The 53,137-nt window shown below is 60.5% G+C and carries 47 protein-coding genes; 25 read left to right on the forward strand and 22 right to left on the reverse strand.

The genetic code is table 11. The features are described from left to right. On the forward strand, positions 1–295 hold a 295-nt coding region (locus tag DBR00_RS20815), incomplete at its 5' end, for a hypothetical protein (protein WP_218276628.1). A 169-nt stretch (positions 296–464) separates the two neighbouring features. Here DBR00_RS20815 and pssA read toward each other — a convergent pair. Then, entirely contained in the window at positions 465–1,277 is an 813-nt protein-coding gene (pssA, locus tag DBR00_RS15205) for a CDP-diacylglycerol--serine O-phosphatidyltransferase (RefSeq protein WP_108488671.1), read from the reverse strand. Positions 1,278–1,432: 155 nt separating this feature from the next. After that, on the reverse strand, positions 1,433–2,449 hold the full coding sequence (gene ilvC, locus DBR00_RS15210; protein WP_108488667.1) for a ketol-acid reductoisomerase: 1,017 nt from the start codon (positions 2,447–2,449) through the stop codon (positions 1,433–1,435). 124 nt (positions 2,450–2,573) lie between these two features. Between ilvC and ilvY the strand changes: the two genes are divergently transcribed. After that, complete coding sequence (ilvY, locus tag DBR00_RS15215; RefSeq protein WP_108488666.1) at positions 2,574–3,455, forward strand: HTH-type transcriptional activator IlvY; 882 nt, start codon at positions 2,574–2,576, stop codon at positions 3,453–3,455. A 96-nt stretch (positions 3,456–3,551) separates the two neighbouring features. Here ilvY and ilvN read toward each other — a convergent pair whose 3' ends face one another. Together ilvN and DBR00_RS15225 are read right to left on the reverse strand one after the other, a co-directional pair. Continuing rightward, the gene (gene ilvN / locus DBR00_RS15220) at positions 3,552–4,043 is read right to left on the reverse strand and encodes an acetolactate synthase small subunit (protein ID WP_108488665.1); all 492 of its coding nucleotides are present in this window, start codon (positions 4,041–4,043) and stop codon (positions 3,552–3,554) included. Between the two features lie 2 nt (positions 4,044–4,045). Then, positions 4,046–5,770 carry an acetolactate synthase 3 large subunit gene (locus tag DBR00_RS15225; protein ID WP_108488670.1) on the reverse strand — a complete coding sequence of 575 codons (1,725 nt, stop codon included), beginning with the start codon at positions 5,768–5,770 and terminating at the stop codon, positions 4,046–4,048. A 406-nt stretch (positions 5,771–6,176) separates the two neighbouring features. Here DBR00_RS15225 and DBR00_RS15230 point away from each other — a divergent pair, with 406 nt between their 5' ends. Continuing rightward, on the forward strand, positions 6,177–6,620 hold the full coding sequence (locus DBR00_RS15230; protein WP_108488664.1) for a DUF4124 domain-containing protein: 444 nt from the start codon (positions 6,177–6,179) through the stop codon (positions 6,618–6,620). 15 nt (positions 6,621–6,635) lie between these two features. Here DBR00_RS15230 and DBR00_RS15235 read toward each other — a convergent pair whose 3' ends face one another. Genes DBR00_RS15235 through mrcB form a run of 3 tightly spaced genes read right to left on the reverse strand, consistent with a single transcriptional unit; the run spans position 6,636 to position 9,991 of the window. Beyond that, entirely contained in the window at positions 6,636–6,965 is a 330-nt protein-coding gene (locus DBR00_RS15235; protein WP_108488663.1) for a YqcC family protein, read from the reverse strand. Continuing rightward, entirely contained in the window at positions 6,965–7,657 is a 693-nt protein-coding gene (locus DBR00_RS15240; protein WP_108488662.1) for a M48 family metallopeptidase, read from the reverse strand. Before DBR00_RS15240 ends, DBR00_RS15235 begins: the two co-directional genes overlap by 1 nt. Before the next feature lie 15 nt (positions 7,658–7,672). Beyond that, positions 7,673–9,991, reverse strand: a complete 2,319-nt coding sequence (mrcB, locus tag DBR00_RS15245; protein ID WP_146180697.1) for a penicillin-binding protein 1B — start codon at positions 9,989–9,991, stop codon at positions 7,673–7,675. A gap of 118 nt (positions 9,992–10,109) precedes the next feature. Between mrcB and DBR00_RS15250 the strand changes: the two genes are divergently transcribed. From DBR00_RS15250 to DBR00_RS15270, 5 genes are all read left to right on the forward strand, one after another. Beyond that, positions 10,110–11,672 (forward strand): bifunctional aminoglycoside phosphotransferase/ATP-binding protein, encoded by a 1,563-nt coding sequence (locus tag DBR00_RS15250; RefSeq protein WP_108488660.1) that lies wholly within the window; start codon positions 10,110–10,112, stop codon positions 11,670–11,672. A gap of 84 nt (positions 11,673–11,756) precedes the next feature. Next, positions 11,757–12,101, forward strand: coding sequence for a pentapeptide repeat-containing protein (locus DBR00_RS15255; RefSeq protein WP_108488659.1), 345 nt, complete (start codon positions 11,757–11,759; stop codon positions 12,099–12,101). Between the two features lie 119 nt (positions 12,102–12,220). After that, positions 12,221–12,493 carry a methyltransferase domain-containing protein gene (locus DBR00_RS15260; RefSeq protein ID WP_158271574.1) on the forward strand — a complete coding sequence of 91 codons (273 nt, stop codon included), beginning with the start codon at positions 12,221–12,223 and terminating at the stop codon, positions 12,491–12,493. A 395-nt stretch (positions 12,494–12,888) separates the two neighbouring features. Beyond that, positions 12,889–13,161, forward strand: coding sequence for a TfoX/Sxy family protein (locus DBR00_RS15265; RefSeq protein ID WP_108488657.1), 273 nt, complete (start codon positions 12,889–12,891; stop codon positions 13,159–13,161). Between the two features lie 106 nt (positions 13,162–13,267). Continuing rightward, positions 13,268–14,068 (forward strand): Crp/Fnr family transcriptional regulator, encoded by an 801-nt coding sequence (locus DBR00_RS15270; RefSeq protein ID WP_108488656.1) that lies wholly within the window; start codon positions 13,268–13,270, stop codon positions 14,066–14,068. A gap of 471 nt (positions 14,069–14,539) precedes the next feature. Here the strand turns inward: DBR00_RS15270 and DBR00_RS15275 are convergent, their stop codons facing one another. From DBR00_RS15275 to DBR00_RS15300, 6 genes are all read right to left on the reverse strand, one after another. Continuing rightward, entirely contained in the window at positions 14,540–15,418 is an 879-nt protein-coding gene (locus DBR00_RS15275) for a ChaN family lipoprotein (RefSeq protein ID WP_108488669.1), read from the reverse strand. Between the two features lie 10 nt (positions 15,419–15,428). Beyond that, positions 15,429–16,196: a heme ABC transporter ATP-binding protein gene (locus DBR00_RS15280; RefSeq protein WP_108488655.1), complete on the reverse strand. Its 768-nt coding sequence runs from the start codon at positions 16,194–16,196 to the stop codon at positions 15,429–15,431. Continuing rightward, on the reverse strand, positions 16,196–17,179 hold the full coding sequence (locus DBR00_RS15285) for an iron ABC transporter permease (protein ID WP_177480008.1): 984 nt from the start codon (positions 17,177–17,179) through the stop codon (positions 16,196–16,198). The genes DBR00_RS15280 and DBR00_RS15285 overlap by 1 nt, the downstream gene beginning before the upstream one ends. Positions 17,180–17,229: 50 nt before the next feature. Then, positions 17,230–18,129, reverse strand: a complete 900-nt coding sequence (locus DBR00_RS15290; RefSeq protein ID WP_108488653.1) for a hemin ABC transporter substrate-binding protein — start codon at positions 18,127–18,129, stop codon at positions 17,230–17,232. 84 nt (positions 18,130–18,213) lie between these two features. Beyond that, positions 18,214–19,284: a hemin-degrading factor gene (locus DBR00_RS15295; protein ID WP_108488652.1), complete on the reverse strand. Its 1,071-nt coding sequence runs from the start codon at positions 19,282–19,284 to the stop codon at positions 18,214–18,216. 21 nt (positions 19,285–19,305) lie between these two features. Further along, positions 19,306–19,986 (reverse strand): energy transducer TonB, encoded by a 681-nt coding sequence (locus tag DBR00_RS15300; protein WP_108488651.1) that lies wholly within the window; start codon positions 19,984–19,986, stop codon positions 19,306–19,308. 129 nt (positions 19,987–20,115) lie between these two features. Here DBR00_RS15300 and DBR00_RS15305 point away from each other — a divergent pair, with 129 nt between their 5' ends. Next, the gene (locus tag DBR00_RS15305) at positions 20,116–22,308 is read left to right on the forward strand and encodes a TonB-dependent hemoglobin/transferrin/lactoferrin family receptor (RefSeq protein ID WP_108488650.1); all 2,193 of its coding nucleotides are present in this window, start codon (positions 20,116–20,118) and stop codon (positions 22,306–22,308) included. Positions 22,309–22,434: 126 nt separating this feature from the next. Further along, positions 22,435–22,761: a Rieske (2Fe-2S) protein gene (locus DBR00_RS15310; protein ID WP_108488649.1), complete on the forward strand. Its 327-nt coding sequence runs from the start codon at positions 22,435–22,437 to the stop codon at positions 22,759–22,761. Here DBR00_RS15310 and DBR00_RS15315 read toward each other — a convergent pair. The 3 genes from DBR00_RS15315 to DBR00_RS15325 form a co-directional block, all read right to left on the reverse strand. Further along, the gene (locus DBR00_RS15315; protein ID WP_108488648.1) at positions 22,758–23,645 is read right to left on the reverse strand and encodes a triacylglycerol lipase; all 888 of its coding nucleotides are present in this window, start codon (positions 23,643–23,645) and stop codon (positions 22,758–22,760) included. The genes DBR00_RS15310 and DBR00_RS15315 overlap by 4 nt on opposite strands. 91 nt (positions 23,646–23,736) lie before the next feature. Next, entirely contained in the window at positions 23,737–24,825 is a 1,089-nt protein-coding gene (locus DBR00_RS15320; protein WP_108488647.1) for a fatty acid desaturase, read from the reverse strand. A gap of 16 nt (positions 24,826–24,841) precedes the next feature. Next, complete coding sequence (locus tag DBR00_RS15325; protein WP_108488646.1) at positions 24,842–25,957, reverse strand: ferredoxin reductase; 1,116 nt, start codon at positions 25,955–25,957, stop codon at positions 24,842–24,844. A gap of 207 nt (positions 25,958–26,164) precedes the next feature. On the opposite strand from DBR00_RS15325, the gene DBR00_RS15330 reads away from it, so the two are divergent. The 7 genes from DBR00_RS15330 to DBR00_RS15360 all read left to right on the forward strand — a co-directional run bounded on the left by DBR00_RS15330 (position 26,165) and on the right by DBR00_RS15360 (position 32,171). Then, positions 26,165–26,755: a TetR family transcriptional regulator gene (locus DBR00_RS15330; protein ID WP_108488668.1), complete on the forward strand. Its 591-nt coding sequence runs from the start codon at positions 26,165–26,167 to the stop codon at positions 26,753–26,755. A gap of 164 nt (positions 26,756–26,919) precedes the next feature. Then, entirely contained in the window at positions 26,920–27,420 is a 501-nt protein-coding gene (ureE, locus tag DBR00_RS15335) for an urease accessory protein UreE (RefSeq protein ID WP_108488645.1), read from the forward strand. Then, on the forward strand, positions 27,417–28,091 hold the full coding sequence (locus DBR00_RS15340; RefSeq protein WP_108488644.1) for an urease accessory protein UreF: 675 nt from the start codon (positions 27,417–27,419) through the stop codon (positions 28,089–28,091). The genes ureE and DBR00_RS15340 overlap by 4 nt, the downstream gene beginning before the upstream one ends. Positions 28,092–28,110: 19 nt before the next feature. Beyond that, the gene (gene ureG, locus DBR00_RS15345) at positions 28,111–28,725 is read left to right on the forward strand and encodes an urease accessory protein UreG (protein WP_108488643.1); all 615 of its coding nucleotides are present in this window, start codon (positions 28,111–28,113) and stop codon (positions 28,723–28,725) included. A 27-nt stretch (positions 28,726–28,752) separates the two neighbouring features. Further along, positions 28,753–29,325 (forward strand): HupE/UreJ family protein, encoded by a 573-nt coding sequence (locus DBR00_RS15350; protein WP_108488642.1) that lies wholly within the window; start codon positions 28,753–28,755, stop codon positions 29,323–29,325. A 166-nt stretch (positions 29,326–29,491) separates the two neighbouring features. Further along, positions 29,492–30,406: a glycerophosphodiester phosphodiesterase gene (locus DBR00_RS15355; protein WP_108488641.1), complete on the forward strand. Its 915-nt coding sequence runs from the start codon at positions 29,492–29,494 to the stop codon at positions 30,404–30,406. 823 nt (positions 30,407–31,229) lie between these two features. Then, positions 31,230–32,171, forward strand: coding sequence for a DUF808 domain-containing protein (locus tag DBR00_RS15360; protein WP_108488640.1), 942 nt, complete (start codon positions 31,230–31,232; stop codon positions 32,169–32,171). Here the strand turns inward: DBR00_RS15360 and DBR00_RS15365 are convergent. The 5 genes from DBR00_RS15365 to DBR00_RS15385 all read right to left on the reverse strand — a co-directional run bounded on the left by DBR00_RS15365 (position 32,168) and on the right by DBR00_RS15385 (position 41,594). Then, the gene (locus tag DBR00_RS15365) at positions 32,168–33,064 is read right to left on the reverse strand and encodes a transglutaminase family protein (protein WP_108488639.1); all 897 of its coding nucleotides are present in this window, start codon (positions 33,062–33,064) and stop codon (positions 32,168–32,170) included. The two genes, DBR00_RS15360 and DBR00_RS15365, sit on opposite strands and share 4 nt — an antisense overlap. Next, positions 33,061–35,553: a circularly permuted type 2 ATP-grasp protein gene (locus DBR00_RS15370; RefSeq protein ID WP_108488638.1), complete on the reverse strand. Its 2,493-nt coding sequence runs from the start codon at positions 35,551–35,553 to the stop codon at positions 33,061–33,063. Before DBR00_RS15370 ends, DBR00_RS15365 begins: the two co-directional genes overlap by 4 nt. Before the next feature lie 60 nt (positions 35,554–35,613). Beyond that, entirely contained in the window at positions 35,614–38,904 is a 3,291-nt protein-coding gene (locus tag DBR00_RS15375) for a DUF2126 domain-containing protein (protein WP_108538075.1), read from the reverse strand. Positions 38,905–39,243: 339 nt separating this feature from the next. Continuing rightward, a complete protein-coding gene (locus DBR00_RS15380) occupies positions 39,244–40,356 on the reverse strand; it encodes an SO2930 family diheme c-type cytochrome (RefSeq protein WP_108488594.1) in 1,113 nt (370 codons plus the stop codon). Further along, positions 40,356–41,594: a parallel beta-helix domain-containing protein gene (locus DBR00_RS15385; RefSeq protein ID WP_108488595.1), complete on the reverse strand. Its 1,239-nt coding sequence runs from the start codon at positions 41,592–41,594 to the stop codon at positions 40,356–40,358. The genes DBR00_RS15380 and DBR00_RS15385 overlap by 1 nt, the downstream gene beginning before the upstream one ends. A 162-nt stretch (positions 41,595–41,756) precedes the next feature. Here DBR00_RS15385 and DBR00_RS15390 point away from each other — a divergent pair, with 162 nt between their 5' ends. The 8 genes from DBR00_RS15390 to pgi all read left to right on the forward strand — a co-directional run bounded on the left by DBR00_RS15390 (position 41,757) and on the right by pgi (position 52,725). Next, positions 41,757–41,933, forward strand: coding sequence for a hypothetical protein (locus DBR00_RS15390; protein ID WP_003244646.1), 177 nt, complete (start codon positions 41,757–41,759; stop codon positions 41,931–41,933). 60 nt (positions 41,934–41,993) lie between these two features. Continuing rightward, positions 41,994–44,948, forward strand: a complete 2,955-nt coding sequence (locus tag DBR00_RS15395; protein ID WP_108488596.1) for a sensor histidine kinase — start codon at positions 41,994–41,996, stop codon at positions 44,946–44,948. A gap of 76 nt (positions 44,949–45,024) precedes the next feature. Further along, complete coding sequence (locus DBR00_RS15400; RefSeq protein ID WP_108488597.1) at positions 45,025–46,452, forward strand: sigma-54 dependent transcriptional regulator; 1,428 nt, start codon at positions 45,025–45,027, stop codon at positions 46,450–46,452. A 701-nt stretch (positions 46,453–47,153) separates the two neighbouring features. Next, complete coding sequence (locus DBR00_RS15410; protein WP_108488599.1) at positions 47,154–48,560, forward strand: polynucleotide adenylyltransferase PcnB; 1,407 nt, start codon at positions 47,154–47,156, stop codon at positions 48,558–48,560. Next, on the forward strand, positions 48,557–49,057 hold the full coding sequence (gene folK / locus DBR00_RS15415) for a 2-amino-4-hydroxy-6-hydroxymethyldihydropteridine diphosphokinase (protein WP_108488600.1): 501 nt from the start codon (positions 48,557–48,559) through the stop codon (positions 49,055–49,057). Before DBR00_RS15410 ends, folK begins: the two co-directional genes overlap by 4 nt. Positions 49,058–49,292: 235 nt before the next feature. After that, positions 49,293–50,093: a 3-methyl-2-oxobutanoate hydroxymethyltransferase gene (panB, locus tag DBR00_RS15420; RefSeq protein ID WP_108488601.1), complete on the forward strand. Its 801-nt coding sequence runs from the start codon at positions 49,293–49,295 to the stop codon at positions 50,091–50,093. Continuing rightward, positions 50,090–50,950, forward strand: coding sequence for a pantoate--beta-alanine ligase (gene panC, locus DBR00_RS15425; RefSeq protein ID WP_108488602.1), 861 nt, complete (start codon positions 50,090–50,092; stop codon positions 50,948–50,950). Before panB ends, panC begins: the two co-directional genes overlap by 4 nt. 110 nt (positions 50,951–51,060) lie before the next feature. Continuing rightward, positions 51,061–52,725: a glucose-6-phosphate isomerase gene (gene pgi, locus DBR00_RS15430; RefSeq protein ID WP_108488603.1), complete on the forward strand. Its 1,665-nt coding sequence runs from the start codon at positions 51,061–51,063 to the stop codon at positions 52,723–52,725. A gap of 117 nt (positions 52,726–52,842) precedes the next feature. On the opposite strand, the gene DBR00_RS21135 is transcribed toward pgi, so the two are convergent. Beyond that, a partial coding sequence (locus tag DBR00_RS21135; RefSeq protein ID WP_256583040.1) for a helix-turn-helix domain-containing protein occupies positions 52,843–53,137 on the reverse strand: 295 nt, incomplete at its 5' end.

The following is a 53,137-nucleotide window of genomic DNA, read 5'->3' on the forward strand; positions in this document are numbered from 1 at the left end:
TCTACAGCAGCCTCATTCTCCGTCAAGCGATTTCGAAAATTTCTTTTCAATCTCAACCACTTGCGCTTTCGATCAACACCTAGCTTCTCGTCAGCGGGCGGCGAATTCTACAGCGTTTAAAACCACTGTCAACACCCCCTTCTACCGCTTCCGATCACCTCGACCGAACCCTTCAGACTCAAACATCACCCCTGAAGAGAAGGCGCATTCTACGCAGCTTTCGCTGCTTTGCAACCCCTTATTTAAATCTAACTTCTTGTTTTATAAGAAGTTTAAGGAGCCGCATGTGCCTTAAGAGCTGCGCATTATAGGGACTCAAACCCTGAGGTCAACTGATTGTTTCATATTTGTTTCGCCGACACGGCAGCCACTGCGAACAGAACCAAGCACCGCACCGCCTGCACATACGACAAAGCCGTTGAAGCTTGCGCTTCAACGGCTTTGTCGAACCAACAGCACAGTAACTAGGCGCCCTTACCGCGACGCAAACGCAGTAGGTACTGAACAGGCCCCGAGGCCGCATAGGCCAGGAAGATGATCAGCAGAATCCGCGGCGGATCACTGAACACAACCGCGAATACCAGCACCACAGCCAGAATCGCCACAAAAGGCACACGCCCCTTCAAGTCGAGATCCTTAAAGCTGTTGTATTTGATATTGCTGACCATCAGCATGCCAGCAGCTGCGACCAGGATCGCGACCACAAAGGCCATGTTCGAGCCCTTTATACCGAAATCACTGAAAGCCCAAACCGTTCCCGCCACCACACCAGCTGCTGCTGGACTGGCTAAGCCGATGAAGTAGCGCTTATCAACACTGCCAATCTGCGTATTGAAGCGCGCCAGTCGTAACGCTGCACCCGCCACATAGATGAAGGCAACCATCCAGCCAACCTTACCCATGCTACCCAGCGCCCACTCAAACGCCAGAAGCGCCGGCGCCACACCAAAGGCAACCATATCGGACAGCGAGTCATACTCGGCACCGAACGCACTCTGCGTATTGGTCAGGCGCGCCACACGCCCATCTAGACCATCAAGCACCATCGCCACAAACACAGCCGCCGCAGCCACATAGAAGTTGCCGTTCATGGCATTGATGATGGCGTAGAAACCAGCAAACAGGTTGGCCGTGGTAAAGAGATTTGGCAGTAGATAGATGCCACGGTGGCGCACCTTACGCCCCTCTGCGTCGCGCCCCTCCTCCACATGCTCATCGATAGGCAGCAGACCTTCGGCGTCGACGGGAGACTTGGGCTCATCTGGACGTTCATTCATGAACAACACCTTGCAACGGATTTGGATAGATTCGACAGGCACCAACGCTAAGCGTTCACGAAAGCACCCATGCACACCCAGGCTTTATACCAGAAGCCTTGCTACACCATGAAAAAACGCGGCCTTGGCCGCGTTTTTTCTTACATCATAAAACCTTAGTTCTTAGTCTTATCGACGATTTTGTTGGCCGAGATCCACGGCATCATGGAACGCAGCTTCTCACCGACCACTTCAATACCATGAGCCGCGTTGTTGCGACGGTAGGCCGTCATGGATGCATAGTTGGTAGCACCTTCCTGGATGAACATCTTGGCGTACTCACCATCCTGGATACGCTTCAGCGCATTGCGCATGGCGGCACGAGATTCGGCATTGATCACTTCAGGGCCGGTCACGTACTCGCCGTACTCGGCATTATTGGAGATCGAGTAGTTCATGTTGGCGATACCGCCTTCGTACATGAGGTCAACGATCAGCTTCAGCTCGTGCAAGCACTCGAAATAGGCCATTTCTGGCGCGTAGCCAGCGTCTACCAGGGTTTCGAAGCCAGCTTTGACCAACTCAACGCAACCACCACACAGAACCGCTTGTTCGCCGAACAGATCGGTTTCAGTCTCATCCTTGAAGGTGGTTTCGATGATACCGGTACGGCCGCCACCTACGCCGGAAGCGTAAGACAGGGCAACATTCTTGGCATTCCCGGAAGCATCCTGATAGACAGCAATCAGATCAGGGATACCACCACCTTTGACGAACTCGGAGCGCACAGTGTGACCCGGCGCTTTCGGCGCGATCATGATCACGTCGAGATCGCTACGCGGAACAACCTGGTTGTAGTGGATCGCGAAGCCGTGGGAGAAAGCCAGAGTGGCGCCCTTCTTGATGCTCGGCTCGATCTCGTTCTTGTACAGCTGGGACTGGAATTCATCCGGAGTCAGGATCATGACCAGGTCAGCACCGGCAACAGCACTGGCCACGTCGGATACTTTCAGGCCATGGGCTTCTGCCTTGGCAACAGTAGCCGAACCTTTACGCAGACCAACAGTGACGTCGACACCGGAATCTTTCAGGTTGCACGCCTGGGCGTGGCCCTGGGAACCGTAACCAATGATGGCAACTTTCTTGCCCTGGATGATCGAGAGGTCACAGTCTTTGTCGTAATAAACTTTCATGTTTTTGGCTCTTTTAATCGAAGGAGATGGGGTGCATGCACCGCGACGAAGACACCTTAAGTGATTCGCACCGTTGCGTAAAATGATATATTTGCAACACAACATGCCGATAATTGAAACGATAATGGACAGCCACACACTCCAGCTCTTTCTCTCCCTGGCCGACAACCTGCACTTCGGCAAAACCAGCCGCGAGCAGCATGTCAGTCCTTCTGCACTTAGCCGCAGCATCAAGCAGCTTGAGGATGAACTCGGCGCACCGCTGTTTCTACGCGACAACCGCTCGGTACGCCTGACCCGCGAAGGACAGCAATTTCGCGAGTATGCCAGCGAGGTCATGAACGGCTGGCAAGCCATGCGCCAAACCTTCAAACAGGATCAATTAATTCTGCATGGGGAGCTCTCGCTCTATTGCTCGGTAACCGCCAGCTATAGCTTCCTCTATGACATCCTGAGCAGCTTTCGCCAGGACTACCCTCGCATTGAAATGAAGCTGCACACAGGTGACCCGGCAAAAGCCGTTGAACGCGTACAGGAAGGGCTGGAGGACCTGGCCATCGGCGCCCGCCCCGACAGTTTGCCAACTGGCGTCGCATTTCAATCGATTGCCCGTTCTGCCTTGTGCTTTATCGGCCCACTGTCTCCCCAGTTGCTAACCGAGGAGCAACTGAAGCACCCCGGCACAGAAACCTGGAAAGACGTACCGATGATTCTCTCAGAAGAAGGGCTCGCCCGAACTCGCACCGACCGATGGTTGAAAAGCCACACCATCAAACCGCGCATCTATGCCCAGGTCAGCGGTAACGAAGCCATCGTCAGCATGGTCAGCCTGGGCTTCGGCATTGGCGTCGTGCCGCAGATCGTCCTCGATAACAGCCCGCTGACGGCACGCATCCGCATCTACGATATTCAGCCGCCACTGACGGCCTACGACATCGGCCTGTTCGCGCTGGAAAAGCGCCTGAAAGAGCCGTTGATCAATGCTTTCTGGAATCGCCAACGCTAACAACGGCTACGCAATAGGCAAGGCACTTACTCTCGAAATGAAAAAGCCCCCGGAGAAATTCCCCCGGGGGCTTTTGCTTATATCAGTGCAACGCAATCAGATACTCAGCACCTTGTCACCGCGGGCAATGCCGGTGACACCACTGCGCACGGTTTCCAGAATAGACGTGGTGCCGATGGCCTGGATAAAGCTATCGAGCTTATCGCTCGTACCCGCCAGCTGGATGGTGTAGACGCTGCTGGTCACATCGACGATCTGCCCACGAAAGATGTCGGTGGTGCGTTTGACCTCGGCACGCTGAGCGCCTGTGGCCTTGACCTTGACCAACATCAGCTCGCGCTCGACATGAGCACTTTCTGACAGATCAACCAGCTTGACCACCTCGACCAGCTTGTTGAGGTTTTTGGTGATCTGCTCGATAACTTCATCGTGACCCACAGTGGTCAACGTCAGACGCGACAAGGTCGGGTCTTCAGTCGGCGCCACAGTCAGGCTTTCGATGTTGTAGTTGCGCTGCGAGAACAGACCGACCACGCGGGACAATGCGCCGGGCTCGTTTTCCAGCAGCAGGGAAATAATGTGTCGCATGATTAGGTACGCTCCGTCTTGCTCAGCCACATATCGCGCATTGCACCGTCTTTGATCTGCATCGGGTAGACGTGCTCACTGGTATCAACCTGGATGTCGAGGAAAACCAGGCGATCCTTCATCGCAAAAGCCTCTTCCATCTTCGGTTTGAGGTCCTTGAGATCAGTGATGCGGATACCAACATGACCATAGGCTTCGGCCAGTTTGACGAAGTCCGGCAACGACTCCATGTAGGAGTGCGAGTGACGACTGCTATACATCATGTCCTGCCACTGACGCACCATACCCAGCGCGCCGTTGTTCAGGTTGACGATCTTCACCGGCAAACCGTATTGCAGGCAGGTCGACAGTTCCTGAATGTTCATCTGGATGCTGCCTTCACCGGTAACACAGGCTACCTCTTCATCAGGGAAGCTCAACTTCACCCCCATGGCGGCCGGGAAGCCGAAGCCCATGGTGCCCAGACCACCGGAGTTGATCCAGCGATTCGGCTTGTTGAAGCGGTAGTACTGCGCAGCGAACATTTGGTGCTGACCAACGTCCGAGGTCACAAAGGCATCGCCCTTCGTCACTTCAGAGAGCATCTCAACCACAGCCTGCGGCTTGATAACGCTACCGTCACCCTCGTTATAGGGGAACAGACGACCGCTGCCACGCCATTCGTCAATCTGCTTCCACCAGCTCGCCAAAGCATCCTTGTTCAGCTGCTCACCGATCTCTTTGAGGATGGCGACCATCTCGGTCATCACGCTATCAACCGGGCCAACGATTGGAATATCGGCCTTGATGGTCTTGGAGATGGAGGCTGGATCGATATCGATGTGAATGATCTTGGCATTCGGGCAGAACTTGCTCGCCCCGTTGATCACCCGGTCATCAAACCGCGCACCCACTGCCAGAATCACATCAGCATGGTGCATCGCCAGGTTAGCGGTGTAGCTGCCATGCATACCAAGCATGCCGAGGAACTGACGATCAGTGCCGGGATAGCCACCCAATCCCATCAGGGTATTGGTGACGGGCAGATTAAGCATTTGCGCCAACTCAGTCAGCGGCGCTGCAGCACCGCCCATGATCACACCGCCACCGGAGTAGACGATTGGACGCTTGGCCGCCAGCAACAGCTCGGCCGCCTTGCGGATCTGCCCGGAGTGACCGCGTAGCGCAGGGCTGTAGGAGCGCAGCTTGACCTTCTTCGGATAGACGTACTCGAACTTTTCAGCCGGGTTGGTCATGTCCTTGGGAATATCCACAACCACCGGGCCTGGACGGCCGGATTGCGCCAAGTAGAAGGCTTTCTTCAGGACTTCCGGGATTTCCGAGGCATGCTTGATCATGAAACTGTGCTTCACGATCGGCCGAGAGATACCGATCATGTCGGTTTCCTGAAAGGCGTCGGTGCCGACCATGTTGCTGGGCACCTGGCCCGACAGCACCACCATCGGAATAGAATCCATGTAGGCAGTGGCAATACCGGTGATGGCATTGGTTGCGCCAGGGCCAGAGGTCACCAGCACCACACCGGCTTTACCGGTGGCACGGGCATAACCATCAGCCATATGAGTTGCGGCCTGCTCGTGACGAACCAGGATGTGATTCACTTCCGGTTCTTTAAACAGGGCATCGTAGATATGCAGCAGAGCACCGCCCGGGTACCCATAGATGTTCTTAACGCCTTCGTCACGCAAAAAGCGGACGACCATTTCAGCGCCGGATAAAAGCTCCACGTTGTTCACCTCTAAAACGCCAGAAAACCGTCCAACAGAGGGACGGCCTAAGATAGGTTTACTGTCAGCAGAGCATGAGCGACGGTGGTCGCCGACTACGTCAGCTACTACTGAGCAAGTATTGGGAAAGTCCCTTGGTGTTGCGGGATTTTCCCACCCAGCGCGAGGTAACGCGTTGCGGGTGTAACAGGTCGGCGCGGGTGTGCACCTCATGTCTACTGAGCTAAAGCCTGCTTGCGGCGGACTCCACTACAGTGAGCGTGGAATTGTTGAGATTCGGCGCGGCCAAGTCAAGCAATCAGTGACTGAATCTGCAATCTTCTGCTGTGACGCAGCGCAGGATGACGATTCAAACATTTTGGTTATAGTAGTGAGCAGGCACCGCAGCTCAACATAAGGAAAACGCATGCGCCGCATGATGATCACCAGCAGCTTGATGCTCGCCATGAGCGCCACCGCAATGGCCAGTCAGGTTTACAAGTGGGTCGACGCCAAGGGCGTGACACACTTCAGCGCGCAGCCCCCGCAGGGGCAAGAGGCGACCAGCATCAATACCGCCGTGCCGGCCCTCAAGCCAGCAGCCAACGAAGAACCTAAACCCGCACCGACATTCGAAAGCATTGCGAACCCCGAACAGGCGGCGATTGACGAAAAAGTTAAGAAGGACGTTGCCGCCAAGGAAGCCGAACGCAAAAAATATTGTGAGAACGTGCGCACCAATCTGGCGCAACTGCAGAACAATCCACGCCTGAGCATGGAAGTGGACGGTGAAGTGCGCCGCCTGACTGAAGACGAACGCCAAGCACGCATCAGCGAAACGCAGAAGTCGATTACCGACAACTGCGAGTGAAATAATAGGCGCGACTCAGGTCGCGCCAGCAATCAACTGATCGAAGTCACCCAACAGCCTGATCAACTCCCGTGCACGCTTCATCTCACCCTGATAAACCTGTTCGGCCATTGGCTGGATGCCAGATGCTGTCGGCAAGGTAGCTGCAGACTCGAGCAACTGCTTCATGCGCGGCAGGAAAATCCACTGTAACCACTGCTCAAACGCCAGAGTATCAACACAGAACGGCTGTTGACTGGCCAGCGCCTCAGCCGCTGGCGACTGTTCGCTCCACCAGTTCTGCAGGCGCAATTCACGTTCGATCAGTAGCAACTGCTCCGCCAGCAACGGGATACGCGCATCCATCACAAGCTGACTCTCGCCTGCTCACGGGCTTGCGCTGCGCCCGCCGTATCACCTTGACGCTCACGAGCCTGAGCTATCAGGTTCCATAAACTGGCCTGCAACGCTGGACGCCCACTGGCATAACTCAAACCACGCCGGGCAAACTGTTCGGCCTGCGCGGCATCACCTTGCGCCAGACGTACCTCTGCCAGGCGGTAGAGCACCTGCGGCTCACGCGGAGCAATCCGCTGGGCACGCTCCAGACTCGAGGCAGCGCCATTCAGATCGCCACCACCCTGTTGTTGCTGAGCGGTGGTCAGCAGGGCGAGCACCGGACCATCCAGCTGTTCGTCCATGGCCAGGCCACCACTGGGAATTCCGCTGGGTGCAGGCGCAACATAACCACCCTGGGTAGCCGGCGGCGTGGCGCTCCAAGGCTGGCTCGACGCACCGACATCCAGTGGCGCGTTACCGGCCGGGAAGGATTGAATCGGCGTAGTTGTGCCACCCCCTGGAACCATCACCACCACACCGGAATCTTCCGGCAATGCTTTCACCTGAGGCGTTGCGGCCGGGTAACCGGTAGCAGCAGAAGCCTGACCGGAAGAGACTGAAGAACCGCCCTCAACAACAGGAATCGAACCGCGCGGCACACTGCTGCAACCCGCGAGAACCAAAGTGGCCGTTACAGCAGGAATCAACCATTTATTCACAACACACCCTCTCACTTAATCCAACCAGCCGCGAACCCAATCCATCACCTCATTGGCCGGCGCCTGAATGCCACAGCCAAGCCCAGCAGCGGGTTGGCTGCCGCGAATATAAGGCATCTGTACCGCATTCGGACAACTCGGATCAGTGCCCTGTCCACTACTGGCATCGATCCAAGCCTGCACCACATTCTCCGGCACCGGCATGTCCAACGGCAACGGATCGGCCTTGCGCATAAAATCCGTCCACACCTGCAACGCCCCTGTGGCGCCAGTCAACGGCGTAGGCCCGTTGTCATCACGACCCAGCCAGACCACCGCCAGAACATCCTGACTGAAGCCGGCAAACCAGCTGTCTCGCGAGTCGTTACTGGTGCCAGTCTTGCCGGCCAGCGCCAGCGAGCGCGGCAACTGACCGTATACAGAGCGCCCTGTGCCCTCAGACATCGTGCGCCGCATGGCATTCTGCAGCAGGTAGATGGCACCACTGTCGAAACGCTGCTGAATTTGGAACGGATAGCGCTTGAGGGGCTGCCCGTCTGCTGTGAGCACATTGCGGATACTGCGCAAGGGCGTATTGAAGCCGCCATTTGCCAGTGTCTGGTACATGTTGGCAACGCTCATCGGACTCAAGCCACCCGCTCCCAACAACATAGAGGGATAAGCCGGCCACTCCTGCTCGACACCCAGACGACTGAGGGTCTTCAGCACTTCCGGCACACCGATTTCCAGCCCCAGCTTGGCAGTCGAGAGGTTGTAAGAGTTAACCAGCCCCTGATACAGGTAAATCGTGCCATGAGCCTTGCGGTCATAATTCTGCGGGCTCCAAACCTGGCCGTTCTGGCCTTTGATGGAGAACGGCTGATCTTCAAGCAAACTGGTCAGGGTGTACTGACTCGGTCGCTCGAGTGCGGTCAGGTAGATCGCCGGCTTGATCAACGAGCCGATCGGCCGTACCGCATCCAGCGCCCGGTTGAACCCAGCAAAGCGCGGCTGACGGCTACCTATGATGGCCTGCACCTCGCCACTTTCCGGGCTGGTCACGACCATGCCCGCCTCAACCTGGTCGACCCCCTTACGCCCGGATAAACGTTTGAGGCTGTCCGCCAGAGCACTTTCCGCCTTGAGCTGCAAAATCGGGTCGAAGCTGGTGAAAATGCGCAGGCCTTCTTCGGTCAGATCCTGCTCCTGGTAATCTTCGCGCAACTGACGCTTGACGAGATCGAGAAAAGCCGGAAATGAACTGTCCGCCAGACTGCCTCGACGGGTGATACCCAGCGGCTTCTGTTTCGCGGCGCTCACATCTGCCGCACTCACAACACCCTGCTCTGCCAGCACATCCAGCACCAGATTACGGCGCTCCAGTGCACGCTCCGGGTTACGCCGCGGGTTGTAGTAGGTCGGCCCCTTGACCATACCGACCAGCAGGGCGACCTGATCAAGCTTCAGCTCGGAGAGGGGCTGGCTGAAGAAATACTGGCTGGCCAGACCAAAGCCATGCACCGCGCGCTGGCCATCCTGACCGAGGAAAACCTCGTTGAGGTAGGCTTCAAGAATGTCCTTCTTGTCGTAATGCAGCTCAAGCAAAACGGCCATCATGGCTTCGGTGGCCTTGCGCGAGAGGCTGCGCTCATTGGTCAAATAGAAGTTCTTTACCAACTGCTGAGTCAGGGTACTGCCGCCCTGACGCAGCTGACCGGCGGTGGCGTTGATCCAAACCGCGCGGGCGATACCCTTGGGCGACACACCAAAGTGATTGAAGAACTCACGATCCTCGATCGCCACCAGGGTTTCAACCAGATAAGGCGGCACCTGCTCCAGCTTGATCAGCACGCGGTCTTCCTGATGCGCTGGGTACAACCCGCCGATCAGCAGCGGCTCAAGGCGCGCCACGGCTAGGTTGCCACCGCCAGCCTGAGTCAGCCCAGCAACGTAATCGCCGGAAAAACGCACACGCACACGCTGTGAAGGCTCCGCGCTTTCATAGAACTGGAAGCCACGCGAATGCAGCTCGATGTTATTGCCCGCTACCGAAATGCTACCGGGACCGACCACCGTGTTTTCCCGGCGATAGCCCAGGGCATCCAGCTCCTTGAGAAAGTCATCCTTGGCCAGCTTCTGCCCCACGAACAGCTCCAGCGGCCGAGCGTAGACCTTGGCGGGCACGGTCCAGCGCTTGCCGGAGAACTTCTCCTGGACCACAGCATCGAGATAAACCGCAAACACGGCGAGCACCACCAGACCGACCAGGCTGAGCTTGAGAGCCCAGCCCAGCCAAGGGCGCATACCGCCGGTGCGGCGTTTAGAACGGGGACGGGAAGATCGGGTACGAGTCATGGCGCGGCATTATACGCACTTTGCCCACTTGCCAGCAGGCCGCCGCTACGGTTTGCAGACTGGCCTTGAGCGGCCATAATGGACGCCTCTTATTTCAGTACAACGCCAAGGATCGCCCGTGAGCCAAGCTCTGATCGCCGCATTGCAAAACCCGGCACTCTACCCTCATCCGGTGGAGCAGTTTCAGGTCATCGAAACCCATATTTCCTGGGTGATACTCACCGGCCCCTTCGCTTACAAAATCAAGAAACCAGTGAATTTCGGCTTTCTCGATTTCACCGAATTAAGCGCCCGCGAGCACTTCTGCAAGGAAGAGCTGCGCCTCAATCAGCGCCTGACTCAAGGCCTTTACCTGGACGTGCTGCCGATCAGCGGCAGTGTCGAGGCACCACAACTCGGCGGTAGCGGAACGGCCATCGAGTATGTGCTGAAAATGCGCCAGTTCCCGCAAAGCCAATTGCTCAGTGATGTACAGGCACGCGGTGAATTGACTGAAGCGCACATCGACGACCTGGCCAAGCAGATCGCAGACTTCCATGGCACCACACCTGCAGTGGCAAGCAGCCATGCGTTGTGCTCGCCAGACGCCATCGTTGCGCCAATGCGGCAGAACTTCGAGCAGATCCGCCCACTGCTCAATGATGCCGCCGACCTGCAGCAGCTGGCGGCTCTGCAAGACTGGACCGAAGCCACCTACACCCGCCTGGAGCCACTGCTTGCCGAACGCGCCAACAGTGGCTCGATCCGCGAATGTCATGGCGACATCCACCTGGGCAACGCCACCCTGCTCGACGGCCAGGTCGTGCTGTTCGATTGCATCGAATTCAACGAGCCATTCCGCCTGATCGATATCGCCTCGGACGCGGCCTTCCTCGCCATGGATCTGGAAGACCGTGGCCTCAAGGCGCATGCCTGGCGCTTCATCAATGCCTGGCTGGAGCACACCGGTGATTACGCAGCACTGGAGTTGCTGAATTTCTACAAGGCCTACCGCGCCCTGGTACGCGCCAAAGTCGCGCTGTTCAGCCTGGCCCATCAGACCGATGCGGTGCAAAAAGCCGTAACCCTGCGCCAATACCGTAACTACGCCAACCTGGCGGAAAGCTACAGCGCCATCCCCTCTTGTTTCCTGGCTATCACCCACGGTGTTTCTGCCGTGGGAAAAAGCCATGTGGCCATGCGCCTGGTCGAGGCACTGGGTGCTATTCGACTGCGTTCGGATGTAGAGCGCAAGCGACTGTTCGGCGAACAGTCGCTTGCAGACCTCGGCAAGTTGAGCGCCGGCATCTACACCCAGAACGCCAGCGCCACCACTTACCAGCGCCTGCACCAACTCGCCAAAGCGACCCTGCATGCCGGGTTTCCAGTAATCATCGACGCCACTTACCTCAAGCAGGCACAGCGCGAGGCAGCCAGTCAGGTGGCCGAAGCCTGCGGCGTTCCCTTCATCATTCTGGAGTGCAGCGCCCCTGACGAAGTTATCGCCAGTTGGCTGGAGCAGCGCAAAGCCGCTGGTAGCGACCCATCCGATGCCACCATGGATGTTGTGCTCGCACAAAAGGCGAGCCGCGAAGCACTGAGTGACGGTGAACTGCTGCACAGCAAGCGTGTCGACACCCACGAAAGCGCCAGCCTGGACACCCTGATCGCGCGCATTCGCCAACGCCTTCCGGGAATCTGATTGACACATAGGACGTAGTACTGCTGGAAGCAGACTGCGCCACGGCTTCTATACTTGGAGTAAGCCCCAACACGGAGATAGCCCATGAGCCAGCCCAAACAGTTGGACAATCCACTGTACGCACTGATTCACAATGAAAAAGTATCGGCATTCAATGCGCAGAAGCCTAAAGACACCGTCGTTGATTTGAGCGACGGTGACTTTCGCGGACTGGATCTACGTGCTCTTGATGCGCACGGCATCAATTTCACCAACGCCTACTTCCGCGGTGCCGACTTGCGTGGCCTGGATCTGCGCAACTCTCAACTTGAAGGTGCCAGTATTGCCCATGCGCAAATATCAGGAGCCTACTTCCCTGTCGAACTGACCGCAGATGAAATCCTCATGTCCGTAAACTTTGGTACACGCCTGCGCTACAAGACACGGTAAGCATCAACGTCAGCCAACTTTTCGGCGCGCTGGCAGCCGCTTACCCCACTTTTCGCCCGCATTATCCAGCACACATATCTGCCTGGATGGCAGCCCGACCCCCACAGTGCCTGCTCGCCTTGGACATCGCTTACGGCAATGGCCAGGCAAGTTATCTGCGGTTAGAACACTTGGAGCAGGTTCTGACATGCAATCGCAGTATTGAACAACTGCAGGCAAGCCGAACACGCTCACATATGCAGCTCTTTGCGACGCACGCACAGGCCGAGCCATTAACCAACCAAAGTATCAACCTGATGGTGATTGCGCAGGCATTGCATGGGTTCGCCACCCCGGTCTTTTTCAAGAATATGCACCGCCTGCTCAAACCTGGCGTGATCGACTGTGCTTAGTGTTACGGCCCGCTGCGCATCAACGCAGGGCTGGATGAACTGATCGACCATCTTTACTGGCAAACGCTGGACGATTTCTGGCCGGCAGGTCGGGCCAGTGTTGATGCGGGTTACCGTGATATGCCCAATCCCTTTAGCGGACTGAAACCAACGAGCTCATCCGTCCAAAAATACTGGTCACTGGATCAATTACAGGGGTATCTGCGGACGTGATCAGCATTGCAACGCTATGTACAACACCACAGCCAAAACCCGTTGCAGCAACTAGAGCCTGAGACTCGCAGAACCTGCGGGTATACCAGGCAACCACACTTTATCCAGTGGCCGCTACACTTTCTTGCAGGTACGCCAAACTGCCCTATCCGCACGACTGCCCAGCAGCGCAAGGAGGCCTAATGAACGATGAACTGCAACACATGAAAAATCTCGGTAAAACCTCAGCCCAATGGTTACATGCAGTGGGGATCCATAGCGCCAATGACCTGCGCCGCCTGGGATCGGTCAGCGCATACCGAGCAGTGAGAGCGCGAGGCTTTAGAGCATCGAAAGTACTGCTGTACGCAATCGAAGGAGCATTGCTGGATGTTCATTGGAATGAACTACCACCCAGCCTGAAAGCGGATCTGAACGGCCAGCTCAATGAAACTTCTCACCACAACAAGAGCTAGCTCACAACCTCTAAGGCTAACGATTTACCGGAAGCCCGCTGGCAACTATTGTTTTAGGGACGTTCGTACGGTTTAGTATGCCCAGCCAGTTCAAGGAAATTCACTCATGTACTTACTCGGGGAGCAACCGGCTTACGCCGACCAGCTGATCAACCGATTACAAAGCATCCCGATGCAATTGCTTGAGGGCCTTGCCCCGGCGGCATCACCACTGCATCTCGAGCGTGCGGATGATCTGGCCAAAATTCTGCCGAGCAACCAGTTGTTCATCATTGAAAACGGTCTCTTACATGCAGTCGTTGATGATCGACCTCTGTTCTATCTGCAAGAAGGTGATCTGGTCGGCCTGCGGCAGGGCCTGGACATGCCGAGCTGCCGCTACAGCAGCGAAGAACAGCTGAGCCTGATTCCCTACTCGCGCAGTGAGGTGTTTCAGCACATCTATGCCAGCGAGCAGCGCCAGGAACTCTTTATCCAGTACCTGATTGGCCATACCGCTTTGCTGTCAGATGCACTGGCTCGTCTGAAACAACCTGAAATACGCCCCTCCACTGGCTTCCAACACTTTGCCGCAGGAGAAGAATTGATCCACCAAGGCGATGTGGCCGACAACGTATTCATCATTATAGAGGGCCATGCCGAGGCCTATGTAGACGGGCACAAGGTCGGCGACGTGCAGAAAGATGAAATCTTCGGTGCCATGGCCGTATTCACTCGCGAACGGCGCAGCGCCACCGTACTGGCCAGCGAACCTTGCACCGTGATGGTGATCCCCAAGGAGCAATTTCTCAGCCTGATGCAGAGCAACCCACGCATTGCCCACAGCCTGATCGAGAGCATGGCCAAGCGCATCGACCTGCTCAATAAAGAAGTCACACAGCTACGCTTGCCGGCTGCAGATGCCTGAATGCGGCACGCTAACAAACCCGGCCTAGCGCCGGGTTTGTTGTTAATGGCCGTCACAAAATCAGCCATCACCGCAAAAAGTTTTAGCAAAGACATTGACTTGAAAATGAGAATTGTTATTATTACCTCAACTGGTCGCGAGATCAGCCGATAAGCTTAAGAGACCTTCAGTCGGCCTCTTCAGATTATCTCCTCATCAGGCTAATCACGGTTATTGACCCGGCTTCTGCCGGGTCTTTTTTTGCCTACGGGAAAGCACCGCGGCACAGGACAAAATCCGGAAAGAGATCGACTCCAGCCTGGAATTGAATAAGGGCTGGCGGCATTGGGCACATCCGTCAGACACGTAATCCGATGCACTCAGACTAAAATGCAATGCGACGCCCTATTGCGAGCCTCGCGCAGATACAACGGCTGAGCGGACAATCTCCGGAGAACCCGCAGACAACTGCTCAGCCGCTGGCCAGCCTGGCTATGGGCGCAGTTTTGCGCAGTGATCCTGCTCCGGCTGAGCCGGTGTGTACCAGACGTAATCGGCCGATTGCGCAGCCACCTGGCTACCAACCTCCGCCAGAATCAGTACCTGCACACCTGCAGCTGCACCCAAATCCTGCAAATGCAGCGGCACACCCAACTCACGGCGCACATGGAAGGCGCCGGCAAACAGCAGGCTAGGCTCAGGCGCAGCCAGCAGGGCTTCGGCCATACGCCGATCCCGCTGTTGCTGCACGGCGAGCATGGCCGGCAACTGACTGTCCGGCAGCAGGTTGCAATGCGACTCGCGAATCTGCTTGAACAGCGCTTCGCGCACCGGCGCAGCCGTGGATGCCGGACCTTGGAGTTGTGGTACCCGGGCATAAATCTGCATAACTTCGCGGCGCTCAAGGTTGGCTGAAAGCAACGGATACGGCTGACGCAGCGCATGTTGTACGAGGGGGCCGTACAGCGACCAAGCCCAGCCCGGCTGCCAGTTCAAAGCACCCAGCATGTCCTGCGGCGCCTGTCCGGCAACGATGGCAGCACGCACCTGATCGACTTTGACCTGCTGATCCGGCGTCAGCATTTCCAGCAGCAGGCTGCCCTGTGGCCGCTGCGCAGCAAGCGCCCGCAACAACCAGAGCTGCAATGCATGGTGATCGGGGTTGTCATGCCGCTCGCCGACCAGCACCTTGGGCGCAGCAGCCAGACGCGTCAGCAGTTGCTCAGGCGTCAGCCGCGCGCCGGTACGCAACTCGACAATCTGCCCCAATTCAGGATGCTGCAGCCCCTCGGGGCTTTGCCAGACGGGTAACGCCGGTAACGCCTGACAGGCACTTAACAGCGCAGCAACCAGCAATAACACAATACGCATAAACAAGACCTTAACGAGCAACGATTAAAGGGTGACCCCGTTCCGGATGCTGCTGCACCAGCACTTCGAGACCAAACACCGCCTGCAATGGCTCGGCGCGCAGCACGGCCTCAGGACTACCGAGCGCATGGGGGCGGCCTCGCTCCAGCAGCAACAGACGGTCGCAGTAACGCGCGGCCAGATTGAGGTCGTGAAGAATCACCAGTACCGCGGCGCCCTGCTCGACGAAAGCGCGGGTGGCCTGCAATGTGGTGTGCTGATGCAGCGGATCAAGCATTGAAGTCGGCTCATCGAGCAGCAGTATCTGCCCTCCCCCCCCCGGCCAGAGCTGAGCCAGCACCCGCGCCAGGTGCACGCGCTGGCGCTCGCCGCCGGATAACGCCAGGTAACTGCGTCCGGCCAAATGCAAGGCATCGGCCGCCTCCAGCGCCTGCTTGATGATCTGTGCATCGCGCACACGCCCACTGGCGTGAGGCAAGCGGCCCATGCCGACCACTTCTTCCACACGAAAGGCAAAGTTCAATGTCGAGGTCTGTGGCAATACCGCCAGACGTTGCGCGCGCTCGCTGCCGGGCCAGTCCTGCAAGCGCCGTTGATCCAGCCAGACGTCGCCATGGCTCGGCTGCAACTCGCCACATAAAGCACCCAGCAAGGTACTCTTGCCAGCACCATTTGGGCCCAACACGCCGAGCACTTCGCCCGGACGCAGCTCCAGGTTGATATCCGCCAACACCGTACACGGGCCGCGCTGTACCGCCAGATTTTCCGCGCGCAGCATCAGGTACGCCCCCGCAGCAACAGATAAAGGAAGAACGGCGCGCCAATCAGCGCCGTGACAATACCAATCGGCAATTCCGCCGGCGCCAGCACCAGCCGTGCCACCAAATCCGCCAGCAGTAGCAGACTGGCACCCGCCAGCGCTGAAGCCGGCAACAGCACACGATGATCCGGCCCCACGAGCAGACGCACGAGATGCGGCACCACCAGGCCGATAAAGCCGATCATCCCCGCCGCGGCTACCGCGGCACCTACGCCCAGGGCGGTGCAGAACACCAGTTCAGCCTTGATCCGCTCAACAGCAAAACCCAGGTGGCGTGCTTCAGACTCGCCCAACAGCAAGGCATTCAGCGCCTTGGCCCGTCGTGGCAACCACAGCGCCACGGCCGCCGTCACCAGCAGCAACGGCCACAGACGCGGGTAGCTGGCGCCATTTAGGCTGCCCAGGTTCCAGAACGTCAGGGTACGCAAGGTGGCGTCATCGGCCAGGTAAGTGAACAGACCGATGGCAGCACCGGCCAATGCGGTGAGGGCAATACCGGCCAGGAGCATGGTCGCCACATTGGTTTCACCATCACGCCGGCCCAGGCGATAAACCAGAGCCGTTACCCCCAAACCACCGATAAAGGCACACACCGACAATAGATACGGCGCGAACGCTTCCGGCAAGCCGCCCAGGGCCGCACCACCGACAATCGCAATCGACGCGCCGAGGGCCGCGCCGCTGGATACGCCAATCAACCCAGGGTCTGCCAGCGGGTTACGAAACAACCCCTGCATCGCCACCCCGCACAGCGCCAGCACTGCACCGACCAGCAGCCCGAGCAGGGTGCGCGGAAGGCGGATCTGCCCGAGGATCAGTTCGGCCTGGGCCAACTCATCGCCCGCGTGCACCACCCCCAGCAGGCGCAACGCCGCCTTGAGCGTATCGAGTAGCGGCAGGCTGACTGGCCCCAGCGCCAGGGATAACCAGAGCGCGAGCACCAGCAACAGGCTCAATGCAATAAACAGTGAGCGCGGTCGAATAACAGGATTCATGGCGTGGGCTTAGCTTCGGCGACCAAAGGTTGGCTGGCAGGATAAAAGGCTGCGGACAAGGCCGCCAGCCCATCCGGCAAACGCGGGCCGAGACCGCCGACCAGCAGCGTCGGGTCAAGCATCAGCAAACGCTGGTTACGCGCTGCCCGGGTCGCCGCCAGCGCGGGATTCTGCTGCAACAATGCCTCACGCGCAGCATCACCGGACAGGCTGCGGTCGGCGATGATCAGCACCTCGGGATTAAGCGCCAGCAGGGCTTCGGTGGACAGCGCCTTGAAGCCGCGGTGGCTGGCCAGATTGCGCCCGCCGGCACGCTCGATCAGCCAGTCGGCCGACGTGTCCTTGCCACCCGCCATCGGACTACCGCCGGCATGCCCGAGTAATAGCAGCACGCCCGGCGCCGCCTGTTGACGCTGCGCGCTCACCAGCCAGTCGGCCTGCTGCTGCAAGCGCTGCTGATAGGCCGCAAAGACCTGATCAGCGCGTTGCGGCTCGCCTAACAGAGTGCCGATGCGCTGCAGACTGGCCTGCACACTGCTCAGGTCCGCCTTGGACGAGAGCATTTCCACTCGCACACCGGCGCCGCGCAATTGCGCCAGCACCGGCGGTGGCCCCATTTCTTCACTGCCGATCAGCATATCCGGGCGCAGCGTCAATATGCCTTCGGCCGCCAGCTGGCGCTGATAACCGATACTCGGCAGCGCACGCAGCGACTCTGGATGCTGACTGGTGCTGTCCACCCCGACCAGACGGCTTTCGCCACCCAGCGCCACCACCCACTCGCTGAGTGAACCACCGGAACTGATCCAGCGTTGCGGCAACGGCTCGGCGGCCATCGCCGAGGCACAGGACAACAGGCTCGCGCACAGGGCGAGCAGAGAGCTAAGGGGCTTCATGGGAATTCTCTAGGGAAACAGAAGTGAACGCCGGCCCCGGTCAAACCAGTGGCGCGGCGCATCAACCACAACGGCTAAACCGACTCAGGCCGGTAGAGCCACGGCCTCCTCGGCCAGGGCACGCCAGTCCTCACGTTCTGGAACACCCGGTTTGCGCGCACCAAACAGCTGCACCACCAGCTCGCCTTCAGCATCAAAGGCCTCCCAACTGGTGATCACACCGTCGGTGCTCGGCTTACGCACACGCCACAGTTCGGTCACGCCAGTGGTTTGCAGGTGCAGATTGAACTCGGGGTCCAGCACATTGAACCAGGTGTCCATCCAGCGCAGATTCTTCACCGGTCCGGAATGGATCTGGATGCAGTGGCGGTTGCCAACAAACACCATAATCGGCACATCCCGAGCGCCTGCCTGCTCCAGTAGCTTCGGCAGCTCGCTCATCGCCAACGGCTCCGCCCATTCGCGCCCCGCCAAACGCAGCGCCTGGGTACGGGTGGTACCGTGCTTTTTCAACAGGGCAAAGAAGTGGTGTGTGTCTTTCAACGACGACCAGCCAACGCGTAGCGCATTGGCATCAATCACCGTATCGGCCTGCGCCTGGGTTGCCGGCGGCAGTGGCAGCAGGTCCAGCTCGGCACTCTGTTCACTGGCGGCAAAGCGTTCCAGCAGAGGCTCCCAGGCCTGTACTTGGCTGTCCTCGGTGAGAAACACCTTGTGCACTGCCGTACCCTGACGGTCGAATATCTGGATGCTGCGCTGGGTGCCCTTGCCAGTCTGCTCCTCAATGGCAAACACGCTGGCCCAGCCGCCGAGGAACAGGCGCAGATCGATATCGGCCGACACCACCAGGCCCATCTGGCCATTACCCGTCACCGTGACCTCACGGTAATAGCCCTTGCGTTCATGCACGCAATGCTCGTTGCGGGTGAGCGCCATCACATAGCCCAACGCCCCCAATGCCGGCAGCAGTTGCGCCCACTCCGGGCGTAGCCGCAGGGTATCGACACCAAGCCGGCTGGCAACCAGCTCAGCCTCGCTCACCGCCAAACGCTCGGCGGCATCTCGCGCACGCAGGCGTGGCTGTTCATTGCGCAGGACTTGCCAGGCCAGGTAGAGATCATTGCTCACCGCGGCGGACTGGGCGGTTGTATTCATGCTGAGTTCCTCATTGATGGATCATCGACTTGCCGTCAGGGCAAACTGAATTGGGATATGGACACGGCTGGGTACGGCCTGACCGTCTGTGGTTTCGGGGCTGAAACGCCATGCGGCAACGGCTTGCAGCGCGGCACGATCAAGACTCTCAACCCCCGAGGAGCGCAGTACGTTGAGACTGCGCTGCTGCCCCAGCTCATCCAGACGCACCTCCAACAGGACAATCCCCTGCTGATTGCGACGACGCGCCTGGGACGGATAACTCGGCTGACGCGGTGGCTCACGAAAGCTCGGCCTACGACTGAACACCTCAGCCACTACGCGTGAACGGGCCGGTTCGGCCGACTCAACCCGAGCCGGATTTGCCACAACGGCCTGCGTGCGGGCGACCTCAACCGGTACGACCTCAGCGACCGCTTGCTTCGGTGGCACCAATAAAGGGGCAGGTTTCGGCTGAAGCGCCACGGCCGGCTTGACGGGCTGCACCGCCGCCGGCTTAGGCGGTAACGCCGGCGGCGGTACGGCTGGTGCCTTGTGCTCAACCGGAGCAGGCGCCAGCAGCACAGCCGTGATGTGTGGCTGCAGGGCCTGAACACTGGCGTGCGCGGCATTCAATTCTGGAGGCTGCGCAACGCCATACAGCAGCCAGCCGGCGACATGCAGCGCCAGCGATAGCAGCAGGGAAAAAAATATACGAAGCATGTTGGCGCGCACTCGATCAAATACGAATCTATTTGATAATTATTTGCATTAGCGTGTCAACATGGTTTAGCGTGCCGCCGATGCCAACCCGGCGGCCAGAGAAGCCGCCCGTATGACCCTGGAGTCCCTATGCACAGAAGTCCTCCGTTCGCCCGCCGTCCCTGGCTTGCCCTGCTGTTGCTGAGCCCCTCATTGGCGCTGGGCGCAGAACAGCCCGCCAACCAGTTCGACACAGTGACCGTCACGGCCACCCGCACCGAGCAAACCCTCGACCAGGTGCCGAGTACCGTATCGGTGCAGACCGAGCGCGACATCGACCAGAAGAACGTGAAGAACATTCAGGATCTGGTGCGCTATGAGCCGGGCGTTTCCGTTGGCGGCAGTGGTGATCGCTTTGGCCTGTCGGGCTTCACCATTCGCGGTATTGGTGGCAACCGCGTCCTGACCCAGGTTGACGGCATCGGCATGCCGGACGCGTTCTCTTTTGGTGGTTTCCTCAGTGCCAAACGCGATTACGTCGACATCGATACCGTCAAGCAGGTGGAAATCATCCGTGGCCCCGCCAGTTCGCTGTATGGCAGCGATGCAATTGGCGGCGCAGTGAGCTTTCTGACCAAGGATGCCGGCGATTATCTGGACGAAGGCGATGACGTATACGCCCGCCTGAAAACCGGCTATGACGGCAGCGATGACAGCTGGCAGCGCAGCGCCACCTTTGCCGCACGTCAAGGCCAGGTCGATGGCCTGCTGCACCTGGGCCGCCGCAGCGGTCAGGCCACCGACACCCACAGCGGTCAGGGTGGTATCGGTGGCACCCGTGAGCAGGCTAACCCGCTGGACTACCGCACCGACAACCTGCTGAGCAAATTTGGCTGGGATTACAGCGACAGCGGTCGCCTGCAACTGACCTATGAGCGCTACCAGGACAATACCGACACCCGCGTGCTGAGCAACTACAGCAATACCGCCGCCATCCGCACTCAGAATGCAGAAGACCGGGTTGATCGTGAGCGTTACTCTCTCGCCCATACCCTGCAACTCGATACCCTGGTGGCTGATCAGATCCACAGCCAACTGAGCTACCAGGACAGCCAGACCCGCCAGCAAACATTCGAAGACCGCGTGGTAACAGGTCAAGCCCGCTTCCGCACACGGGATTCCTACTACGAAGAAAAACTCTGGGCGTTCAATACCAAGCTGGACAAGGCGTTCAGCATCGGCAGCACGCAACATGCACTGGTCTATGGCCTGGACGTCAAACACCTGAAGAACGCTGACCTGCGCGAAGGCGGAGAAACCGTACTGGCCAGCCGCGTAAATACCCCCGTACTGCCCACTAGCGACTTCCCCGATCCGACCACCAAGGAATACGCGCTGTTCGCCCAGGACAGCATCAGTATCGGCCGCTGGACCCTGCTACCGGGCTTGCGTTATGACCACTACGAAATGCAGCCGCACGTCACCCAGAAGTACCTCAACAGCCAGGCCACGGATCGCAACCCGAGCGATTTCAAAGACTCGGCCATTTCCCCCAAGTTCGGTGTGACCTACCAACTGGACGAGGCCCACAGCGTCTACGGTCAGTACGCTGCCGGCTTCCGTGCCCCCCAGGCGATCGAGATCTTTGGCGAGTTCGCCAACCCGGGCATGTACCGCACCCTGGCCAATACCAACCTGAAAGCCGAAACCAGCGACAGCTTCGAGCTGGGCCTGCGCGGCCAGTACGCCATCGGCAGCTTCGGTGCGGCGCTGTTCTACAACCAGTACGACGACTTTATTGAGCAGGTCAGCCGACCTTCCAGCGTGCCGGGTTTCCCCTTCGGCGAATTCCAATACGTCAACCGTGACCGCGTGACCATTCGCGGCGCGGAAGCCAAAGGCGAACTGTTCCTCGACCAACTGGGCCTGCCGGCAGGCTGGAAAGCCCGTGGCAGCGTGGCTTACGCCCGCGGCAAGGATGAAGGCACAGGCCAGCCGATCAACAGTGTCGACCCGCTCAAGGGCGTCTTCGGCCTGGGCTACAGCGAGCCGAGCGGCACGTTTGGTGGCGAGCTGAGCTGGACCCTGGTGGCGGCAAAAACCCGCGTCGACATGACCCAAACCGCCAATCACGTCGAAACATCGGGTTATGGCGTGCTCGACCTCAACGGCTGGTGGCAGATGACTGATGCCTTCGCCGTGAATGCCGGCCTCTTCAACCTGACCGACAAAGAGTACTGGCAATGGGGTGATGTACGCGGCCTGACCGAAAACAGCCCAAGCCTGGGCCGTTTCAGCCAGCCGGGCCGCCACGCCGCCGTCAATCTGGTCTGGGAAATCTGACCCGGCAACACATCTACCGCGCGATTAACTCGCCGCGACAAAGCGTTCCACTTGGCGCAAGGATGCGCCCTCCTCTTTCACTTCCACGCCAGGGCGGCATAATGCCGACCTGGCGTGGAGGTTCCTATGTTGCGTTTATGTGCACCCAATGAAGTGGCCGAAGGCCAGAGCCGGGGCTTCGCGGTTGCAGGTGAGAAGCTGTTTGCCGTGCGCAAGGACGGTCAACTGTATGCCTATCGCAATCGCTGCCCGCACCGCGGCATCCCGCTGGAATGGCTGCCCGACCAGTTTCTCGATAGCAGCGCCAGCCTGATCCAGTGCGCCACCCACGGCGCGCTTTTTCTCATCGAATCCGGCGAATGCGTTGCCGGCCCCTGCGCCGGGCAATCGCTGCAAGAACTTGCTATCCGCGAGGATGATCAGGCCATCTGGGTTGATCTAAATGAAACCTAGAGGCCTGCAGCCTGCAAGCGCTGTGCATGCTCAACAAACAGCTTGACCGGCTCGGCGCCTTTGCCGACCAGGCCGAAGGTCTGATTGATGATGTCGAAGTGATCCAGCGGGTACTGATCACCAATCACCGTGCCCAGGTGTGAGCTGTAGCGTCCGACCATGCCATCGCACTGCCCCACCTCGCGCTGAAAGGTCTTGGCAAACAGGCGGCAGGCAACATTCGGCCCGTCGAAGCGGTTGCCGCCTTTATCGGTGATACCGGGCTGAATGGTGCCGGACCAGGAGTAGTAGCGCACGCCATTGACCTCAGCCGCGCCCTCACCGCCCCAGACCGCCGGCAAGCCCTGCGGATACCGCACATTAAAGGCCGCCACGCCGTCGCGGGTCAGCGATTGCTGCGCCGCAGCTACATCAATCGGCAGTGGCTCGCCTTTATAACCGCGCTCCAGCCAGGCCATGCAACGTGCCACGCCACTTAATAAGACACTCAACACACGCTCACGCAGGCTGCCATGCGGGACTTTTCGTTTGAGAAAATCCGCCAATTCCGAACCATGATTAGGCCCGGCAACCGAGGTAACGGACGCCACCCATTCGGGCTTTAGCGCCGCCGCATAACGGGCGGTCAGGGCGCCCTGACTGTGGCCGATCAGGTGCACCTTGTCGGCACCGGTCCGCTGCATCACGTCAGCAATGCGCAGCAGCAGTTGCTCACCGCGCACCTCGGTGCAATGCACCGGCGACACCAGAACCGGGAACACCACGGCCCCCATACGTCGCAGCACCGACACAATGCCGTACCAATACGGATAGCCAAGCAAGCTGATAAACCCGAGCAAACCGGGCACCAACACCAGCGGATAACGGGGAGCAGAAGACGTCATGGGCAACCTTCCTGGTAATCATGTGTTGAACGCCGCCAAGCACTCTCAGCCTATGACCACACTAACCCGCAAAGATTACGCCAGGGTGGCGTCATGCCTGCTGCGGCAACCCGGTAGAAGGCGCAAGGCGATAAATCCAGATACGTGAGAGCACCGTTCTGAACTGATGCCAGAGACTGCCACTGTTATAGACCTGACCATAACGCTCAGCGATCTCACGCACGTCCAAGGCCAACGCCGCATAGCGCCGCGCCGGCAGATCGGGGAACAGGTGGTGTTCGATCTGATGGCTGAGGTTACCGGTTAGGATGTGAAACAGCGGCCCGCCGTTCAGGTTGCTGGACCCGCGCAGCTGACGCAGGTACCAGTGACCGCGACTCTCGCCGACCACGGATTCTTTGCTGAACACCGCGGCTTGCTCGGTGAAGTGACCGCAAAAGATCACCGTGAAGGTCCACAAGTTGCGGATCAGGTTGGCCACGGCATTACCGGCGAGCACTGCCGCGGCATTGGCGCCGATCAGCAGCGCCAGCAGCGGGAAGGCCAGGTAATCCTTGCCCCATTGACGCAGCACCTTGACACTGAACTGCCTGATCAGCGGGCGCACCTCGGCCTTGCTCAGCTTGCCTTTGTAGACCTTGTCCAGGCGCAGGTGCTGAATCGCCACCGAATACTGGAACAACACCGCCTGGATCGTCACCCACAGCGGCTGCCAACGGTAGAACGGCTTCCAGCGCTGTTCGGGAAACAAGCGCACCACGCCATAGCCCACGTCATCGTCCATGCCCAGTACATTGGTCCAGGTGTGGTGCACATGGTTGTGGGTGTGCCGCCAGAAGTCGCTCGGCCCGGCGATATCCCATTCATAAGTGCGTCCGGCCAGTTCAGGATCGTTCATCCAGTCGTACTGGCCGTGCATCACGTTATGCCCCAACTCCATATTTTCCAGAATCTTGCCCAGCCCCAGCAGCAAAGTGCCGAGCAGCCAGGTCGGCGGAAACCAACCGAACATCAAAAGCCCGCGCCCGCTCCAGCAACAGCAGCGCACCGCGGCGCGAATCCGGCGGATATAGCGAGCATCTGCCTCGCCGAGATCGGCCAGGGTGCGCTGGCGCAGCGCATCCAGCTCCTGGCCGAATGCATCCAACTCGGCAGCGGACAGGTGACGGTCTGCGCGCATGGGGTTACCTCGCAAGTTAAAGATCAATGTCTACGTCGCTGTGGGCGGCGTTGACGCATAAACGAATCGGTTGCCCCGGCTCACTGAACAGCGCGCCGCTGCGCAAGTCGCGCACCGTGCCACTGAGCAAGGTGCAGGTACAGCTGGCGCAGATGCCCTGGCGGCAACCATGGGCCGGCTGCAAACCCTGCGCTTCAGCCAGCTCCAGCAGGCTGCGCAGGTTGTCGGCCTGCATCTGTTGATGGCTGCGGGCAAAACCCAGGCGTACCGCGCGCAGCCCTTCAACGGCGTTGAACGCAGGAGGGGTAAAAGCTTCCACTTGCAGCGCACCAGGCAACTGCGCGTGCTGCCACCAATGTTGCACCTGCTCAACAAAGCCCGCCGGGCCACAGGCCAGTACACGGCGCTGCTGCAACGCGGTGACCGAATGCAGATGTTCAACCGTAAAGCGCCCGGCCAACTGGCCCGGCTCGGCTTTGGCAGCTGTCAGTGACCAGTGCACCTGCAGATTGCCGTACTGCGCTTGCAGCGCCTGCAATTCGGATGCAAAGGCGCGCTGGCCCTGCCCACGCACGTAATGCAGCAGCGTGATCGGCGCGCTGAAGCCCTGCGCCAGCACGACACGCAGCAAGCCCAGCAGCGGCGTAATGCCACTGCCAGCGGCCAACAGCAGGACGCCTTGTTGTGCCTCGGGCCAGCTCAGCTCGCCATACGCCGGCCCCAGCTCCAGCACATCACCCAGCGCCAGCTGCTCCAGCAGATAGGGCGAAACGCGGCCACCCGCCTGATGCTTGATGGCGATCTGCACACAACCATTTGGCTGCACCGCCGTCAGGCTGTAACTGCGGCTCAGGCGTACGCCGTCACGTTCGAGATAGAGCTGCAGGTGCTGGCCCGGCTGCGCACCGCGCCAGTTGCCGTTGGCCTGCAGGGTCAGCTCAAGCATGTCATCGGCCACCCACTGACGCTGGGTTACCCGCGCGAATACCCGATTCAGGCGCAGCGCCGGGTGCAGCAGTTTCAGCCCGGCATCGACATCGCTTTCCCGTAACCAACCATCAGCCACCAGCAGTCGCAACGGCCCTAACAGGCGCAAACACCCGCGCATCCAGGCAAAAGGAATAAGGGCCACGGCAGACTCCAGTGAACAATTGTTCACTAGACTGACAGAGCCAACACCGCTCAGTCAACACTCGTACACTCAAGTAAGCTGCGCGCGTGGTTCGACGTCTACAACGCCGCTTTGTTAGAGTGCGGTGCTGAACGCCATGCCGAGCCTCGAAGTTTGAAACCACTACAACCGCGCGCCGAACAAAAACTGCAAACCCGCCACGCCCTGATGGACGCCGCCCGCAGCCTGATGGACAGCGGCCGTGGCTTTGGCAGCTTGAGTCTGCGCGAAGTCGCGCGCTGCGCCGGGATTGTGCCTACCGGGTTCTACCGGCACTTTGACGACATGGATGCCCTCGGTCTGGCCTTGGTGGCCGAAGTGGGGGAAACCTTTCGCGAGACCATTCGCCAGGTACGCCACCACGAATTCGAGCTGGGCGGCGTGATTGATGCTTCGGTGCGAATCTTCCTCGATGCTGTGGCAGCCAACCGCTCACAGTTCCTGTTTCTCGCCCGCGAACAGTACGGTGGCTCACTGCCGGTGCGCCTGGCCGTAGGCGCTTTGCGTGAACGCATCACCGCTGACCTGGTGGCCGACCTCGCGCTGATGCCCAAGCTGCAGCATTTCGATACGCCAGCACAGAACGTGCTGGCCGACCTGGTGGTCAAGACCGTATTCGCCACCCTGCCCGAGCTGATCGACCCTCCGGCCCGTGCCCTGCCGCGCCATGCCACCCCTGAAGCGAAGATGATCGAGCAGCTGCGTTTTATCTTTATCGGCGCCAAACACTGGCAGGGGCTTGGCCAGCACCACACCTGAGCGCACCACAATTGCGCACAGCCATTGCGTGCGCACCAAAGCGCAGCCCTGAATGCCCGATAGTTAAGCACTGCACCCACTGAAGAACCCGCATTGCGCGGCCATACAGCAGTTTGGCAAGGCACTTGCTCTGTAACCGGCATTGTCCTGCCGGAAACTGCCCCATGTTGGTGATCCACCGCCGTATTGCCGCCCAGCCACACTGGGACGCCGAACTCGAACTGAGTTTCGAGGCCCGTAGCAAAAGCCGCCTGCGCTGCTTCAGCCGCACAGGCGAGGATGTCGGCCTGTTCCTCGAACGCGGCCAGCCCGCACTGCACGACGGCGAATACCTGCAAGCCGAAGACGGCCGTATCGCACGTGTGTTCGCCCGCCCCGAGCCACTGCTGCACGTCACCTGCGCCAACGCCTTCGAACTGATGCGCGCCGCCTATCACCTGGGCAACCGCCATGTCGCCCTGCAACTCGGTGATGGCTGGCTGCGCCTACCGGATGACTATGTGCTCAAGGCCATGCTCGAGCAGCTAGGTGCCACGGTGAAACTGATCGAAGCGCCCTACCAACCCGAGCAAGGCGCATACGGCGGCGGCCATCACCACTCCCACGCCGGCGATGCCGAATTCAGCTATGCGCCGCGCCTGCATCAATTCGGTGCACGTAAGTGAATAAAGCCTGGCAGCTACTCCGGCTCGCCAGTCCCCAGCTGCCGATTGGCGGTTACAGCTATTCCCAGGGTCTGGAAATGGCCGTGGAACAGGGCCTGGTCGATAGCGCAGAAAGCGCCCAGCGCTGGATTGCCGATCAGTTGCTGCTCAACCTCGCGCGCTTCGAGGCACCGCTGTTGCTCGCCCATTGCCAGGCCGCAGCCAACGAGGACTGGGCCCAGCTGCGCCAGCTCGCCGAACAGCAACGCGCCAGCCGTGAAACCCGTGAGCTGCGCCTGGAAAGCCGGCAGATGGGCTACTCCCTGCAGCAACTGCTCAGCGGCCTGCCGGAGCTGGATCAGCCGGCGCAGCAACTGTTTAGTGAACAGGACGAACCCGGCCTGGCCGTCGGCTGGGCGCTGGCGGCGCGGGCCTGGCAGATCGCACCGCAGGACGCCCTCGCCGCCTGGCTCTGGGGCTGGCTGGAAAACCAACTGGCGGTGCTGATGAAAACCCTGCCGCTGGGCCAGCAAGCCGCCCAGCGACTGACCTCACAGCTGTTGCCACTGCTCGATCAAGCGCAGCGCCAGGCCAGCGAACTGCAACCCGAACACTGGGGCAGCGCCGCCTTTGGCCTGGCCCTGACGAGCATGGCGCACGAGCGCCAATACAGCCGTTTATTTCGCTCTTGACGATAAGGAAGACACTCCCATGAACAGCCAACCCCTGCGTGTCGGTATCGGTGGCCCGGTCGGCTCCGGCAAAACCGCCCTGACCCTGGCCCTGTGCCTGGCCTTGCGCGAGCGCTACAACCTCGCCGTGGTGACCAACGACATTTACACCCAAGAAGATGCACAGTTTCTGGTGCGCAATGAGGCCCTGGCCCCGGAGCGGATCATCGGCGTGGAGACCGGCGGCTGCCCGCACACCGCCATCCGCGAAGACGCCTCGATCAACCTGGAAGCCGTCGAACAGCTCAACCGGCGCTTTCCGGGCTTGGACCTGATCATCGTTGAATCCGGCGGTGACAACCTCTCGGCCACCTTCAGCCCTGAACTGTCGGACCTGACGATCTACGTGATCGATGTCTCTGCCGGCGACAAGCTGCCGCGCAAGGGTGGTCCGGGCATCTGCAAGTCTGACCTGCTGGTGATCAACAAAATCGACCTGGCCCCACTGGTCGGCGCATCGCTGGACGTGATGGAACGCGACACCCTGAAAATGCGCGGCGAAAAACCGTTCGTGTTCAGCAACCAGAAGGTTGGCCAGGGGCTCGACCAGATCATCGCCTTTATCGAGCAGCACGGCATGCTCAACGCCGCCTGAGAACCCATTCAGTCAAGGAGACACCCCATGAACCTGCGTAAATCGCTGTTCGCCATCGCCCTGTTTCTCAGCCCCGCAGTGGCCTTCGCTCACGCTGGCCACGATCACTCCGGATGGATGGCCGGTTTGGCGCACCCGGTATTCGGCCTCGACCACCTGCTGGCCATGCTCGCCGTCGGTCTGTGGGCCGCGCAGCAATCCGGCGCGGCGCGCTGGGCGCTGCCATTGACCTTTGTTGGCAGCATGCTGGTCGGCGGCCTGCTGGGCTTTAACGGCCTGGAAATGCCGCTGATGGAAACCGGCATCGCCGCCTCGGTATTGGCCTTTGGCTTGCTGGTGGCCGTGGCCATTCGCCTGCCGATGGTGATCGCCATCGCCCTGACCGCACTGTTCGCCCTGACCCACGGCGTCGCCCACGGTCTGGAGCTGCCGGAGCTGGCCAGCCCATGGGGTTATGCCGCCGGTTTCGTGGTTGCCACGGCGGCCCTGCACGCCAGTGGCTATGCCCTGGTGCGTCTGCTGCCCCAAGCCGCTGCACCGGTGGTGCGCGTACTTGGCGCCGCCTCGGCAGTCACCGGCGCCTGGCTGCTGGCCGGCTGAGTTGCTGGCTCGGATGGACGACCAGCGTTCACCTTCATATTGCCAAGCCGCGCTGACCGCAAAGGTCGCTCGGCTGGCGCATTTTGCCTCTCGTGTGGCCTTCATGGCTTTGTCATAGTCGAGGTGTATCAAGCACAGCCTGTCTGACCTGCCTGGAATCCTCCATATGCTTCGCATCATCCGTTTTATTTCAATTCCCTTGATGTTGCTGGCCATCGCCTTAGGCGTGCTGGCACTGACCAGCACGCCAGCCACACCGCCTGCCGTAGTGAGCACACTGGGCGAACAGCCTCTGGTCATCGCTCACCGCGGCGGTAAAGGATTGTGGCCAGAGAACAGCCTGTTCGCCTTCGAGCGCGCCAAGGATCTGGGCGTGGACATGCTGGAAATGGACCTGCACCTGTCCAGTGACGGCGAGCTGGTGGTGATCCATGACCGTACGCTGGATCGCACCACCAATGGTGAAGGCCCGGTTGCCGCGCTTAGCCTGGCGCAGCTGCAAGCGCTGGACGCCGGTTACCGCTGGAGTGCCGATGGTGGCCAGAGCTATCCCTACCGTGGCCAGGGCATCCGCATTCCGCGCTTTGCCGAGGTGCTGCAGCGCTTCCCTGAAACACCCAAGGTCATCGAAATTAAGGTTCCGGACGTTGGCATGGAAACGCACGTGTGCGAAGCCCTGACCAAGCACCAGCAACGCGACAAGGTAATTGTCGGTAGCTTCTATGATCGCAGCCTGCAACTGTTCCGCGAACAATGCCCCGGTGTCGCCACATCAGCGGGCCCTGGCTCGGTACGCCTGCTGGTGGCACTCAACTGGGTCGGTCTGGGCAGCCTACTGTCACCCTCTTACCAGGCATTGCAGATTCCCGAAAGTTACGAAGGCTTGCCAATGGCCACTCCGAGCCTGTTCAAGACTGCCAGCGAGCGCGGCTTGAATGTGCAACTGTGGACCATCAATGAACAGCCCGATATGCGCCGACTGCTCGACCTGGGGGCCAATGCACTGATTACCGACTATCCAGATCGCGCCCTGCAGGTGCTGGGGCGCTCAACCGGCATCAGCGCAGCCCAAGCCGACTAATCATACTGTACAAAAAATAGCCAACCCTACTCAGGCCAGCCCCAGTCTGGCCTGAGCACAGGCATACGCAGGTTATCCACAGATCGCTCCACAGCAACTTGGGATAAGTACTCAGCGAGATGCCTATGCCTTGCCGTAAACCCTTGAAAAAACGTGATTATCGCTTGACTCAGCGAACGTGAAGTGAAGTCAAGAAAGCACACAGCAAGCTGTTCAAAAAACGATCAATCAGCGAAAAGCCAGGCACTCCAAGCCTCGCAAGCAGCCATACCGAAGTTATCAACAGCTCTACCCACAATAGTCGTGGACAACTTCAGCACTCACCACAACGCCCTGAATAACCAGCTTAAGCTGTTGTTTCTACGTGAAATATTTGACTGCTCAAAAAACACACAAGCCCCGCAGACTGCCAGCAGACTAAGCGCACACGCGCCTACACCCACCTTATCCACAGTTCACTCCACAGTCTTTGTGCACAACTAATCATCGCATGCGACTGCACTGTGCATAAGTACAGTCATGGCGACTGACTATGGATGCCATCAATACAATCAACAGTCCGACTGCCGAGCAGCGGCGTATGGTCATGCCATCACCCAAGGAGATGTGCCATGCCAATCCATGACCTGTTACGCAGCCTGCTCGCCGCCTATGCCGGAGGTGCCAGCGGCAGCAGCGATTAACCCAGCCTTTTTCGTGCAGCACGACAACCGCGTGACGCCAGCCTATGGCTGACGGGCATCGACTCACGTATAAATCTGCGCACTGTCACCTGCTGCTTTATCAGGTGATGACCCCAAAACCACGAAAGGAATCCCCTGCAATGGCCGGCGCTAGCCTGTTAACCCTGCTCGATGATATTGCCGCAGTGCTTGATGACGTGGCAGTGATGACCAAAGTGGCTGCCAAGAAAACTGCCGGCGTGCTTGGCGACGACCTGGCACTGAATGCCCAACAGGTCACCGGAGTGCGTGCCGAACGAGAGCTGCCAGTTGTCTGGGCCGTGGCCAAAGGCTCATTTATCAACAAACTGATTCTGGTGCCGGCAGCCCTGCTGATCAGCGCTTTCGCGCCCTGGGCGGTGACACCACTGCTGATGTTTGGCGGTGCCTTCCTCTGCTACGAGGGCTTCGAGAAGCTCGCGCACAAGTTTCTGCATAGCCACCCCGATAACCAGGCGCAGCAACAAGAACTGCTGCAGGCGGTGGCCGATCCCGAAGTCGACCTGTTGGCATTCGAGCAGAACAAGATCAAAGGTGCGATCCGCACCGACTTTATTCTCTCCGCAGAAATCATCGCCATCACCCTCGGCACCGTGGCCCTGGCCAGTTTCGGCAAGCAGGTCGCGGTGCTCTCGGGTATCGCCCTGCTGATGACAGTCGGGGTCTACGGCTTGGTGGCAGGTATCGTCAAGCTCGATGACGCCGGCCTTTACCTCAACCAGCGCACCGGCGAAGGCCCTGGCCGCCGCCTGCAGCGCGCCCTTGGCCGTGGCCTGCTGCTAACCGCCCCCTACCTGATGAAAGCCCTGTCGATTCTTGGCACCGCCGCGATGTTTATGGTCGGCGGCGGCATTCTTATCCATGGCGTGGACTCAGCCCAACAATGGGTAAATGCACTAGCTGAGGGTGTTGCAGTCAGCAGCGGCCTGCTCGCGGCCTTACTGCCGACCCTGCTTAACGCCGTCGCGGGGATCATCGCCGGGGCCATCGCCCTGCTGCTGGTCAGCCTGCTTGCACGGATCTGGAAAGCCCTCAAGCGCTAATTCGACAGCGGCAGCACCGTGACCTGCACCTCGGGGTCATGGCTGCCGCCGCCGAGAATCACCCCACGCAGCGGCGAAACATCGGCAAAATCACGGCCCCAGGCCAGGGTGATATGTTCCAGCGCCGGGCGGATATTGTTGGTCGGGTCGAAATCCACCCAGCCCTGCTGCGGGCAAAACACCGAGACCCAGGCATGCGAAGCATCGGCACCGATCAGCCGGGGCTGGCCGGGCGGTGGCTGGGTCAGCAGGTAACCACTGACATAGCGCGCCGAAAGGCCCATAGAGCGCAGGCAGGCGAGCATCAGGTGGGCAAAGTCCTGACACACGCCACGGCGTTCCTCCAGCACCTGTAACAGCGGCGTGGCCACCTGGGTCGCCGCGGCATCAAAGCTGAACTCGGCAAAGATCTTCTGCATCAGCCCGTCCACCGCTGCCAGCAGCGGGCGACCGGGGCTGAAGCAGTCAGCCGCATACTCGGCAAACACCTGCTTGAGGTGCACATAGGGCGACTCGAAACGAAAACGCGTCGCCTCCAGCACCTCAGGCAACAGTGCCTGACCGCTGTAGCGCAGCGCCGTACGGGCCGCTTCCCAGGGCGGCGACGCCTGCAGCTCCAACGCTGGCCGCGCCAGCACTTCGACCTGCAAGCGCGCACTGACCTTGAGTTCGTTATGCGGGCGCTCGAACACCAGGCGGGTCAGTGGGTTGCCGAACACATCCAGGGCATCCTGGCGCTGGCACGGCTGCGGGCTGACCAGCAGTTGCTGTTCATGGTTGCGCTGCCAGGGGCAGGCGCGCGGCCACAGGTGCGCCAGCTGCTGGGCCAGCGACACCGGGCTGGCGTAGCGGTAATGGGTGTCGTGAAGTATCTGGTAGAAGGCGCTGCTCATGAGGATTGCGTCCGCTGGCTGGCGTCGACATGCACAAAGAAGCGCAAGCCTAAACGGTCGGAGATGTCCGCACTGGCCTGGCTGATGCTTTCCAGCAGCCCAGACAAACCATCCAGCACCTCCTGCACGCTCGCCGCGCCAAACAGCGGATTCTCCAGGCTGGCCAGACTAAAGCGCGCCAGTTGCCCTTCCAGGTGTTTCAGCCGGCGCTCGCTGGGCAGCTCGAAGCGCTCACCCAGGCGCGCCAGCGAGCGCAGCAGGGTGCGCACCTGAAACAGCACGGCATGCGGGTTCTGCTCATCCAACAGCAACAGGTCGAGCACTGGAATCAACTGCGCGGAAGCCAGGTAACGGGTGCGGTAGGTGATGCTGCTGTTGCCCAGCTCCAGCAGCCATTCCAGTGCCGACTGGTCCTGCGCTGCGCTGCTACGCAGAAAGTTCGCCAAGCTGTCGCAGAGAAACTGCAGACGCTCGATACAGCGGCCGATCATCAGAAAGCGCCAGCCGTCATCACGGGTCATGTCATCCAGGGCAAAGCCTGAGAGCGCCGCCAGCGACAGCAGCAGACGGTCGAGAAAATCCAGTAACTCGCCGAAGTCGGCCTGCTCGCAGCTCAACCCCTGGGCCTCACGCTGTAATTCGAGCAGGGCCTGCCAGTTGGCCTGGGACAGCTTGCCGCGTACGCTGCCAGCCACCCACTGCAAGCGCTGTAGATTACCGCGCAGGCTGTCCGGCCAGTCCTCGCCCAGTAGTGCTTCAAGCAGGCGCTGCTGCAGTTCGCCGCGCTCGGCATCCGGCAGCAAGCCCAGGCTTTCGGCCAGGCTCAAGGCGGTTTGCAGGGCTTGCGGGTCATCGTCGTCATCCACATAGCGCGCCAGCATGATGCGCAGCAGCCGCGCACCGTCCTCGCAGCGTTCGCTGTAGCGGCCGAACCAGTAGAGGTTTTCCACCACCCTTGAGGGCAGATAGGGGTCACTGCGCACCAGATCGGCCACGCCCAGCGGGCGCAGCCATTGCCAGGGCTCGCCGCCGGCATGCCGTTCACCGAGCACCCAGGTGTCCTTGCTGGCACCGCCGCGCTGCATCGACACCACTTCGGCGTCAGCTTCGGCGGCTACCCGGGTCAGGCCGCCGGGCATGACCCGATAACCGTCGGCACTCGCCACGGCGAATACCCGCATGCCGATGGCGCGCGGCGCCAGTTGGCCTTCTTCAGGCTGCCAGACCGGGGCCTGCGACAGCTGCGCCAGCGCCTGGGCAACATAGGCGTAAGGCCGCGCCTTGAGCCGCTCAGCCAACTCAGCGCGCTGCGCTTCATCCAGATCGCGGCCAAACACCGGGGCAAAACTCTGCGAGGGAAAGCTGGCGCGCACCAGCAACTCGTCGAGCTGCTCCAGAGCCTTATCCAGCACCGGCGGCTCGCCGCACCACCAACTGGCGACACTCGGCAGCAGCAGTTCTTCGCCCAGTAGTTTTTCTGCGATGGCCGGCAGAAAGCCCGGCAAGCCTGGAGATTCCAACACGCCACTGCCGAGGGCATTGGCCACCAGCACATTGCCTTGGCGCACCGCTTCGAGCAGGCCAGGCACGCCGAGGGCCGAGTCGGTGCGCAATTCCAGCGGGTCGCAGAAGTCATCATCCAGACGGCGCAGCACCGCATGCACGCGGCGCAGGCCGGCCAGGGTCTTCAGATAGACCTTGGCATCGCGCACAGTCAGGTCGCTGCCTTCCACCAAGGGATAGCCGAGCTGGCGCGCCAGGTACAGGTGCTCGAAATAACTCTCGTTGAAACGCCCCGGGGTGAGCAGCACCACCAGCGGTGTTTCACTGCCAGCCGGGGCCTGGCGCGCCAGGGTGTCCTGCAGGGTACGGAAGAAACCGGCCAGGTACTGCACGCGCAGATCGCGGTACAGCTCGGGAAAGGCGCGCGAAACAATCTGCCGGTTTTCCAGGGCATAACCGGCGCCAGACGGCGCCTGGGTGCGGTCGGCGGTGACCCACCAGCGGCCATCCGGGGCGCGGGCCAGATCCACCGCATACAGGTGCAGATAGGTGCCGCCGGGCGGCTGCACACCCTGACAGGGCCACAGGTAGTTGTTGTGACCAAACACCAGCTCAGCCGGCAACAGCCCGTCTGCCAGCAGTTGCTGTGGGCCATACAGGTCGGCCAACACGGCATTCAGCAAACCGGCACGCTGCGCCACGCCGGCGGCGATCTGCTGCCATTCTTCGGCCGGGATCAGATTGGGCAGCAGGTCCAGCTCCCACGGCCGGTCGGCGCCATCAGGGTCGGCGTAAACGTTGTAGGTCACGCCATTTTCCTGAATCTGCCTGGCCAGCAAGGCCTGACGCTGCGCCAGCTGCGCCGGGCTGCTGCGCTGCAAACGCTCTAACAGCAGGCGCCAGTGCGGGCGCACCTGACCGTCTGCGTCGAACAGTTCATGGTAAGCCCCTGGTGTCAGGGGGTAGTCGGCAAGCAGGTCGGGCATGGCAGGCTCGATAAGACGATCACGGGCAGCGCGCCCCTCGCCCCGTTATGGGTGAGGGGGTTAAACGAGGCGCAGATCCAGGGTCATGGGCAATTCATTATTGTTGATTGGCGCCAGTGTTGGGCGCTTGCCTGGGCTATGGCCTAGGCGGAAGAAGCGCGCCAGACGCCGACTCTCCGCCTCATAGGCGTTTACCGGCAGGCTGTCGTAGTTGCGTCCACCGGGATGAGCGACATGATACTGACAACCGCCGAGGGAGCGGCTCATCCAGCTGTCCACCAGGTCAAATACCAGCGGCGCGTGTACTTCGATGGTCGGGTGCAGGCAGTTGGCCGGCTGCCAGGCGCGGAAACGTACGCCGCCGACAAACTCGCCGACCTTGCCGGTAGGCCGCAGCGGCACCGGTACGCCGTTGCAGGTCAGCACATAGCGGTCACTCGGCAGGCCGCTGAGCTTGACCTGCATGCGCTCCAGCGAGGAATCCACATAACGCACCGTACCGCCGCCCCCGCCCTCCTCGCCCAGCACATGCCAGGGTTCCAGGGCCTGACGAAGCTCCAGCTCGATGCCCTTGACGTTGAAGTCGCCGGACTTGGGAAAGCGGAACTCGAAATGCGGGGCAAACCACTCGCTGTGCAGGCGATAGCCGCAGCCGTCGAGCTCCTGCAGCACGTCGGCAAAATCCTGCTCGATAAAGTGCGGCAGCAGGTAGCGGTCATGCAGCTCGGTGCCCCAGCGCACCAGCCGCGCCGGTTTGTAGGGCTCACGCCAGAAACGGGCGATCAACGCGCGAATCAACAGCTGCTGGGCCAGGCTCATCTGCGCATGGGGCGGCATCTCGAAGGCGCGCAGCTCCAGCAGACCAAGGCGCCCAGAGGCCGAGTCCGGCGAATACAGCTTGTCGATGCAGAACTCAGCGCGGTGGGTGTTACCGGTGACATCCACCAGCAAGTTGCGCAGCAGCCGGTCGACCAGCCAGGGCTGGCAGTCGCGGCCCACTTCAGGCATCTGTGCGAAGGCGATTTCCAGCTCGTACAGCGCATCGTTACGCGCCTCATCGATACGCGGCGCCTGCGACGTCGGGCCAATAAACAGGCCGCTGAACAGGTAGGACAGCGACGGGTGGTTGTGCCAATAGCTGATCAGGCTGCGCAGCAGGTCCGGGCGGCGCAGAAACGGCGAGTCCGCCGGCGTCGCGCCGCCGAGGACAAAGTGGTTACCGCCACCGGTGCCGGTGTGGCGGCCGTCGATCATAAATTTCTCGCTGGAGAGGCGGCACTCGCGGGCCTGCGCGTAGAGAAACTCGGTGCGTTCGACCAGCTCATCCCAACTGGCGGCCGGGTGGATATTCACCTCGATCACGCCAGGGTCCGGAGTCACCCGGAAGAACTGCAGGCGCGGGTCCAGTGGCGGTTCATAACCTTCCAGCAGCACTGGGCATTTCAGCTCGGCGGCGGTGGCTTCGATGGCGGCCACCAGTTCCAGATAGTCTTCCAGGCGCACCAGCGGCGGCATAAATAGATAGAGCTTGCCGTCACGCGGCTCGGCGCACAGCGCGGTGCGCACCACACCGGCAGCCGACTGACCGAGCAGCGGACGCTTGCTCGTACTGCTCTGGCTGCCCGACCAGACACCGCGCGACTGCGGCTTGATCTGCGCCGCTACCGGCAACGGGGCGAAGCGTTGGCTCGGGTCTTCGGGGGTGATGTAGGGGTAATCAGCCTCACTGACCCAGGGTTGCGAATCCAACGGCAGGCGGTAACCCAGCGCCGAATCGCCGGGGATCAGCCGGCAGTGCTCATCACGCAAAAACCAGCTGCCGCTCTGCCAACCCAGCTGCTTGGCCTGCCGGGCCAACGGCAGGATATGCCCGACCACTTTATCCAGCCCCTGCTCGAACACCTTGCGCAGGCGCTCGCGCTCCAGCGGGTCAGCCAGGCGTGGGTCTTCGGCGGTGACGTTGATCGGCAGCTTGCGCTCGCGCCACAGGTAGTAGAAACGGTCCTCATAGGCCGGCACGCAATATTTAGCGTCCACGCCCAGGCGCTCGGCGAGCAGGGTGAGAAAGTCGGCAGCCTTGGCCGCATCGACGCCATAGTCTTTTTGCTCATCGGCATACAGCGCCGACTTGTGCCAGATCGGCTCGCCATCGCGCCGCCAGTAGGCATTCAACGACCAGCGCGGCAGCTGCTCGCCGGGGTACCACTTGCCCTGGCCGAAGTGCACCAGCGCTTGCGGTGCGTAGTGCTCGCGCAGGCGATGGAACAGGTCGGTGGCCAGGCGACGCTTGTTCGGCCCCAGGGCGGCGGTGTTCCACTCCGCATCGTCGGGGTAGTCCAGGGCAACAAAGGTCGGCTCGCCGCCCATGGTCAGGCGCACATCCTGTGCTTGCAGATCCTCATCGATCTTCTGCCCGAGACCGACAATCGCCTGCCACTGCGCCTCGCTGTAAGGCTTGCTGACCCGAGGCGCCTCCCAGATGCGCTCGACCCACATCTCGTGGCTGAACGCGCATTCGCTCTCATCCACGCCGCCGCTGATCGGCGCCGCCGAGGACGGTTCAGGACTGCAGGCCAGCGGAATATGGCCCTCACCGGCGAACAGGCCGCTGGTCGGGTCCAGGCCAATCCAGCCGGCGCCCGGCAGATAAACCTCGCACCAGGCATGCAGGTCGGTGAAATCCACCTCGGTGCCGGACGGGCCGTCGAGGGATTTAACATCGGCTTTCAGCTGAATCAGGTAGCCGGAAACAAAGCGCGCCGCCAGACCCAGGTGGCGGAACAACTGCACCAGCAGCCAGGCCGAATCACGGCAGGAGCCGGAGCCTTTCTCCAGGCTTTCTTCCGGAGTCTGCACGCCCGGCTCAAGTCGAATCAGGTAGCTGATATCGGTGGAAAGGCGCTGATTCAGCGCCACCAAAAAATCCACGCTCGGCAGCGGCGTACGCTCGATGCTGGCCAGGTATTTGGCGAACAGTTTGCCGGCCGGCAGCTTGACCAAATAAGGCGCCAGCTCCAGCTGCTCGCCCTCGGTATAGGCGAAAGGGATTTTCTCGGCGTAAGGCTCAAGGAAGAAATCGAAGGGGTTGAACACCGCCATTTCGGCGACCAGATCGACCTCGATCTTCAGCTCGCGGGTTTTCTCCGGAAACACCAGGCGCGCCAGGTAGTTGCCCTGGGGGTCCTGCTGCCAGTTGATAAAGTGCTCGCCCGGCTCGACCTTCAACGCGTAGGACAGCACCCGGGTACGGCTGTGCGGTGCAGGACGCAGGCGCACGACCTGCGGGCCAAGATTGACGGCGCGGTCGTAGCGATAGTGGCTGACATGGTGCAAGGCGATATGAATCGACACAGCGGGCCTCCTGCGAGCCTGGGCGATAACCAGGCAGCGCAAGACTTATGCCAGTGATCCAAGCCAGCATTGGCGCGGCCTCGCGTATTCACTCACCACTGACGCGCACCACAACAGGGCCAGGCATGCCCCACACCTGCCGCAGCGCACGAAAACAGGTCGCGCCGTTCCTAGAGCCTGCTCAAGGGCTCGCGAGCTAGAGCCATGCAAGGCGCTACGTTAGTAACAGCCTCCGGCTGGTCAAAACAGGCGAGAAAGCGGAGTTTAATTTTGTAAATGAGCATTCCGAGCCTGTTTTAACGCAGCAGGGCCGACGCGCAGCAGCCTTTGAGCAAGCTCTCAGCAATCCCCTTGCAGGCTGGCAATCCAGCGCTGCAGCACCTCGACGCCCTCAGCATGCACGGTGGAACGGCCCAGCTCAGGCATCATGATGCTGGGGTCGACACTTTCCACGCGAAACAGCAGCACCGACCTGTCCGGCTGGCCCGGGTGAATGTCCACCAGCCGATCACCCGAGCCTTTACCCGCAGCAACCGGCTGCTTGCACAAGCCATAACTGATGCCGATGGCCGTGGCCGGGTCGAGCAGCAGGCCCGAGGTACGCCCCGGTCCCTTGGGGTTGTGACAGTGGCTGCAGTTGGCGTCCAGGTAACTGCGCGCCTGCTTCTCCAGGCTTTCGCCAACGCGTGGCGTCGGCCATAACGCGTTCTGCGGCACGCCCTGCAACTCGGCTGGCACACCCTGCAGACGGCCTTGCTGCAGCCAGTGCTGCAACTGATTGCGGGTGCCATCGGCGTAGGCAAAGTCCTTGTTCAGGTGCCGCGCCTTGGGCCCCAGCGGGTTGACGCCCTGCCCTGCGGTTTCCTCATGGCAACCGGCGCACTGGTTGGCGTCCGGCACCTGATAGGCCACTGCTTGGGTCTTGCCCTCGGCATCCAACAGGCTCAACTCGCGACCATCACCTGCCCATTCCAGATGGGCCTCCTGTTGTTGCTCATCCCACACATAGGGCAACGCCACCCAGCCGTCCTGCTGTTTGAGCAGGATACGTGTCTCGATCAGCTGCACCCGCGCCAGCTCCAAACCGCGCTGTGGGTCGCGGTCATCCTGCTCGTTAAGCAGCAGGCGGCCCTGGGCGTCCTTCGGATAGTAGAAGGTCTTGCTCAGCACCGTACCGACCGGGTAATCGAAGTGCGCCTCGGCATAGGTCGCCGCTGTACCCGCCGGCATCCAGACGGTGCGCAGCTTGTGTGCATAGTCGGTGAACAACGGGGTATTCAGGTCGTAGGGCAAAGCCTCGGCAACCGGCGCGATAAAGCCATCGGCGCGCTGCAGCATGCCCCACTCGCTAAGGGTTTGCGGGTAGTTGTCACCTTGCGGCAGGTACAACGGGGCCGGTTGCTGTTCGCAACCGGCGAGGAGCAACAGCGCTGCCAGTAACAGACGACGCATCAGGCCCCCTGACCGGCTTCAGCCGAGGCTAATTTGACGGCCGGCAACGGCGGCAGGCTGCAGCGATAAGGCGTCATGTCGGTGCTGATGTTCTTGTAATTGTTCGGCCCGTCGACGTTGATCATCCCCGCCTCGCCGTTATTGATGCAGATCGCCCGATCCGCCGGCAGCTTGCCATCCACCAAGATGTCGAGGTTGACGTAGCCGTCCCAGAGAATGTCCGGCAGACGGCCATTCAGACCGAACTGGCTGACCTTCAGCGCTTTCAGCTCCAGGTGATCCGGGCTGTCGCCACCGGGGCCAAAGCGGTTGCCGTGGATATGAATGCCTTCCGGGTAGGGGTCGAAACTCTCGGCGGTGGAGAGGTCGGTATAGCCGGTACTGAAGTAGCTGCTGATGATCACGTTGGCGGTCTTGTGGTCGCCAATGTCGTTGTCGAACACCTCGACATCATCGTTGGAATTGATCACCACCCCGGAGCCTGCCGGCACACTGGCCACCGGTGTGCCCTTGTGGCCGAAGTTGGTGTGATTGTTACCTTCGATCTTGTTGCGGAACACCCGCGTCACCCGCCCGGCCTGCGGCAGGTTGGGCATGTTGAACACCAGAATGCCACCGGTATTACCGGTGGCGACGTTGTCATACACGTCGGCGCCGATGGTGTTTTCGATCTCAATACCGGCGACGTTGCGCTCGGCGCGACTGTTGCGCACCACGACGTTGCGCGACTGGCCAACATAGATGCCGGCATCCGATGCGCCGATGGCCACCGCACCGTCGATCAGGGTGTTTTCGGTCTGCACCGGGTAGATACCGTAGGCGCCGTTCTCGGTGGCCGGGCCATTGGTCCATTCGGTGCGCACGCGGCGGATGATGATGTTCTTGCCGCCCACCACTTTCAGCGAGTCACCTTTGGTGTCCTCGAAGGCAATGTCTTCGATGGTGAAATCCGAGGCATCCACCAGCAGGCCCTCGGCACCGGATTTCTGCCCTTTGAAGTTGAGGATGGTCTTGTCCATGCCCGCACCTTTGATGGTTACCCCACTGACTTTCAGGCTCAGGCTGCGGTCCAGCTGGTAAGTGCCGGCCGGGATTTCGATCACCGTACCGGGCTTGGCCTTGATCAGTTGGGTCTGCAGGTTCTTCTGAAAATCCAGGTTGGCCACTGGGGCCGGTTCTTCGCCGCACGCGGCGAGCAGCACAGACAGGGTAAGCACGGAAAGCGGGGCAAGGCGCATGACAATCTCCAGCGTTTTTCTTATTAAGTGGAACGATAGTACCAACTAATGAGAAAAATCCAAGCCTACATCAACATATCCATGCCGCCCGACCAACAGCCAGCCTACGCAGAGCGCGATGCATCCGTTACCATCGCCGGCAATTAAACGAAGAGATGCGGCATGTATATCTATCGATTGGTGCTGATCCTGGTGGTGGGGATCTACCTGTTTTCCCCGGCCATCATGGACTGGTGGATCGACCCCAATGGGGCCTGGTACCGCCCCTACCTGCTGTGGCTGATCCTGATAGTCGTGACCTTCATTCTTCAAAGTCAGCGTGATGCCGATGAGCTCTGACCTGCGGCAGCACGACGTACATGACCACTCCTTACCCTTATTCGCTTCAGAGCCACCGCAATGCTGACGAGCTTTAGCCTGAGCCAGCTGATTCTGATCAGCGCGGCCTACCTTCTTATTCTGTTCGGTGTGGCCTGGATCAGTGAGCATGGCCTGATTCCACGCTGGGTGATCCGCCACCCACTGACCTACACCCTGTCGCTCGGTGTCTATGCCAGTGCCTGGGCCTTCTATGGCACCGTTGGGCTGGCCTACCAATACGGCTACGGTTTTCTCGCCAGTTACCTGGGCGTGTCCGGGGCATTTCTGCTGGCACCGGTGCTGCTCTACCCAATTCTGCGCATCACCCGCACCTATCAGTTGTCATCGCTGGCCGACCTGTTTGCCTTCCGCTTTCGCAGCACCTGGGCTGGTGCCCTGAGCACCGTGTTCATGCTGGTGGGCGTGTTACCGTTGCTGGCCCTGCAGATTCAGGCAGTCGCGGACTCCATCGGCATCCTCACCCGCGAGCCGGTGCAGGAGCGCGTGGCGCTGGCCTACTGCGGGCTGATCATTCTGTTCACCATCCTGTTCGGCGCACGGCATATCGCCACCCGCGAGAAGCACGAAGGCCTGGTGTTCGCCATCGCCTTCGAGTCTGTGGTCAAACTTCTAGCCATCAGCGCCATCGGCCTGTATGCCCTGTACGGTGTGTTCGATGGCCCGCAGGACCTGCAATCCTGGCTGGTACAGAACCAGTCGTCGCTGACCAGCCTGCACACGCCGTTGCAGGAAGGCCCATGGCGCACCCTGCTGCTGGTGTTTTTCGCCTCAGCCATCGTCATGCCGCACATGTACCACATGACCTTTACCGAAAACCTCAACCCGCGCGCCATGGTCAGCGCCAGCTGGGGCTTGCCATTCTTCCTGCTGCTGATGAGCCTGGCGGTGCCACTGATCCTCTGGGCTGGGCTGAAACTGGGCGCCACCACCAACCCGGAATACTTCACCCTCGGCGTCGGCATCGCGGTCAATAGCCAGACCCTGGCACTGATCGCCTATGTCGGCGGGCTGTCGGCCTCCAGCGGGTTGATCATCGTCTCGACCCTGGCGCTGTCCGGCATGGTGCTTAACCATGTGGTGCTGCCCCTTTATCAGCCACCCTCGGAAGGCAATATCTACCGCTGGCTGAAATGGACGCGTCGCGCGCTGATCCTGCTGATCATCATGGCCGGTTACGGCTTCTATCTATTACTAGGCGCCGAACAGGACCTGGCCAACCTGGGCATCGTTGCCTTCGTCGCCACTCTGCAGTTTCTCCCCGGCGTACTGTCGGTGCTGTACTGGTCGACGGCCAATCGCAGGGGCTTTATTGCCGGTTTGCTGGCAGGAATCGGGGTGTGGGTGGTCAGCATGCTGCTGCCGATGCTCGGCAACCTGCAGGGTTTCTACCTACCCTGGTTCAATATCATTTACGTTCTGGATGACAGCAGCTGGCACCTGGCCGCCATCGGCTCGCTGGCGGCCAACATACTGGTATTCACCCTGGTATCGGTATTTACCGAAGCCAGCCCGGAAGAAAAAAGCGCCGCAGAAGCCTGCGCCGTTGATAACGTACGCCGCCCGCAACGTCGCGAGCTGCTGGCCGCCTCGCCCCAGGAATTTGCCGCACAGTTGGCCAAACCCCTGGGGGCCAAAACCGCCCAGCATGAAGTCGAGCAGGCCCTGCGCGACCTGCACCTACCGTTCGATGAAGGCCGACCCTACGCCCTGCGCCGCCTGCGCGACCGCATCGAGGCCAACCTCTCCGGGCTGATGGGCCCCAGCGTGGCCCAGGACATCGTCGAGACCTTCCTGCCTTATAAAGCCGGCAGTGAAACCTATGTCTCCGAGGATATCCACTTTATCGAGAACCGCCTGGAGGACTACCACTCGCGCCTCACCGGTCTCGCCGCCGAACTCGATACCCTGCGCCGCTACCACCGCCAGACCCTGCAGGAATTGCCAATGGGCGTCTGCTCGCTGGCCAAGGATCAGGAAATACTGATGTGGAACAAGGCCATGGAAGAACTCACCGAAATTCCCGCGCAGCGCGTCGTCGGCTCGCGCCTGAATACCCTGGGCGAGCCGTGGCGCGGCTTGCTGGAGCGGTTTATCGAATTGCCCGACGAGCACCTGCACAAACAGCGCCTGGCCCTCGACGGCCAGACGCGCTGGCTCAACCTGCACAAGGCGGCCATCGACGAGCCCCTGGCACCCGGTAACAGTGGTCTGGTACTGCTGGTTGAAGACCTCACCGAAACGCAGATGCTCGAAGACAAGCTGGTGCACTCCGAGCGCCTGGCTTCCATCGGTCGCCTGGCCGCCGGGGTGGCGCACGAGATCGGCAACCCGATCACCGGCATCGCCTGCCTGGCGCAAAACCTGCGCGAAGAACGCGAAGGTGACAGCGAGCTGACCGAGATCAGCGAACAGATCATTGAGCAGACCAAACGCGTGTCGCGCATCGTCCAGTCACTGATGAGCTTTGCCCATTCCGGCAGCCACCAGAACAGCGAGGAGCCGGTGTGCCTGGCCCAGGTCGCCCAGGACGCCATCGCCCTGCTGGCACTCAACCGGCGCAGCGTTGAAGTGCAGTTCTTCAACCTCTGCGACTCCGACCACTGGGTGGTGGGCGACCCTCAGCGCTTGGCCCAGGTGCTGATCAACCTGCTGTCGAACGCACGCGATGCCTCACCGCCTGGCAGCGCGATCCGGGTCAAAAGCGAACGTTTCGAGCACACCGTCGATCTGATCGTCGAGGACGAAGGCAGTGGTATTCCCAAGGCAATCATCGACCGCTTGTTCGAACCTTTCTTCACCACCAAGGACCCGGGCAAAGGTACGGGACTGGGCCTTGCACTGGTCTATTCGATCGTGGAAGAGCATTATGGACAGATAACAATTGACAGCCCGGCAGACCCCGAGCTTCATCGCGGCACCCGCATTAGGGTCAGCCTGCCTAGGCATGTCGAGGCGACGTCCATAGCGACTTAAACCAGCTACCCGCGCGCATGCAGGCCAGGGCTCTTTGCCCGGCGCTGCGCCCTGAGACTGTCGAGAGAACGAATTGATGCCTCATATTTTGATCGTCGAAGACGAAACCATTATCCGCTCTGCCTTGCGTCGCCTGCTGGAACGTAACCAATACGAAGTCAGCGAAGCCGGCTCGGTGCAGGAAGCGCAAGAGCGCTTCAGCATCCCCAGCTTCGACCTGATCGTCAGCGACCTGCGCCTACCGGGCGCGCCCGGCACCGAGCTGATCAAGCTCGGCCAAGGCACCCCGGTGCTGATCATGACCAGTTACGCCAGCCTGCGCTCGGCGGTCGACTCGATGAAGATGGGCGCGGTGGATTACATCGCCAAACCCTTCGACCACGACGAAATGCTCCAGGCTGTGGCGCGCATTCTGCGCGATCACCAGCAGGCCAAGAGTGCGCCCACCCCCGCAGCCGGCACGGCGAAAGCCAGCGCCGACAAGGTGGTGGACAACAGCAATGGCGAAATCGGCATCATCGGTTCCTGCGCAGCCATGCAGGAGATGTACAGCAAGATTCGCAAGGTCGCGCCCACCGACTCCAACGTGCTGATCCAGGGTGAGTCCGGCACCGGTAAAGAGCTGGTCGCCCGTGCCCTGCACAACCTCTCACGCCGCGCCAAAGCGCCGCTGATTTCAGTGAACTGCGCCGCCATCCCGGAATCGCTGATCGAATCCGAACTGTTCGGCCACGAGAAAGGGGCCTTTACCGGTGCCAGCGCTGGCCGTGCTGGTCTAGTAGAAGCCGCTGACGGTGGCACCCTGTTCCTTGATGAAATCGGTGAACTGCCCCTGGAAGCTCAGGCGCGTCTGTTGCGTGTACTGCAGGAAGGCGAGATTCGCCGGGTTGGCTCGGTGCAATCACAGAAAGTCGATGTGCGCCTGATCGCCGCGACCCACCGCGACCTGAAAACCCTGTCGAAGATCGGCCAGTTCCGTGAGGATCTGTATTACCGCCTGCACGTAATCGCTCTGAAACTGCCGCCACTGCGCGAGCGTGGTGCCGACGTGATCGAAATCGCCCACGCCTTCCTGATTCGCCAGAGCAGCCGCCAGGGTCGCCTCGACCTGAGCTTTGCCAACGACGCCGAACAGGCCATCCGCCATTACCCCTGGCCGGGTAACGTGCGTGAGCTGGAAAACGCCATTGAGCGCGCGGTAATTCTGTGTGAAGGCAACAGCATCTCGGCCGAACTGCTGGGCATCGATATCGAGCTGGATGATCTGGAAGACGACTTCACCGGTCTGCCTGCCCAGAGCAACGGCCTGGGCCATGAACCGAGCGAACCGACCGAAGACCTGTCCCTGGAAGACTACTTTCAGCACTTCGTTCTGGAACACCAGGACCACATGACCGAGACCGAACTGGCACGTAAACTCGGCATCAGCCGCAAATGCTTGTGGGAACGCCGCCAGCGTCTGGGTATCCCACGGCGCAAATCCTCGGGCGCAACTGCAGGCTAGAGCCCTGCGCGAGGGTGACAGATGTGCGCGCAAGAGGTTCCGCAGTCTGTTACCCATTCAACACTTAGTAACAAAAGCCGGGTCTTATGGTAACGAGAACCCGGCTTTTTTATACCATTCCACCACCCACTGAATCTATCAAACCCTTGTTTTCAAAGGGTTTTCACAAAGTGGCATGGGTTCTGCTTTATTGCTGGCACAACAACAATAACAAGCACGCTTCAAACCTAATAAAAATAAGACGTATCGACTCCAGCACAATAAAAACAACAACGCGGAGGCGCAGCTAACTGATTCTTTTGGAAAGGAATTGCCTTTGGGGTTCGCCCCAAAACCAGGCCGAGAACTATAAAACTGCCCCAAGGCAGCGCCAGAACTGGTTGGGTCACTGTGTGATCATGGCAGCGTCAGCATCCAAAGAAATCCGTTTGCTCTTGATTCCCAGCTTGGGAAGTTTTCCAAAAGTCCTTGACTGGATGGAACGGGCAAATCAACAAAAACAACAAGCCCGCCATAATAATAAAAACAGAGCACGCACCAATTTGGGGGGGGAGCTTCGGCTCCCCCAGTAGCTTCAAATCCCCCGCCTGCAAGCCTTTACTTTCGTTTCCTGCATCAATCCCTGACTCAATGCTAGAATCCGCGCCACTCCTGCGGCCGGCATATACTCTGGCCAGTCATTTAGTCAAACAGTGCCTCCCATGCTGAAAAAGCTGTTCAAGTCCTTTCGTACCCCTGCCCGCCGTGGCAACCACTCACACAGCACGCCTGAAGTGCTGAGCAGCAGCCAGCACCCGATTGAACGCGGTGAAATCAGCCGCTACGCCATCAGTGTGGTCGAGCGCCTGCAGCAGGCCGGTTACCAGGCATATCTGGTTGGCGGTTGCGTGCGTGACCTGCTGCTGGACATCGAACCCAAGGATTTCGACGTGGCCACCAGCGCCACGCCTGAGCAAGTGCGGGCCGAATTCCGTAACGCCCGAGTAATCGGCCGACGCTTCAAGCTCGTTCATGTGCATTTCGGTCGCGAGATCATCGAAGTCGCCACCTTCCGCGCCAACCATCCGCAAGGCGAGGAAGAAGAGAACAGCAACCTGGCCTCGCGCAACGAGAGCGGGCGGATTCTGCGTGACAACGTTTACGGCAGCCTGGAAGACGACGCTCAGCGCCGAGACTTCACTATCAATGCGCTGTATTACGACCCCAGCACCGAGCGTATCCTCGATTACGCCAATGGCGTGCACGACATTCGCAACCACCTGATCCGCCTGATCGGTGACCCGACCCAGCGCTACCAGGAAGACCCGGTGCGCATGCTGCGTGCGGTGCGTTTTGCCGCCAAGCTGGATTTCGACATCGAGAAACACAGCGCCGCGCCGATCTACAAACTGGCCCCGCTGCTCGGCGGAATTCCCGCGGCACGCCTGTTCGATGAAGTGCTCAAATTGTTTCTCGCCGGTTATGCGGTGTACACCTACGAACTGCTGGTAGATTACGGCCTGTTCGGCCAGCTGTTCCCGGCAAGCGCCGAGGCGTTGAAGCACAATCCGGACTACACCGATCAACTGATCCGCAACGCCTTGGACAACACCGATCTGCGTATCCACCAAGGCAAGACCGTCACCCCAGCCTTCCTCCTTGCGGCGCTGCTCTGGCCTGCGCTGCCGGCACGCGTGATCAAGTTGCAGGATCGCGGCATGCCGCCGATCCCGGCCATGCAGGAAGCCGCCCACGAGTTGATCAGCGAGCAATGCCAACGCATCGCTGTGCCCAAGCGCTTTACCATGCCGATCCGTGAAATCTGGGATATGCAGGAACGCCTGCCACGTCGCAGCGGCAAACGCGCCGACACGCTCCTGGAAAATCCACGCTTCCGTGCCGGTTACGACTTTCTCCTGCTGCGCGAAAGCGCCGGTGAAGAAACTGGCGGCCTGGGTGACTGGTGGACCCGCTATCAAGACGTCAGTGACAGCGAGCGACGCAACATGATTCGCGACCTCAGCAGCAAGGACGATGCCCCGGGCGCGCCACGCAAGCGCAAACGCAGTAACAGCAAGCGCAAACGTGGCCCCGCCAGTGATGCTGGCAGTCCTGCCGCAGGTGAATGATGACACGCGTTTACATCGGCCTGGGCAGCAACCTGGCCACCCCGGTCGCTCAGCTACGCAGCGCCCTGACCGCTCTGGCCGCGCTGCCGCAAACGCAGCTGGTTGCGCAATCCTCCTTTTATGCCAGTGACCCGCTGGGGCCGGCGGATCAGCCGCGCTATGTAAATGCCGTTGCCGCGCTGGACACCACACTCAGCCCACTGGCCCTGCTGGATGCGCTGCAGGCCATCGAACTGGAACAGGGCCGTACGCGCAAGGCTGAACGCTGGGGGCCGCGCACGCTCGACCTGGATATCCTGCTGTTCGGCGATCAGCAGTTGGAAGAACCGCGCCTGATCGTGCCGCACTACCATATGCACGCACGCGCCTTTGTCCTCTATCCACTGGCCGACATTGCCCCTGACCTGGAACTGCCGGATGGTCGCGCACTGAGCGCGCTGCTTGACGCCTGCCCTTATACAGGGCTGGAACGCCTCAGCGAAGACGGGCAGGCCTGAAACCGACCAACCGCGACTGCCAAGTCATGCCATAACTGCAGCACTAACCTCAGCGTCAGGCAGGCACATTGGCGGTAACGCCAGTAACAAGCCGGTAACACCTGCAATTGACTTCGAGCCCCCCCATCAGGACTATAGGCGTCCCGTTGCCCCGCACCGGTGCAATTCGAGGCCAATGCAGGCCAACTTGAAGCAGCACAACTGCTGACTGAACGCCTGAGTGAGGACAGTTTTCATGCCCGATGTAACCCTGACCACCCTGCAAAGCCTCAAGCAGAGCGGCGAGAAGATCGCCATGCTGACCTGCTATGACGCCACGTTCGCCCAGACAGCCTGCCAGGCCGGTGTCGATGTGCTGCTGGTGGGCGACTCCCTCGGCATGGTCTTGCAAGGCCATGACAGCACGCTGCCCGTTACCGTCGCCGAGATGGCGTACCACACCGCCAGCGTCAAACGTGGCAACCAGGGCGCACTGATTCTCGCCGACCTGCCCTTCATGGCTTACGCCACCCTTGAGCAGGCCCTGACTAACAGCGCAGCACTGATGCAGGCCGGCGCCCATATGGTCAAGCTGGAAGGTGCGGCCTGGCTGGCTGAGCCGATTCGCCAACTGGCGGAGCGCGGCGTACCGGTCTGCGCCCACCTCGGCCTCACCCCTCAAGCGGTCAATATCCTCGGCGGTTATAAGGTTCAGGGCCGCCAGGAAGCCCAGGCACGGCAAATGCGCGCCGACGCCATGGCGCTGGAACAGGCCGGCGCCGCCATGCTGCTGCTCGAGTGCGTACCCAGTGAACTGGCCGCGGAAATCAGCCAGGCGGTGAAGATCCCCGTGATCGGCATCGGCGCCGGAGTGGCCACCGACGGCCAGGTGCTGGTGCTGCATGACATGCTCGGACTGTCACTAAGTGGCCGTACGCCGAAGTTCGTGAAGAATTTCATGGCCGGCCAGAGCAGCATCCAGAACGCCATCAGCGCTTATGTCAAAGCGGTCAAAGACCAGAGCTTCCCAGCAGCCGAACACGGATTTTCTGCATGAACACAGTTAAAAGCGTGCGCGAGTTGCGCGCCGCTGTCGCCCAGGCGCGCGCCGAAGGCAAACAGATCGCCTTTGTTCCGACCATGGGCAACCTGCACGCAGGCCACGCCGCGCTTGTGGAAAAAGCCGCCCAGCGCGCCGACTTCGTGGTCGCCAGCATTTTCGTCAATCCGTTGCAGTTCGGCCCCAGCGAAGACCTCGACAAATACCCGCGCACCCTGCTCGCTGATCAGGAGAAGCTGGTCGAGGCCGGCTGCCATCTGCTGTTCACCCCGGATGTCGAGGAAATGTACCCCGGCGGCATGGACGGCCAGACCCGTGTCAGCGTACCCGGTGTGTCCGAAGGCTTGTGCGGTGCCAGCCGCCCTGGGCACTTCGAAGGGGTCGCCACTGTGGTCAGCAAGCTGTTCAACATGGTGCAGCCGGACCTGGCGATTTTTGGCCAGAAGGACTTCCAGCAGTTGGCGGTGATCCGCACCCTGGTACGCGACCTGAATATGCCGATCCAGATTATCGGTGAGCCCACCGTACGCGCCGAAGACGGCCTGGCACTGTCTTCGCGTAACGGTTACCTGAGCGCCGAACAACGTGCCGCCGCCCCCGTGCTATACCGCACCCTGCGCGAGATGGCCGACGCCATCCAGGCGGGCGAACGTGACTATGCCAAGCTGATTCATGCCGCACAGGCACAGCACAGTAGCGCCGGCTTTCGCCCTGACTACCTGGAAGTGCGTGAAGCCAACGGCCTACGCCCAGCCACAATGGACGATCAGCAACTGGTGATTCTGGTGGCCGCCTTTATTGGCAGCACCCGGTTGATCGACAACCTGGCATTCAACATCGACACACCCATCTGAATCAGTACGCAGGTGCTTGCTACGCGCCTGCCAGTTACACTCAAGGCCCGGATCACTCCGGGCCTTTTTGCATCATTGATTAGCCGCACCCAGGAAAGGAACACGCACCAATGGCTTACTACCAGCAGCCGCATGATGTCACCACCCTGCCAGCCTGGCAGGCGCTGCGCAATCACCGTGAGCAGATGCATGACTTCAGCATGCGCGAAGCCTTTGCCAATGACCCACAACGCTTTGCACGATTCTCCCTGAGCGGCTGCGGATTGCTGCTGGACTACTCCAAAAATCTGATCACTGACACAACGCTGCAACTCCTGATGCAACTGGCAGAACAATGCCGCCTGAGCGAATCCATCCAGGCGCTGTTCAAAGGCGAAAAAGTCAATGCTTCGGAAGGCCGCGCCGCTTTACACACGGCCTTACGCAGCCCGATTGGCCGTAGCCTGAAGCTCGACGGCGTTGACCTGATTCCCCAGGTTCATCGTGTACTCAACCAGATGACTGAACTGGTCAGCCGCATCCACAGCGGACTATGGCGCGGCTACAGCGACAAGCCGATCACCGAAGTCGTGAATATCGGTATCGGCGGTTCATTCCTCGGCCCGCAATTGGTGTCCGAAGCGCTACGCCCCTTTACTCAGCGTGGCGTGCGTTGCCATTACCTGGCCAATATCGACGGCAGCGAATTCCGCGAACTGACCGCACGCCTGAACCCGCAGACCACGCTGTTTATCGTTTCGTCCAAGTCGTTCGGCACCCTGGAAACCCTGAAAAACGCCCTGGCCGCCCGCGACTGGTACCTGGCCCTGGGCGGCCCGGAAGCCGAACTGCACAAGCACTTTATTGCGGTGACCAGTAACCAGAAGGCGGCCATCGAATTCGGTATCAAGGCGGAAAATATCTTCCCGATGTGGGACTGGGTCGGCGGCCGTTATTCACTGTGGTCGGCCATCGGACTGCCGATTGCATTGGCCATCGGCATCTCCAACTTCAAGGAACTGCTGGCTGGTGCCTACGCCATGGACCAGCACTTCGCTCAAGCACCGCTGGCCGAGAACATGCCGGTGCTGATGGCCCTGCTGGGTATCTGGTACGGCAACTTCTGGGGCGCGAAAAGCCAGGCGATCCTGCCTTACGACCATTACCTGCGTAACTTCACCAAGCACCTGCAGCAGCTGGACATGGAATCCAACGGCAAGAGCGTACGTCAGGACGGCAGCCCCGTGGACTTCAGCACCGGCCCGGTAATCTGGGGCGGTGTGGGCTGTAACGGCCAACACGCGTATCACCAGTTGCTGCACCAGGGCACCGAACTGATCCCCGCGGACTTTATCGTCCCGGTCAACAGCTTCAGCCCACTGGCTGACCATCACCAGTGGCTGTTTGCCAACTGCCTGTCGCAGAGCCAGGCACTGATGCACGGCAAGACCCGCGCCGAAGCCGAAGCCGAATTGCGCGCCAAAGGCCTGGATGAGGCGCAAGTGCAACGCCTGGCACCACACAAGGTGATCCCTGGTAACCGCCCGAGCAACATCCTGGCGCTGAATCGGGTCGGACCGTTCAACCTGGGTGCCTTAGTAGCGCTGTATGAGCACAAGGTCTTCGTGCAAAGCGCCATCTGGGGCATTAACGCCTTTGATCAGTGGGGCGTCGAACTGGGCAAGGAACTCGGCTTGGGCGTTTACCAGCGCCTCACCGGTCAACTCGACGAGCCAGCCAGCGATGCTTCAACCCAGGGTCTGATCCAGCACTTCCGCGAGCGGCATCGCGGCTAACGGCACGCTCAGAATCTGTTCAACGTCTGGCGAGCTCGAGGTGTGCCAGACGCGACTAACAGCCTGCGCCTGTTTTAACGCGGCATGCACGACGTGCAGCAGACCTTGAGCGGGCTCTCAACTGCGGCAGAAACGCTGACGATATTCATCCGGGGTAATCCCTAACTGCTGACTGAAGCCACGCCGTAGGTTGTACAACGACACAAAGCCGCACTGCTGCGCTACGCGCTTGAGTGAGCGTGCGCCCTGCTCCAACTGACGGCAGGCGGCCTCCAGGCGCAGCTGCTGCAGATAATGCCCTGGCGTCATCTGCAGCTCCTCACGACAACGGCGGTGCAACGTACGCACCGACAGCGCCAGCCCCGCCGCGATAGCCTCGTTATCCAACCGCTGTTGCAGCCTGGGCTGCAAC

It is taken from the genome of Pseudomonas sp. HMWF032 (assembly GCF_003060885.1).
Classification (GTDB): Bacteria; Pseudomonadota; Gammaproteobacteria; order Pseudomonadales; family Pseudomonadaceae; genus Aquipseudomonas.

Excerpts from the sequence above, each read along its gene's own strand:
- DBR00_RS15310 (WP_108488649.1), top strand. The coding sequence starts at position 22,435 with ATGTTGCGTTTATGTGCACCCAATGAAGTGGCCGAAGGCCAGAGCCGG.
- ilvY (WP_108488666.1), top strand. The coding sequence starts at position 2,574 with ATGGACAGCCACACACTCCAGCTCTTTCTCTCCCTGGCCGACAACCTG.
- DBR00_RS15365 (WP_108488639.1), bottom strand. The coding sequence starts at position 33,064 with ATGAGCAGCGCCTTCTACCAGATACTTCACGACACCCATTACCGCTAC.
- pgi (WP_108488603.1), top strand. The coding sequence starts at position 51,061 with ATGGCTTACTACCAGCAGCCGCATGATGTCACCACCCTGCCAGCCTGG.
- DBR00_RS15295 (WP_108488652.1), bottom strand. The coding sequence starts at position 19,284 with ATGAATACAACCGCCCAGTCCGCCGCGGTGAGCAATGATCTCTACCTG.
- ilvC (WP_108488667.1), bottom strand. The coding sequence starts at position 2,449 with ATGAAAGTTTATTACGACAAAGACTGTGACCTCTCGATCATCCAGGGC.
- DBR00_RS15355 (WP_108488641.1), top strand. The coding sequence starts at position 29,492 with ATGCTTCGCATCATCCGTTTTATTTCAATTCCCTTGATGTTGCTGGCC.
- ureG (WP_108488643.1), top strand. The coding sequence starts at position 28,111 with ATGAACAGCCAACCCCTGCGTGTCGGTATCGGTGGCCCGGTCGGCTCC.
- DBR00_RS15410 (WP_108488599.1), top strand. The coding sequence starts at position 47,154 with ATGCTGAAAAAGCTGTTCAAGTCCTTTCGTACCCCTGCCCGCCGTGGC.
- folK (WP_108488600.1), top strand. The coding sequence starts at position 48,557 with ATGATGACACGCGTTTACATCGGCCTGGGCAGCAACCTGGCCACCCCG.
- mrcB (WP_146180697.1), bottom strand. The coding sequence starts at position 9,991 with ATGACTCGTACCCGATCTTCCCGTCCCCGTTCTAAACGCCGCACCGGC.
- DBR00_RS15300 (WP_108488651.1), bottom strand. The coding sequence starts at position 19,986 with ATGCTTCGTATATTTTTTTCCCTGCTGCTATCGCTGGCGCTGCATGTC.
- DBR00_RS15305 (WP_108488650.1), top strand. The coding sequence starts at position 20,116 with ATGCACAGAAGTCCTCCGTTCGCCCGCCGTCCCTGGCTTGCCCTGCTG.
- DBR00_RS15280 (WP_108488655.1), bottom strand. The coding sequence starts at position 16,196 with ATGCTGCGCGCGGAAAATCTGGCGGTACAGCGCGGCCCGTGTACGGTG.
- DBR00_RS15360 (WP_108488640.1), top strand. The coding sequence starts at position 31,230 with ATGGCCGGCGCTAGCCTGTTAACCCTGCTCGATGATATTGCCGCAGTG.
- DBR00_RS15230 (WP_108488664.1), top strand. The coding sequence starts at position 6,177 with ATGCGCCGCATGATGATCACCAGCAGCTTGATGCTCGCCATGAGCGCC.
- DBR00_RS15290 (WP_108488653.1), bottom strand. The coding sequence starts at position 18,129 with ATGAAGCCCCTTAGCTCTCTGCTCGCCCTGTGCGCGAGCCTGTTGTCC.
- DBR00_RS15390 (WP_003244646.1), top strand. The coding sequence starts at position 41,757 with ATGTATATCTATCGATTGGTGCTGATCCTGGTGGTGGGGATCTACCTG.
- panC (WP_108488602.1), top strand. The coding sequence starts at position 50,090 with ATGAACACAGTTAAAAGCGTGCGCGAGTTGCGCGCCGCTGTCGCCCAG.
- pssA (WP_108488671.1), bottom strand. The coding sequence starts at position 1,277 with ATGAATGAACGTCCAGATGAGCCCAAGTCTCCCGTCGACGCCGAAGGT.
- DBR00_RS15385 (WP_108488595.1), bottom strand. The coding sequence starts at position 41,594 with ATGCGCCTTGCCCCGCTTTCCGTGCTTACCCTGTCTGTGCTGCTCGCC.
- DBR00_RS15330 (WP_108488668.1), top strand. The coding sequence starts at position 26,165 with ATGGACGCCGCCCGCAGCCTGATGGACAGCGGCCGTGGCTTTGGCAGC.
- DBR00_RS15255 (WP_108488659.1), top strand. The coding sequence starts at position 11,757 with ATGAGCCAGCCCAAACAGTTGGACAATCCACTGTACGCACTGATTCAC.
- DBR00_RS15395 (WP_108488596.1), top strand. The coding sequence starts at position 41,994 with ATGCTGACGAGCTTTAGCCTGAGCCAGCTGATTCTGATCAGCGCGGCC.
- DBR00_RS15235 (WP_108488663.1), bottom strand. The coding sequence starts at position 6,965 with ATGGATGCGCGTATCCCGTTGCTGGCGGAGCAGTTGCTACTGATCGAA.
- DBR00_RS15380 (WP_108488594.1), bottom strand. The coding sequence starts at position 40,356 with ATGCGTCGTCTGTTACTGGCAGCGCTGTTGCTCCTCGCCGGTTGCGAA.
- DBR00_RS15370 (WP_108488638.1), bottom strand. The coding sequence starts at position 35,553 with ATGCCCGACCTGCTTGCCGACTACCCCCTGACACCAGGGGCTTACCAT.
- DBR00_RS15350 (WP_108488642.1), top strand. The coding sequence starts at position 28,753 with ATGAACCTGCGTAAATCGCTGTTCGCCATCGCCCTGTTTCTCAGCCCC.
- DBR00_RS15320 (WP_108488647.1), bottom strand. The coding sequence starts at position 24,825 with ATGCGCGCAGACCGTCACCTGTCCGCTGCCGAGTTGGATGCATTCGGC.
- DBR00_RS15265 (WP_108488657.1), top strand. The coding sequence starts at position 12,889 with ATGAACGATGAACTGCAACACATGAAAAATCTCGGTAAAACCTCAGCC.
- ureE (WP_108488645.1), top strand. The coding sequence starts at position 26,920 with ATGTTGGTGATCCACCGCCGTATTGCCGCCCAGCCACACTGGGACGCC.
- panB (WP_108488601.1), top strand. The coding sequence starts at position 49,293 with ATGCCCGATGTAACCCTGACCACCCTGCAAAGCCTCAAGCAGAGCGGC.
- DBR00_RS15270 (WP_108488656.1), top strand. The coding sequence starts at position 13,268 with ATGTACTTACTCGGGGAGCAACCGGCTTACGCCGACCAGCTGATCAAC.
- DBR00_RS15275 (WP_108488669.1), bottom strand. The coding sequence starts at position 15,418 with ATGCGTATTGTGTTATTGCTGGTTGCTGCGCTGTTAAGTGCCTGTCAG.
- DBR00_RS15400 (WP_108488597.1), top strand. The coding sequence starts at position 45,025 with ATGCCTCATATTTTGATCGTCGAAGACGAAACCATTATCCGCTCTGCC.
- DBR00_RS15315 (WP_108488648.1), bottom strand. The coding sequence starts at position 23,645 with ATGACGTCTTCTGCTCCCCGTTATCCGCTGGTGTTGGTGCCCGGTTTG.
- ilvN (WP_108488665.1), bottom strand. The coding sequence starts at position 4,043 with ATGCGACACATTATTTCCCTGCTGCTGGAAAACGAGCCCGGCGCATTG.